This is a genomic window from Kitasatospora sp. NPDC056651, from assembly GCF_042792155.1.
Lineage (GTDB): Bacteria > Actinomycetota > Actinomycetes > Streptomycetales > Streptomycetaceae > Kitasatospora.
This window is the reverse complement of record NZ_JBHTWX010000059.1, coordinates 10,534-52,576: the sequence shown is the minus strand read 5'-3', so window position 1 is coordinate 52,576 and position 42,043 is coordinate 10,534. Positions and strand designations below refer to the sequence as shown.

The window sequence follows — 42,043 nt, the reverse complement described above, 5'->3', positions numbered from 1 at the left end:
CGGACGTGCCGTACGAGCCCCGCCTCAGGGGGTTCCGCCCGCCGCCGCTCGGCTACTTGGCGAGCTGCGCCGCGAAGATCGCGTGGTTGAAGTAGGCCTTGGCCTCCTGGATCAGACCCTCGCTGTTCAGCTGGTAGACGTTGATCCCGGACCAGTTGACCGGCTTGCCGTCGGTGGAGACGGCCGCGCCGTGCCAGGACACGGCGGTGAACTCACCGACGTTGTGGGCCTCCAGCGGGGTCAGGCCGAGGAACGGGTCGAAGTTGGGGATGACGGACTTGATGAACGCCCGGATCGCCTCGCGGCCCTTGATCGGCTCGGTGCCCACCGGGTCGTGGAAGAGCGCGTCCTCGGCGAAGGAGTCCGCCCAGCGGTCGGCGTCGCCCTTCTGGGAGGCCTCGAAGAACTGCAGGACGGCCTTGGGCATGGCGGGAAGGGTCATCAACTTGCCTTTCTGTGGTGGCACTTCTTGATGGCTGCCGATCGGGCGGCGGGCCCGTCGGACAGGTCTGGTGGGGTGTCGGCGCCGACCCTCGCGGAGTGGGGGTGCAGCAGCTCGACCTTCTGCAGCTCGTCGGCCCGGAGGCGGTAGTAGAGCCGGGTGCCCTCCCGCCTCCTGGTCAGCAGGCCGGAGTAGAGCAGGATCTTCAGGTGGTGGCTGATGGTCGGCCCCGACTGGTGGAAGAAGTCCAGCAGTTCCCCGACGCAGGCCTCGTGGGCCTGCCGGCCGAGCAGGATGGCCACGATCCGCAGCCGGATCGGGTCGCCCAGCGCCTTGAAGAGCGAGGCCAACTCGTCGTGCGGGGAGGCCGGTTCATCGGGCGCGACGGACTCGGCCACGGCTGCCGCCCGGGCGCCGAGGGCGGGGCGGGCCATCCGCGGGAGGGGCGGGAGGGGACGGACGGGGCGGGTCATCTTCGCTCTCCTGGCGGCCGGGGAGCCGGTTTCAGTCAGCCAGCGGGTTGAGGCGGTCGTGTCGGCGCATCAGGGGGACGGTCGCCAGGCCGATGGCGGTCAGGACCGCCTGGACCACGCACACCCCGCCCCAGCCGTAGGAGCCGAAGCAGGCGCTGGCCACCGCCGCCGAGATCGCCCCGCTGAGGAAGACCGCGACCATGTAGACGGTGTTGGCCCGGCTGCGGGCGTCGGGGACGTAGGCGAAGATCCTGGCCTGGTTGGCGATCTGGCTCCACTGCACCCCGACGTTGGCCAGCACGATGCCCACCACGAGGGCGATGAGCACCGTGCCGCCCAGCGCGTAGGCACCGGCCGAGGCCAGGGTGAGCAGCAGGGAGGCGATGATGATCGGCTGGGCGCCCTTGCGGTCGATGAAGCGCCCGGCCCAGGGCGCGGTCACCGCGCCGGCCAGGCCCAGCACACCGAAGAGGCCGGCCACCGCGCTGCTGTACCCGTAGTGGTCGTTCGTCAGCACCAGGACCAGGGTCGTCCAGGTGGCGCTGTAGGCGCCGAACAGCGCGCCGTGCAGCACACAGGCGTGCCGGACGGACGGTTCGTCGCGCACCAGCCGGGGCAGCGAGGCCAGCAGGCTGGTGTAGCTCATCGCCGGGCGCGCGCCCTCCTTGGGCAGCAGGTAGACGGCGAGGGCACCGGTCGCCGCGGTCAGCACGGCGGCCAGCACGTAGACCGCCCGCCAGCCCGCGGCCTGCCCGACGGCGCCGCCGATCACCCGGGAGCCGACGATGCCGGTCATCAGGCCGATCTGGACGTTGGCCACCACCGAGCCGCGCTTCTCCGGGGGTGCGAGTTCGGCGGCCAGCGGCACCAGCACCTGCGGGATCACGGTGGCGGCGCCGATCGCGGCGGTGGCGGCGGCCAGCACCCAGAGTCCGGGGGAAGCCGCGGCCAGCAGCAGGAAGACGACGGTGACGCTCAGCATCACGCCGAGCAGCGGCCGCCGGCGCCGGACGTCGCCCATCGGGACCAGCAGCAGGATGCCGGCCGCGTAGCCGAACTGGGCACAGGTGACGACGATGCCCGCCGAGGAGTGCGGGACCCCGAGGCTGTCGCTGAACAGCTTCAGCAGGGGCTGTGCGAGGTAGACGTTGGCGACGGTGGCCCCGCTGCACACCGCCATCACCAGGAACAGCAGCGGGCGGACGGTGGCGGCGCGGGGCGGCCCCGCGACGTCGCGGTGGAGAACCGGAGTGTCTGTCATGACAGGTCCTTGGTCACGCGGAGATGCGGAAAGCGGATGGGGTGAGCAGGCCGAACGGGGTGAACGGGCCGAGCGGGATGAGCACGATGAGCGGGGTGAGCAGGATGAGCGGCACCCGGAAACGCCGGGGAGGGACGGCCCCCGAGGCGTGGCCGGGGCGTGGCAGGGCGCACGGCCGATCAGGGTGCTGCCGGATCCGGCAGCCGGTCGGCCGGCGGCGTCACGGTCAATTTTCTACACCAACCAGATAGTTTATTCAACTGGTTGGTTTTTCCGGCCGGTCGGTATAAACTGATCAATCCCCCCTGCCCGACCGCTGCCACCGCCGCCCGAGATCCGAGGATGGGCCCATGACCTCACGCTCCGAGCAGACCCGAACCCGGATCTACCAAGCCGCCCTGGCCGAGTTCGCCCAGTACGGCGTCGCGGGCGCTCGCGTCGACCGGATCGCCCGGGAGGCCCAGGCCAACAAGCAGGCCATCTACCTCTACTTCGGCGACAAGGAGACGCTCTTCGCCACGGTCCTGAAGCGGGCTCTGGGCGAGCTGGCGGCCGCCGTTCCGCCGCCGACCGCCGCGGGCACGGTGAACGTCACCGACTACATCGACCGGCTGTTCACCTACCACCAGGAACACCCCGAGGTGACCCGCCTGCTGCTGTGGGAGGCGCTGGAGTACGGCGACCGGCCGGTTCCCGACGAGGAGTCCCGGCGGGAGCACTACCAGCAGAAGGCCGCCGACCTGAACAGCGTGCGCACCGCCGCCTCCGAGCAGATCACCGCGATCGACGCGCCGGCCCTGCTGCTGATCTTCACCGGACTGGTGGGCTGGCCGCTGGGAGTCCCGCAGGTCCGGCGCATGATCGTCGGTCAGGAGAAGGACGCCATGGACCGCGTGAAGGCCGCCGTCGTCGCCGCCGCCGTGACCATCGCCGGCCAGAAGTAGGACCGACGCAGGACCGACGCAGGACCGACGCGGAACGACGCAGGACCGACGGACCTCGACCCCCGGGCGCCGTCGGCGGTACCCCACCGCCGGCGGCGCCTCGCCGTGTCGGCGCCGGGCGACCGCCGACGGCGTCGGAACTTTCGTCTTCATCGAAAAGCTTGTCCCGAAGCGGAACCGCTCGTACTTTTGAGCGGGCCCGAGGCGCCGGCGGTTCCGCCGACCGGAGGCCCCCTCGCCGCTCCCCGGAACCACAGGGTCGAGCCCCCACCTGCCCGGATGCCCCCGCGGGGTCCCCCCGGCCCCGATTCCAGCAGCAGGCGGACGCCCGGCCGGGGAGCGGCGACCCCCGTGGTTCCCGGTCCATCGAGCGAGAGACAGGTGAGTCCCCTCATGAGTGCGACAGAACAGGCCCTGGTCGGGCGGCGCAAGGCCCTCGGTTTCGGCGCGCTGCTGGGCGCCGGAGCGCTGACCGGCACGCTGACCGCCGCCCACCCGGCCGCCGCCGCGGCCCCCTCCGCGCCGAGCACACCGGCTGCGCCGGGCGCCGCCCAGGACCGCACTCACCACCAACTGCCCGGCCACTACGCCGGGTTCCCCGCCATGCCGGCCTCGCTGCTCCAGTTCTTCGCCGCCTCCCAGCGGGCCGACGCGGCCGCCTGGGCGGACGCCTTCGCCGTGAACGCGGTCTTCCGCGACCCGGTCGGACAGCCGCCGATCACCGGCCGCGCCGCCATCCGGGCCCGGATCGCCTCGATCCTGCCGAACTTCCGCCCCTTCCTCGGCATCACCCCGCTCGACGCCCACGCCACCGCCGACTTCGTCGCGGTCTCCTGGCGCGGCGCGGCGGTGACGCTCTCCAACCGCCCGGTCAACTGGTCCGGGATCAACGTCTTCCAGCTGGATTCCGCCGGGTTGATCAAGGAGTGCTCGGCCTACTTCGAATACTCCGTCTTTCAGGCCCAGCTCGACCCGAAATGACGGACGGCAATTGATCGTTCACCACGAGGAACGACCCGAAGCTCCCGCGGCCCCCGCGGGAGCTTCGTACTTTCCGGCCGCTTTTTCGCATTCCCCGGTATCTGGACGGTAGGTCGACGGTAGGGCGAAAGAACGTTCTTCTGTTTTTATAGGACTCGCCCCTGAGGAACTGCCGCGGGCCTCGACCGGCGCGCCATCGCCGCCGCGCCCCGCCCCGGACGGCACCAGGGACCTTCGCCCTCTCGACAGCTACCGGAGGAGCTTTCCCATGCATATCCTGGTGACCGGTGGTGCCGGATTCATCGGCAGCAACTACGTCCGCCGCCTGCTCGCCGGCGACCTCGGTTCCGATGTGACCGGGGTCACCGTTCTCGACAAACTCACCTACGCCGGAAACCTGCGGAATCTGGATCCGGTCTCCACCGACAGCCGACTGCGTTTCGTCCAGGGCGACATCGCCGACGAGACACTGGTGCCCAAGCTGGTCTCCGAGGTCGACGCGGTGGTGAATTTCGCCGCGGAATCCCACGTGGACCGCTCGATCGGGAACTCGACCGAGTTCGTGCACACCAACATCGTGGGCGCGCACAACCTGCTGCACGCCGCCCTCCAGGAGGGCCTGCCCCGCTTCGTGCACGTGTCCACCGACGAGGTGTACGGCTCGATCGACGAGGGCTCCTGGACCGAGGAGTGGCCGCTGGAGCCCAACTCCCCCTACGCCGCGGCCAAGGCGAGCGCCGACCTGCTGGTGCGCTCGTACGCCCGCACCCACGGCCTGAACGTCAGCATCACCCGGTGCAGCAACAACTACGGCCCGTACCAGTTCCCCGAGAAGGTCATCCCGCTGTTCGTCACCACGCTGATGGGCGACGGCACCGTCCCGCTGTACGGCGACGGCCTGAACGTGCGCGACTGGCTGCACGTGGACGACCACTGCCGGGGCATCCAGCTGGTGCTGGAGCAGGGCGCCCCCGGCGAGGTCTACAACATCGGCGGCGGACGGGAGTTGACCAACCGCGAGCTCACCGACGTGCTGCTGCGCGCGATGGACCGGGACTGGACCTCGGTGCGCGGCGTCGCCGACCGCAAGGGCCACGACCGCCGCTACTCGCTCGACGACGGCAAGCTGCGCCGCCTCGGCTACCGCCCGCAGGTCACCTTCGAGGAGGGCATCGCGAGCACCGTCGCCTGGTACCGCGACAACGCCGCCTGGTGGCAGCCGCTGCTGGCGAACGGCTCCTGATCCCCGGCGAGTTCACGAACGGCCGCGAAGAACCACCAAGAACACCGCACAGCACAACACCACAGCGCCACCGCACCGCCGTACGACGTGAAAGACGAGCACCCCAACGCACGCCTCCGCAGCAGAAGGGAAGAGTTCATGCGCGGCATCATCCTCGCCGGCGGGTCAGGCACCCGGCTGCGTCCGCTGACCAGCGTCCATTCCAAGCAGCTTCTGCCCGTCTACGACAAGCCGATGGTCTACTACCCGCTCTCCGTGCTGATGCACGCCGGGATCCGGGAGATCCTGCTCATCTCCACCCCGCAACACCTCGACGTCTACCGCGACCTGCTCGGCGACGGCGCGGACCTCGGCATCGAGCTGAGCTACGCCGTGCAGGAGCACCCCGGCGGCCTGGCCCAGGCCCTGTTGATCGGCCGCGAGTTCGTCGGCGACGAGGACCTCTGCCTGGTGCTGGGCGACAACATCTTCTACGGCCACGAGCTGCCGACCATGCTGCGCCGGGAGGTCGAACGGCTGGACGGCTGCACGCTGTTCGGCTATCCGGTCAGCGACCCCGAGCGCTACGGCGTGGCCGAGACCGACGAGCAGGGCGCGATCGTCAGCCTGGAGGAGAAGCCCGCCCGGCCCAAGTCCAACCTGGCCGTCACCGGCCTGTACATGTACCGCAACGAGGCCGTGGACCGGGCCGCCCGGCTCACCCCCTCGGCCCGCGGCGAACTGGAGATCACCGACCTCAACCTGACCTACGTCCGGGAGAACCGGGCCCGGCTGGTCAACCTCGGGCGCGGCTCGGCCTGGTTCGACACCGGCACCCACGACAGCCTGCTGGAGGCCTCGACCTTCGTGCAGATCCTGGAGAAGCGCCAGGGCATCCGGATCTCCTGCATCGAGGAGGTCGCCTACCGGATGGGCTTCATCGACCGGGAGCAGCTCGCCCTGGCCGGCAAGCGGCTCTCCGCCTCCTCCGGCTACGGCCAGTACCTGCTAGAGCTGGCCGGCGCATGAGCCCGCTGAGCGGCACAGCGCGCCAGGACACCGCGCCGCACCCCACCGCGCTGGTCGAGGCCCGCACCCGGGTCCTCGGCTCGGCCGTGGACGCGGGGTGCTGGGTCCGTCAGGAGGCACGGCTGGAGGACAGCACCCTGGCCCCCGGCGTCTTCGTCGGGTTCCGCAGCGAGATCGTCGCCGCCGACCTGGGTGCCGGGGCCATGGTCGCCTCCCTGGCCCGGATCGGGGCGGCGGGCGGAGCCCGGGTCACCGTCGGGGCCGGCGCCTGGATCGCCGCCCGGGCCGTGGTGGCCCCCGGCGTCAAGGTGGGCGCGGGCGCGGTGGTGGCGGCCGGCGCCCAGGTCTTCGAGGACGTCCCCGCGGACACCATCGTGGTCGGCCGCCCGGCCCGGTTCCTGCGCCGCCGCACGGCGGCCGACGACGGGCTGCCGGACATCGCGCCGGTCCTCGCCCTGGTCCGCCGCCGCGGCCTGCGCCAGGTCGCCCTGCCGGAGAGCTGGCAGGTGGGCCTGGGCGGGCTGCTGGACGCCGAGTTCGACGGCGGCCGCGACGTGCGGATCGGCGCCGGACTGATCGCGCTCGGCCGTCCCGACGGGCCGTCGCCGCTGGGCGGCATCAGGCTCGGCAGCGGCGTGCGGATCGGCGCCCGCGCCGTCCTGGAGGGCGGCGGCGGGATCTCGGTCGGCGCCCGCACCGTCCTGGGCTCCGACCTCCAGGTCCTCTCCAGCGGCCACGACCTCGACCGCCGCTCGCTGCCCTGGCAGCCCGGCCCGGTCTCGATCGGCACCGACGCGCGGATCGGCGCCGGCGTGACCGTCATCGGCCCCTGCGCGATCGGCGACCGCGCCCGGGTGGCCGACGGCGCGATCGTCGTGGCCGACGTCCCGGCCGGCGCCACCACCTCAGGAGTACTCACCCTTTCCGACCCGAGGAGCTCACGATGAGGATCCTGTTCGCTCCGGCCGCCACCGGCTCGGGGCACAACATGCGCGTGCTGTCGCTCGCCCGGGAGATCCGCGAGCTGCGCCCCGACGCCGAGCTGACCGTGCTGCTCGGCTCCCTCCAGGCGACCTTCACCCCGATGTTCACCGAGGCCGGGGTGACGGTCGTGGACCTCGCGGCGGGCCAGGCGGTGGACTACGCCACCAAGAGCAATCTCGGGCGCCGGATGGACTGGGCCGGCTACATCGGCGGCTACCTCGCCCCGGCCTTCGTCAACGGCGAGCGCATCCTGCGGTACCTGTCCCTGATCCAGGACCAGCGGCCGGACCTGGTGGTCAGCGACTACAACATGTCCGCCAGCATGGCCGCCGCCATCCTCGGCACCCCCCACGCCCTGGTCACCGAGCGGTACGACTTCACGCTGTACCAGCTGGACGACCGGACCCTGGTGGACGGCGGCTTCGACATCGAGCCCGAGGACCTGCGGCACGGCCGCAACGCGCTGCACGCCTGCTTCGAGTGGATCGTCGGGGACGCCGAGGTGGTCCTCACCGACAAGCCGCTGGTCCCCGAGCTGGACGAGGGCACCGCGGTGGCCAAGGCGCTCGCCCCCGGCGGCAACGCGGTGTTCACCGGCCCGATGGTGCGCCGGGTCCCGCCGCCCGCGGACGGCGCCAAGGTCCGGGCCGACCTCGGGATCCCCGAGGGACCGCTGATGGTCGGTTCGGTGGGCGGCACCACGATGTTCCTGGAGAACAAGCAGAAGGTCATCGACTGCTACCTGGCGGCCTACGAGCTGCTCCGCGAGACCCACCCCGACCTCCAGTTCGTGCTGCTGGGCCGGGAGCCCGTGCCGGCCCCCGAGTCGGTGATCCAGCTGCCCTACCTGCCGGAGTGGATGCCGCTGCTGCGGGAGGCCAACGTGCTGCTGTCCGCCCCCGGGTGGATCACCGTCACGGAGGTCGCCGCGATGCGGATCCCGACCGTCTTCGTGCTCGGCAGCCTCGGCGAGTACCACGAGGTGGAGGCGGCCCGCCGGCTGGAGCACCTGGGCTTCCCCACCCACGTCGAGCCCACCCCCGCCCGACTCGCCGACTCGGTGGCCCCGTTCCTCGCGGGCCGCCCCGATCCCAGTGCCCCGTCCGTCGGACAGCTCGCGATCGCCCCCAACGGTCCGGGCACCCAGCTGGCGGCGCGGCACCTGGTGGCGGCCGCCTCCCGCGCCCGCTGATGGCCGTGCCCGCGGCCCTCGGCCTGCACGTCGCCGCCCGCATGCTGCTCGCGGGCGACGGCTCGACCACGGTGATGCTGGAGGCGATGCTGAACCGCCCGCTGTCGGTGTCGGTCTCGCTCCAGCACCACGTCGACGCCCGCCAGGCCCCACCCCAGGCGGTCGCGGCGCTCGGTCTGGGCCGCGGGCACAGCGTGATCGAGCGCCACTCGGCGCTGGTCACCGACCAGGACGACGTGGTCAGCCGCAACCTGGTGGTCTTCCCCGCTCCCCCACGCGGGTGGACCGCCGCCGCCGACGACCCCACACCGCTCGGCCACCGGCTGCGCGCCGCCCGGACCCTCCAGCACCGCCGCCTGCTCGGAAGCGGAAGCGACCGGTGGGCCCCCCACGACGAGCGGTGCCTCTACAAGGAGTACCTGATCCACAGCGAGGACGGTGCCCGCCTCTACGTGCACGAGCGCTTCAACCCGCGGTACGTCCCCCTTCCCGACAGCCTCTGACACTCACCGAGGAGTCCCGATGACCCGACCGCCCACCCTGCGCGCCTTCTTCACCCGGAACTTCCTGGACCAGCGGGGCCACGTCCCGGCCGTCCTGGGCCGGGACGCCGGTGAGCAGGTCACACCCGACCGCACCCTGCGGGACGCGGCGCTGGCCCTGCTGGTCCTGGGCCGCGCCGAGGAGCCGGAGCGCACCCGCACCCTGCTGACCGCCCTGCGCGACTTCGAGGACGCCGGCGCGGCCGGCTTCCACGAGCTGCTGGACGTGACCGGCACCCCGCACCCGATCGGCGACGTCCGCACCCCGGGCGTCCAGGCGCTGGCCTGGTGGGCGCTGCACCGGGCGGGCACCGTGCTGGCCGACCCGGCCCCGGCCGAGGAGGCCCGCGCGGGCCTGCGTTCGCTCGCCGAGGCGGTCACCGCCGCCGACTGGCCGGCCCGCCTGCACCGCGACGGCACCCGGGTGCTGGACGGCGCGGTGCTGCTGGAGCAGGTCTCCGTGCTGGTGCTGGCGGCCCACGCGCTGGACGACGGCGACGCCTTCTGGGCCTCGTTCCTGACGGCGGCCACCGAGCGGCTGGCCTCCTTCGACTCCGCCGACGGCGCCTGGGCGGCGCTGACTCCGCGCGGCGAGCCCGACACCTTCCACGGCTACCGGCTGCGCGCCAGCGCGCTGGCCGTGCTCGCCTGGTGCGCCCTGTACGAGCGTGCCACCGCCGCCGGTTCGCCGGACCGCAGCGCCCTCGAACGCGCCTGCGCGGTGCTGCGCCAGCTGGACGCCCACGAGCACACCCGCGGCCGCGGCCTGTGGGACCGGCTGGACGCGGACTCGCAGACCCGGGTGGACCCGCTGCGCGCCGAGTACGGCCGCTCCGAGTCCCCCTTCCCGGCCAAGCTGATGTCCGACCACGCGCTGGCGGTGCTGGCCGCCGACAAGGTCGCCGAGCTGTCCGACGACGTGTGGGCCAAGGAGCTGTCCGCGCTGGCCGCCGCCGAGCTGTGGCGCTACACCGACACCGAGCTCGGCGGCGTCTTCCAGGGCCAGGGCAGCTGGTTCTCCACCCCGGTGGAGGCCACCGTCCCGCTCGCCCGGCACGTCATGGTCCCGCCGCGTTCGGCCGGCGCCTTCTCGGTCGGCAACACCGCCTACGTGCCGTTCCACGAGAAGCACGCCGCCACCCAGCTGCTGGCGCTGGCCGCGCTGGGCGACCGGGAGCAGCCCGCGGTCACCGTGCCGGTGCCGGCCGCCCTGCGGCCCTGGCCGCTGGAGCGCGACCTGTCCTACGTCGCCCGCGAGCCGCTCTCCGAGGGGCTGATCGACATCCCGGCCTACCTGGAGTGGCTGAACGCCACCGCCTCGGGCCTGGGTTACGGGCTGACCCCGTACCGGGCGCCGCTGGGCCTGCGCTCGGACCGCACCGCCCAGACCTTCTCGGTGCTGCACGTGGTCTCCGACCTGATGGCGCTGAACGAGCCGATCGACAACCGCGACGAGCTGCTGGCGGGCATCTACGCGACCCAGAACCCGGACGGCGGCTTCGGCGAGCAGCCGGGCCTGCTCTCCGAGTCGTTCACCACCTACTGCGCGGTGCTGACCGCGACGGTGCTCGGCGGCAGCGACTACGACACCGAGCAGTGCGCCGAGTTCCTGCTGGCCTGCCAGCACGCCGAAGGGGCCTTCGGCAACGCCCCCGGCTACCCGGGCGACGCCTGGCACTCCAACCTCGCCGTCCTGGCCCTGCTGGCGCTGGGCCGGCGCCCGGAGCGGGAGGCCGACCTGGTCGCCTACTTCGCCGCCTGCCAGAACCAGGACGGCGGCTACGGCAACCAGCCCGGCCACCCCTCGGACACCTTCGCCACCTTCCGGGTGGTGGACACCCTGATCGCGCTCGGCCTGGAGCCGCCGCGCCACGAGCTGACCATCGCCTGGCTGCGCGGCCTCCAGACCGAGGCCGGCGGCTTCCGCTACCGCCAGTCGGGGCCGGAGAGCTTCGTCGGCTCGTACCACGCGATCGCCTCGCTGTACGTGCTGGGCTCGGGCCCGTCCGACCCGGCGGCCTGCCGGGGCTGGATCGCCGCCCGCCAGTCCGCGGACGGCGGCTTCGGACGGCTGCCCGGCGGCCCGTCGGAGACCACCGACGAGGGCTTCATCGCGGTCCAGGCGCTGCACATGCTGGAGGGCAAGCTGAACCCGTACTGGGCCGTCATCATGACCTGATGTTCCGTCACCATCCCATCAGCAACGACCCGAAGGGCATTTCCGATGATCTTTGACTGCCACCAGCACGTCGTCCTGCCGACCTCGGCGCAGATCGCCTCGATGAACGAGGCGGGCATCGACCGCGCGGTGCTGCTGTCGACCCTGCCGCACATCGAGCACTCCACCGACATCGCCTCGTTCAAGCAGGAGATGTCCGTCCTGCACCGGGTCCTCCAGGGCGAGGCGGACGGCCGCGAGCGGCCCACCCGGGAGCTGCGGGAGGCGCTGGCCGAGGGCGGCGACCGCTTCGTGGCCTTCGGCAAGGTGCCGGTGGGCCTGCCGTACGAGGAGACCGCCAAGGCGCTCCAGGAGGAGGTCCTGGAGCCCGGGTACGCGGGCGTCGGCGAGCTGACCTTCGGCTCCGACGGGGCCGCCGGGCTGGAGCCGGTGTTCCAGGCGGTGCACGAGGCGGCGGTGGACGGCCGGGCGCTGCCGCTGCTGGTGCACGGGTTCGCGCCGCAGACCGCCGGCGACATCCGGACCACCGCTGCGCTCGCCCGCTCCTTCCCGTCGGTGCCGGTGGTCATCGGGGTGCTGGGCGGCCTGAACTGGCTGGAGACCATCGAGCTGGTCAAGGAGATCCCCAACCTCTACCTGGACCTGGGCTCCTCCTTCGTCTCGCTGGCGCCCCGGCTGGCGGCCGCCGAGGTGCCCGAGCGCTGCCTGTTCGGCTCCAACACCCCGTTCGCCGACATGTACACCAACCGCATCCTGGTGGAGCGGGTGATCCCGGACGCCGCGGCCCGGGCCCGGGTGATGGGCGAGAACCTCGCGGAGCTGCTCGGCCTTTCGAACTGAGCACCGGACGGACTTGACGGTCCGTCGAATTCCCCTCGATCGGGGGCGGATGGGGACACCCTCAGGTCCGCCCCCGATTGTCATGTAGGTCACGTTTGCCCGGCCTGGCGCGGGCGGTCACGGGAATCGTCGCATGTCATCGGGCCCGTGACTCTCCGCTATTTAAACCAACTAGTTGCATGAAAACTTCCGATTGGGATAAGTCTTGAGACATGGCCTCCTCTGACGAAACCCACACAGCCCCACGCCCGTTGCCGGGTCGTGAACTCGGACGCACCGGCCTCACCCTGCCCCGCGTCGGACTCGGCACCTGGCGCCGCTTCGACCTCCCCGCCGGGCGCGAGCACCTGGCCCGCGAGATCGTCCGGCTGGCGCTGGACCACGGGGTGCGGGTCTTCGACACCGCGCCGGTCTACGGGCGCTCCGAAGGAGTGCTGGCCCGCGCCCTGGGCGCCGACCGGCAGCGGGCCTTCGTGGCGACCAAGATCTGGGCCGACACCCCGGCCGCCGGCCGCCGCCAGTTCGAGCACCAGCTGGACCTCTTCGACGGCCGGGTCGACCTGCTCCAGCTGCACCACCTGATCGGCTGGCAGGTCCACGCGCCGTGGCTCGAACGGGAGCGCGAGCGCGGCCGGATCGGCGCGCTGGGCCTGACCTACTGGCGCGACCACGCCTTCGGCGGCGGCACCGCGGCCGAGCTCGAACAGGCCATGCGCACCGGCGTGTTCGACGCCGTCCAGATCCCGCTGAACCCGCGCGAACGCGACGTCGAGGAGCGCCTCCTGCCGCTGGCCCGCGAACTGGACCTGGGCGTGCTGGTGATGCGCCCCTTCGCCGAGGGGGGCCTGCTCGGCCGGAAGCCCGACCCCCGCCGGCTGGCCGAGGCCGGCTGCGCCGAGCCCTCCGAGGCCCTGCTGCGCTGGGGGCTGTCCGACCCGCGCGTGCACGTCACCCTGCCCGCCACGATCAGCCCCGCCCACCTGCTGGCCAACATCGCGGCCGGCTCCGCACTGGAACTGACGGACCGTCAACGCACCGCGATCACCGAGCTGTTCGGCTGACCAAGCCCACCGCCGTCCCACTGACGATAGGCCCGATACCCGTGAACGGTTCCATCGCCACGTTCGCCACCATCGACCCGCAAACGCCCGAGCACCACTCCCGCCCCGCCCCGGCTCCGGCGGTCGCCGACATCCCGAAGGTCGCCGGTGTCGCCGCCCGGGAGGCCTTCCACGTCAGCCTGCTGGGGACCCCGGCCATCTGGCTCAACGGAGAGCCGATGCACATCCGGGGCGACGCCACCAGACGCGTGCTGGTCCACCTCGTCCTCACCTCGCCGCACGTGATCCCCAACCACCGTCTGATCGAGTCGACCTGGGGAGGCAGCGAGCCCGACAGCGCGATCGACCAGATCCGCAAGATCATCTCCAAGCTGCGGCAGAGCCTGCCCGGCGGCAAGGACCTGATCCGCACCGAGCCGGGCGGCTACCGCATCACGCTCAACGCCCGGCAGAGCGACGTCGTGCTGTGGCGGGACGCGATCCGCCAGGCCCGCGCCCTGCTGCACGACGGCGACGACCACGCGGCCATGGAACAGCTCTCCGACGCCCTGGACCTCTGGCGCGGGCCGGCCCTGGACGGCCTGGAGGGGCACCCCTTCGCCACCGAGTCGGTCTCCCTGCACGAGGAGCGGGACGCCGCGCTGGAAGCCTGGTGCCGGCTGGCCGTCAAGGACCTCGGCGCCCCCGCGGTGATCACCCGGCTGCGCCGCGAGGTCGCCCAGCGGCCGTTGCAGGAGCGGCTGTGGGAGATCCTGATGACCACCCTGGCGGGCTCCGGCCGGGTGCTGGAGGCGATGGACGAGTTCAACAACCTGCGCAAGATCCTCTCCAACTCGCTGGGCGTGCGCCCCTCACCGCAGCTGGAGGCCCTCTACCGCACCCTGCAGGCCACCGCGAACACCCTCGCCCCCGCCCCGGCCGCCCAGCCGCCCGCGCCGCCCGCCGCCCGGTTCCCGGTCCCGGCGCAGCGCCGCCCGGCCGAGCGACTCCAGCCGGCCGAGCGGCTCCGGCCGCGGCCGCCCGGCTGGATCAAGGACCTGCTGCGCGGCCAGGAGCCCAACCCGGGCTTCGTGATGGACTCCCGCTGGAACGTGCTGCACCGCAACCACGCCATGGCGCGCTGGTTCCCCTCGCTCGCCGAGGAGCGGGCCAACATCGTCTCCTGGGCGCTGACCGACCCCTCGGCCCGGGCGACCCTGCACGGCTGGGACGTCCACGCCCGGCGCTACGTCGGCATGTTGAAGCTCGCGCTGTCCCACCGGCCCGACGATCCGTTCCTGCGCGCCGTCCTGAACGGCTTCAAGGAGCAGCACGGCCGGGACTCCGCGCTCCTGGCGGAGGCCGTCGAGGCGGAGACCTGGGAGAACCACCGGTTCACCCTCAACCTCGGCCACATCAGCCCGGCCCCCGTCCAGGTGGTCTCCCACCTGCTGACCGCCGACGGGAACCCGGACCTGCGCGTCATCCTCCTCGTCCCCTCCCGGGGTCACGTCGTCTTCTGACCCACCCGCAGCAGGGCCGGCGCCGGACGAGACCCGGCCGACGTCCTCCTCGTCTCCCACCGGACGAGGAGAACACCTGCCCTGCCGGACCCGCCCCGCCCCGGACCCGCCCCGCCGCAGCGGCCGTCAGGCGAGGGTGACCTCGACCGGCAGCTTCTTGATGCCGTTCACGAAGTTGGAGCGCACCCGCGGGACCTCGCCGGCCAGCCTGATGCCCGCCAGGCGCGGGATCAGCTCCTCGAACATGATCCGGATCTCGGTGCGCGCCAGCAGGTTGCCCAGGCACAGGTGCGGGCTGCCCTTGCCGAACGTGACGTGGTCGTTGTCCGTGCGGGTGACGTCGAAGTCGTAGGGGTTGCCGAAGACCTCCTCGTCCCGGTTGCCGGAGGCGAACCACATGACGACCTTCTCGCCCTCCCTGATCCGCTTGCCGCCGAGCTCGACGTCCCGGGTGGCCGTGCGGCGGAAGTGGTAGACGGGCGAGGCCCAGCGCAGGAACTCCTCCACCGCGCCGGGGATCAGCGACGGGTCCGCCTGGAGGCGGGCCAGCTGCTCGGGGTGCTGGAGCAGCGCCAGCATCGAGTGGCTGATGGTGTGCCGGGTGGTCTCGTTGCCGGCCACGACCAGGAGCAGGAAGTAGTTGTCGAAGTCCTGCGCCGACAGCGGCACCCCGTCCCGCGGGGTCTCGTTGACCAGCCGGGAGATCAGGTCGGTGCCGTCGCCGCCGCGCCGCTGCCGGGCGAGTTCGCGGCCGTACTCGAAGACCTCCAGCGAGGCGGGCGAACGGAACGGCAGGTCGCGGTACTTCTCGCTCTCCTCGCTGTGCAGCAGGACGTCGGCGTAGTCCGGGTCGGTGTTGCCGATGATCCGGTTGCCCCAGTCGATGAGCTGCTGGTTGTCCTCCGGCGGCACGTCCAGGAGGCGGGCGAGGACGTTGATCGGGAAGTCGGCGGAGACCTCCTTGACGAAGTCGAAGGTGCCCTTGGCCAGCGCGGCGTCCAGCGTGCTGGCGGTCAGGCCGCGCAGGAAGTCGGCGTAGCTGTTGATCACGCTCGCGCCGAACTGGCGCTGGAGCAGGCTGCGCATGGCCCGGTGGCGGACGCCGTCCAGCTCCAGGATCGAGGCGCGCTTCTTGATCTGGTCGTCGTCGACCTCCTCCAGGTTCACGAACCTCGTGGAGGTGAAGGTCTCGGCGTCCCGATCGACCCGGGCGATGTCGGCGTGCCGGGTGACCGACCAGAAGCCGGAGTTGGGCGCGTCCTCCTCCTGCCAGTGGACCGGGGCCTCGTGGCGCAGGGTGTGGAACATCCGCCACGGGGTGACGCCGTCGGTGAAGTTGTCGAGATCGGCCAGGTTCACCTGGTCCAGGGGCATCGGCTCGTGGACGGCGCCGGAGGCGGGCGTGGTGGGCACGGTGGTCATGGGTCGCTCCTCGGCGTTCACAGGTGGTAGGCGTACTCGGTGAACTCCCAGTCGGTGATGTGCCGATGGAAGCGCGCGACCTCGTCGCGCTTGTACGAGAGGTAGGCGGTGGTGAAGTCCCCGCCGAGCACCTCGGTCAGGGCGGTGTCCGCCTCCAGCGCGTCGAGGGCGGCGGGCAGCGAGGCCGGCAGCACGGCGGACCTGGCGGGGTCGTAGCCGTAGCCCTCCAGCGGGGCGGCCGGCTCGTCCCCGGCGACGACGCCCAGCAGCGCCGCCGCGAGGGTGCCGGCGATCAGCAGGTAGGGGTTGGCGCTGGCGTCCCCCAGCCGCAGTTCGAAGCGGCTGCCGGAGCCGCGCTCCGGCGGGATGCGGACCATGGCGCTGCGGTTGTCCAGCCCCCAGTCGATCAGCCAGGGCGCGAGGGTGTCGGGGCCGAACCGCTTGTAGGAGTTGACGGTCGGGTTGGCCAGCGCGGCGAGCGCCGGGGCGTGGGCGAGGACGCCGGCCACGGCGTGGCGGGCGGTGGCGCTCAGCCCGTACGGCGCGGCCGGGTCCGCGAAGACGTTGTCGCCCGCCTCGTCCACGCAGGACAGGTGGAGGTGGAAGCCCGAGCCGCCCGAGCCCTGGAAGGGCTTGGCCATGAAGGTGGCCAACCGGCCTTCCTTGCGGGCGAGTTCCTTGACGGCGGACTTGAAGCGGAAGGCCCGGTCCGCGGCCGACATGGCGTCCGAGTGGGTCAGGTTGATCTCGAACTGGGAGCCGTCGAACTCGTGGTTGCCGCTGGTGACGCCGATCTCCAGGTCGCGCAGGAGGCGCAGGGTGCGCAGCAGGTGGTTGTCGCCGTCGGCGCGCAGCCCCGCGGTGTAGACGACGCCGGCGGCTTCGCTGTAGCGGCGCCAGCCGCGCTCCGTGCCGGGCGCCTCCTCGCACAGGAAGTACTCCAACTCCGGTCCGACGACCGGGTGCAGGCCGTACTGCCGGCAGCGCTCGACGACGCCGCGCAGCAGGTCGCGGGGGGATTCGGGGGCGGGCCGTCCGGTGGCCGGGTCGGTGACGTCGCCGAGGCAGGTGGCGACTCCGGGCTCCCAGGGCAGGGCGGTCAGGGTGTCCAGGTCGGGGCGCACGCAGATGTCGGGCAGGCCGGCGTCCAGGCCGCCGGGGACGGGGACGACGTCGCCCTGGGGGCTGGTGTGGTAGACGGCCCGGCAGAAGGCGAGGCCGTGGTCGCAGGCCGAGGGCAGGTGGTCCAGCAGCACGTCCCGGGCCCGCTCGGTGCCGATGAGGTCGGGATAGGTCACCCGGACCACGTCGATGCCCTCGGCGGCCAGCCGCTCCTGGTGGTGGCGGACGGGTGGGGTGGTGGATGCGCTCACCGGTGTCTCCTGGGGGAAGTGGGGGCGCCTCCCCGCACTCGCGGCACGGGGGGAAGGAAACGCGGCGGCTTCGGACTGCGTGGGGATGCAGGATGCCGCTCGCTCACTGGTGGCAAACGGTAAGGACGCGGGTCACCCTCCCGCAAGGGGTGCGACACACAAATTTATCCATCTGGATAGCTATTGACCCGGGGGCTGCTCACTCCTACGTTATTTGACATCAAACGTTTTGGCGGCCGCGACCGCCGCTCGGCGTACGCCGCCCCCGGCCGGGACCCGGCCCCAGCGGGCCCGCGCCCCCTCTCCTCCCTCTTCCGACGTTCCCCCACCGCACCAGGAGGACCGGCCATGCAGGTCGTCGTCGACATGAACAAGTGCCAGGACCACGGCCAGTGCGTCTTCGCCGCCCCCGACGTCTTCCGCTTCGACGACGACGGGCGCCTCGCCTACGTCGCCGACCCCGACGAGGCGCTGCGCGCCGACGTCGAGGAGGCCGCCGACGTCTGCCCGCTCCAGGCCATCCGGATCGAGGACTGAGCCGTGACCGCACCCATCGTCGTGGCCGGCGCCTCCATGGCCGGCCTGCGCGCCGCCGAACAGCTGCGCGCCGCCGGCTGGGACGGGCCGATCACCCTCGTCGGGGACGAGCCCCACATGCCCTACAACCGGCCGCCGCTCTCCAAGGAGGTCCTGGCCGGCAAGGCGACCTTCGAGTCGCTCGCCTTCCGGCCCCGGGCCGCCGTCGCCGACGTCGAGTGGCGCCTGGGCACCGCCGTCGCCCGGGCCGACCTCGACGGCCGGACGGTCGAACTGTCGGACGGCGGGACCCTGCCCTACCGCGGCCTCGTGGTGGCCACCGGCATGCGGCCCCGGCGGCTGCGCTGCCCCGGGCCGGTGGCCGGCCGGCACACCGTCCGCACCCTGGCCGACGCCCGGGGCCTGCGCGAGGCGCTGACCCGCCCGGGCGTGCGCGTGGTCGTGGTCGGCGCCGGCTTCATCGGCTGCGAGGTGGCCGCCACCGCGGTGGCCCTCGGTGCCGCCGAGGTCACCGTGGTCGACCCGATGCCGCTGCCCATGGCCGGCCCGCTCGGCGAGTTGCTGGCCGGCGCGCTGCTCACCCGCCACGAGCGCCGGGGCGTGCGCTTCGCGCTCGGCACCGGGGTGACCGGCTTCGAGGGCGAGGACGCGGTCACCGGGGTCGCCCTGGCCGACGGCCGGGTCCTGCCCGCGGACGTGGTGGTGGAGTCGGTCGGCTCCGTCGCCAACACCGAGTGGCTGGAGGGCAACGGCCTGGACCTGACCGACGGCGTGCTCACGGACGAGCACCTGCGGGCCGGCGGACGCCCCGAGGTGATCGCCGTCGGTGACGTCGCCCGCTTCCCCAACGCCCGCTACGACGGCGTCCCGCGCCGCGTCGAGCACTGGTCCATCCCCACCGACACGGCCAAACACGCCGCCCGGGTGCTCACCGCCCACCTCACCGGCACCGACCACGGCCTGGAGCCGTTCGCCCCGCTGCCGACCTTCTGGAGCGACCAGCACGACTTCCGGCTCCAGTCCTTCGGCTCCCCCGCCCTCGGCCGGGAGGACGTGCGCGTCCTGGAGGGCGACCTCGACGGCGACGTCCTGGTCGGCTACCACCGGGACGGCCTGCTCGTCGGCGTCGTCTCCCTGGGCGGCCAGAGCGCCGCGGCCGCCGCCGCCCGCCACCGCGCCGAACTGCTCCGGCAGCCCGCTCCCCCGCAACCCGCCCCCACCGCGTAAGGAACCCCCAAGTGGCCAGTGTCCGTGGATACTTCCACCCCAAGACGGCGACCGGCGCCTCCTCGCTGATCCCCTCGCCGCCGTGGCGCTACTCCGGCGACCTGCTGACCATCGAGTACCGCACCGACCCGGCCCGGGTGCGCGAGCTGCTGCCCGAACCGCTGGAGCTCGCCGACGAGGACCCGGGCGCCGTCGCGCTGATCTGGGCCGACTGGCAGTCCTGCTCCGCCTCCGGGCAGGAGCTGATCGACCCGGTGCTCGCCCAGTACAAGGAGGCGTTCGCCGTCGTCCGCTGCAAGTTCCGGGGGCAGACGTACAGCCGCTGCGTGTACATCTGGGTCGACAAGGACTTCGCCATCGCCCGCGGACTGCACCAGGGCTACCCGAAGAAGCTCGGCTCCATCCACCAGACCCGCCCCCACCCGTACGGTCCCGCCCCGCGCATCGAGGCCGGCGCCCGCTTCGGCGCCACCCTCGCCGCCGCGGACCGCCGCCTGGCCCAGGCCGTCGTCACCCTGCGCGAGCCGTCCGGGACCAACGGCTTCGTCAACGGCCACCCGATGGCCCACCACCGCTGGCTGCCCTCGATCGAGAAGGGCGGGGGCCTCGCCCTGGACGAGCTGGTCGCCTCCGGCGCCTCCTCCTTCGAGGCCGGCACTCCGTGGGTCGGGGACGCCGACCTGGAGCTGTTCGAGTCGCCCACCGAGGAGCTGGCCCGCCTGGAGGTCCGCGAGCCGATCGCCGCCTACTACCGGCAGGTCGGGGTGGTGTGGGACGGCGGCAGGCTGCTCGCCTCCCGCACGACCGGCGCCGAGTGAACCCCCGCCGAACCCGCCCCCGCCCCTTCCGAGGACGCACGAGGAGCCCCAGGTCATGAGCGACCACACCACCACCGTCGCCGGCGTCGCCGTCGACACCCGGCACTGGATCGGCGGCGAGCGCGTCGCCTCCGCCGGGACCTTCACCGACGTCTCGCCCATCGACGGCGCCGTCCTCGGCGAGATCGCCCGGGGCACCGCGGCCGAGGCCGGGGCGGCGGTCGCCGCCGCCAAGGCGGCCTTCCCCGGCTGGGCCGCCACCCCGCGCGAGGAGCGGGCCCGCCTGCTGCACGCGATCGCCGACGGCGTGGAGCGCCGGCTGGAGGACCTGGCCGTCGTGGAGACGGCCGACAACGGCGCCCTGCTGCGCTCGCACCGCCGCGGCGTGATGCCCCGGGTCGCGCACAACTTCCGGTTCTTCGCCGACTGGCTGCTGGAGCTCGCCCACGAGGACTTCGACACCCGCGGCCACGCCAACCGCGTCAGCTGGGACCCGGCCGGCCCCTGCGTGCTGATCACCCCGTGGAACGCGCCGCTGATGCTGGCCACCTGGAAGGTCGCCCCGGCGCTGGCGGCCGGGAACACGGTCGTCCTCAAGCCCGCCGAGTGGTCGCCGCTGACCGCCTCGCTGCTCGCCGACGTCGCCGCCGAGGCGGGGCTGCCGGCCGGCGTCCTCAACGTGGTGCAGGGCCTGGGCTCCGAGGTCGGCGACGCCCTCACCGCGCACCCCGACGTGCGGCGGATCAGCTTCACCGGCTCGGTGCCGACCGCCAGGCACATCGCCGCCTCGGCCGCCGCCAACCTGACCCCGCTCAGCCTCGAACTGGGCGGCAAGTCCCCGCTGCTGGTCTTCGCCGACGCCGACCTCGACCTCGCCGTCGACCTCGCGGTGGAGCAGTACGACAACGCCGGCCAGGTCTGCCTGGCCGCCACCCGCCTCCTGGTCGAGGAGACGGTCGCCGAGGAGTTCACCCGCCGCTTCGTCGAGAAGGCCTCCCGCATCGTGCAGGGCGACCCGCGCGACGAGGCCACCGGGATCGGCCCGAACATCCACCCCCGCCAGCTGGAGAAGATCGACGGCTTCGTACAGCGGGCCCTCGCGGCCGGTGCCACCGCCGAGATCGGCGGCAAGCGCCTGGAGGGCCGGTACTACGCGCCGACCCTGCTCACCGGCGTCGCCCAGGACTCGGAGATCGTCCAGGAGGAGGTCTTCGGCCCCGTCCTGACCCTCCAGACCTTCCGCGACGAGGAGGAGGCCGTCCGGCTGGCCAACGACACCCGCTTCGGTCTGGCCGCCACCGTCGCCACCGGCGACCGGGACCGCGCCCGGCGCGTCACCGAGCGGCTGGTGGCGGGCACCGTCTGGGTCAACTGCTTCTTCGTCCGGGACCTCCGGGCCCCGTTCGGCGGTTCCCGCCACTCGGGCGTCGGCCGCGAGGGCGGCACCTGGAGCTTCGACTTCTACTGCGACGTCAAGAACACCGTCACCGCGCCGAAGGGATGGGCGGACCATGGGTGAGATCGTCGGCGCGGGCCTGCTCGCCCACGTCCCCACCATCGTGCTGCCCGAGGAGACCAGGCTCCAGCTGAACGAGGGCAGGGAGATCACCCTGGTCACCGGTCTGCGGCAGCTGCGCGAGGACGTCTTCGCGCGCGACGACTACGACACCGTCGTGGTCCTGGACTCCCACTGGGCGACCACCGTCGAGTTCGTGGTCACCGCCCAGCACCGCCGGGCCGGCCTGTTCACCTCCGAGGAACTGCCGCGCGGCATGTGCCGGATGCCGTACGACTACCCCGGCGATCCCGAACTCGCCCGCAACATCGCCGGGTTCGCCGACCGGCACGGCACCTGGATCACCCCGATCGACGACGCCTACCTGCCGGTCTACTACGCCACGATCAACCTGTGGAAGTTCCTCGGCGAGGGGCTGGCGGACAAGCGCTGGGTGACCATCGGCGTCTGCCAGACCGGCGACATGGAGGACCACCTGCGCCTCGGCCGGGCCCTGGCCGACGGCATCGCCGCCACCCCCGGCCGCCGGGTGCTGCTGATCGCCTCCGGCGCGCTGTCCCACACCTTCTGGCCGCTGCGCGAGCTGCGCGACCACGAGTCCGGCGACCCGTCGCACATCTTCACCCCGCAGGCGCGCGCCGCCGACGAGGAGCGGATCGCCTGGTTCAGGGAGGGCCGCCACGACAAGGTCCTCGACACCATGGACGAGTTCTGGACGTACAAGCCCGAGGCCCGGTTCTTCCACTACCTGATGATGGCCGGCGCCCTCGGCGAGCAGGCCTGCGTCGCGAAGGCCCGCCAGTACGGCGAGTACGAGAACTCCATCGGCACCGGCCAGGTCCACCTCTGGTTCGACCGCCCCGAGAACGGCTGGACGGGCGCCGGACTGCCCGCCGCCTCCGGCCCCCGCAACCCCCACAGCCTCAGCTAGAAAGGCCCCCGCCATGCCCGAGTACCGCCGCATCCTGCTCGACGGCGCCGCCGTGGAGACCGTGCGCGAGGGCGACGACCTGGTCGCCGGCGACGGCCGCCGCGTCGCGATCGAGGACGCCCACCACCTGCCGCCCGTCGTGCCGTCGAAGGTGATCGCCGTCCACCTCAACCACCGCAGCCGGGTGGACGAGTTCCGGATCGGGCTGCCCGACACCCCCACGTACTTCCACAAGCCGACCTCCTCGCTCAACTCCCACCGGGGCGCGATCGTCCGCCCCGAGGGGTGCAAGTGGCTCAACTACGAGGGCGAGGTCGCCATCGTCATCGGCCGCACCACCCGCAACATCTCCCCGGCCGAGGCGGGCGACCACATCGCCGGCTACACCGTGGCCAACGACTACGGCCTGCACGACTTCCGGGACACCGACGCCGGCTCGATGCTCCGGGTCAAGGGCTCCGACACGCTGTGCCCGCTCGGCCCCGGGCTGGTCACCGACTGGGACTTCCGCGGCAAGCGGCTGCGCACCTACGTCAACGGCGAGGTCGTCCAGGACGGCTCCACCGACGAGATGACCTGGGACATGCACTACCTGGTCGCCGACATCGCCCGCACCATCACCCTGTACCCCGGCGACGTGCTGCTGTCCGGCACCCCGGCCAACTCCCGTCCGGTGCAGCCCGGGGACGTCGTCGAGGTGGAGGTCGAGGGGCTCGGCCGGCTCACCAACCGCGTCGTGACCGGTCCGACCCCGGTGCGCACCGACGTGGGGGCGCAGCCCACGGAGTCGGAGGAGGTCCTGTCCACCGCCCTCGGCGGCGACTGGGAGTTCCGGGGCATCCGGCCGCCGAAGCGCTGACCGATGGGCCCCGGTAGGGTCGCCACCATGACCGACCCCGTCGAACGCGTGAACGACCAGGAGCCCTTGGCGGCCGACAGCGCCTCCGACGCGGTCGAAGCCGTCCGGCCCGTCCGCGAGCGCGGCGCCCGCAAGCGCGTCACGAACTACGGGACGGGCCGGACGGCCCTGCTGGACGCCGCCGTGCGCGTGGTGGCCCGGGGCGGTCTGCGGCAGCTCACCTACCGGGCCGTCGCCCAGGAGGCCGGGGTCACCCACGGGCTCGTGGTGCACCACTTCGGTTCGCGCGACGCGCTGATCGAGGAGGCCGTCGCCCACGCCGTCCACTCCTCGCTGAGCGCCAGCGCGCTCGGCGCCGGCACCGGCAGCCCGGCCGACTTCTCCGCCGGCCTGGCCGACATGGTCGACAGCGGACCGGAACTCCAGGTCTTCCAGTACGAGTTGCTGCTGGAGGCGCGGCGCCGGCCGGAGCTGCTGCCGCACCTGCGCGGCCTGTACGAGGAGTACTTCGAGGCCAGCCGGCGCGAGCTGGGCCGGATCCTGCCCGGCCCGGTCAGCAACGGCACCTCGCGACTGGTGTTCGCCGCGCTGGAGGGCCTGGTGCTGCACCAGCTGGTGTTCGGCGAGCGCGAGGCCACCGAGGAGGCGCTGGCCGAGCTCCGGGGCCTGCTGGCCCGGCTGGCGGCGGAGCCGAACGGCCGCTGACCGGGACTCCCGGCTCCCGACCCCTTGCCAAACGGATAGTTGCGCCCCACGATGAGGCAACTCGTTTGACCTGAAACGACTTCCCCCCACTCCTCTCTGGCAGGTGATCCCTGTGGACAGTCGGACGACTTCCGCAGACCGGACCGAGCGGGACGCCCCCACCACGTCCACGCTCAAGCCAAACGCCCTGGGCGTCCTCGGCATCCTCTTCTTCGTCCTGTCCGGCCAGGCCCCGCTGACCGGCATCGCAGGCGCCGCCCCGCTGTCGGTCGCCTTCGGCAACGGCTCCGGAACCCCGGCCGCCTACGTACTGGCCGGGGCGGTGATCCTGCTCTTCTCGGTCGGGTTCATCGCGATGGGCCGTCACGTCGTGGACGCCGGCGCCTTCTACACGTACATCGGCGCCGGCCTCGGCCGGACCGCCGGCGCGGGCAGCGCCGCCGTCGCCCTGTTCTCCTACTGCGTCATCCAGGCGGGGATGTACGGCCTGTACGGCTCGATCGTCAGCGGGCTCGTCGCCGACCACACCCCGCTGCACCTCCCCTGGTGGGTCTACACGCTGGTGACGATGGCCGTGGTGCAGGCCCTCGGCGCCCTGGGCATCGAGATGGGCGCCAAGGTGCTGGCCGCCTTCGTGCTCGCCGAGTTCAGCATCCTGGCGCTCTTCGGCCTGGTCACCCTGGCCAAGGGCGGCGGGCCCGAGGGCCTCGGCCTGGCCGACAGCTTCTCCCCCTCCGCCGCCCTCCAGGGGGCGCCCGGCGTCGCCGTCATGTTCGCCCTGGCGTCGATGTTCGGCTTCGAGGCCACCGCCATCTACGGCGAGGAGGCGAAGGACCCCAAGAAGACGGTGCCGCGCGCCACCTACCTCTCGGTGATCGTGGTCACCGGCTTCTTCGCCCTCACCTCGTGGACGCTGATCTCCTCGTACGGCGCCTCGAAGGCCCCCGCGGCGGCGGGAAAGGCCCTGGAGGCCGGGGACTCCGCCGGGTTCGTCTTCGCCCCCGTCACCGACCTGTTCGGCGGCTGGCTCGGCGGCGTCCTGCCGGTGCTGCTCGCCACCTCGCTGTTCGCCGGCGTGCTGACCTTCCACAACTCCGCCGCCCGCTACCTGTTCTGCCTCGCCCGGGACGGCCAACTGCCCGCGCCGCTCCGCCGGTTGAACCGCAAGCACGCCCCGGCGACGGCCGGCCGGGTACAGACCGTCATCGCCGTCCTGCTGGTCGTGCCCTTCGCGGTGGCCGGCAAGGACCCGGTGCTCAGCCTCTTCTCCTGGTTCAGCGGGCTCGCCGTGCTGGCGATGATGCTGCTCTACCTGCTGACCTCGGTGTCGGTCGTGGTGTTCTTCCGCCGCCGGCGGGTGGACACCCGGGCGTGGAACACCGTGATCGCCCCCGTCCTGGGCGCGATCGGCATCGCGGGCGCCATCTGGCTCATCCTCGCCAACTTCACCACCCTGATCGGCGGCTCGGCCGGCACCGCCCTCTGGCTCGTCGGCTCGGTGCCCGTGGTCCTGGCGCTCGGGGTGGCCAACCACCTGATCCGGCGCCGCCGCAGCTGACCTTCCCCGACGGCGCGCGCCCGAGGCCCGGGCGCGCGCCGCCCCAGCCCTCCTGGAGGACCGCATGACCCTCGCCACCCACGACGACTGGCTCCGCCGGGCCGAGGCCTTCCGGCCCGTCCGCGAGCACCTGATCGACGGCGCCGACGAAGCCGGTGGCGGCGGCACGTTCTCCGTGGTGTCCCCCCGCGACGGCCGGGTGCTGGCCGAGGTCGCCGACGCCGGTGCGGCCGAGGTCGACGCGGCCGTCGCCGCCGCCCGCCGGGCCTTCGACCACGGCCCCTGGCCGCGGCTCGCCCCCGCCGAACGCGGCCGCGTCCTGCTGCGCTTCGCCGAGCTGGTGGAGGAGCGGCGGGCCGAGCTGGCGCTCGCCGTCAGCCTGGAGATGGGCAAGCCGGTCACCGACGCCCACGACATCGAGCTGCGGGCGCTGATCAACACCTTCCGCTGGTACGGCGGGCTCGCCGACAAGCTCACCGACGAGTCCCCGCGGACCGCGCCCGACGCCCTCGCCCTCGTCACCCGGGAGCCCGCCGGGGTCGTCGGCGCGGTCGTCCCCTGGAACTTCCCGCTCACCCTGGCCGGCTGGAAGATCGCCCCGGCGCTGGCCGCGGGCTGCACGGTCGTGCTCAAGCCCTCGGAGAACTCCCCGCTGTCCGCCCTGCTGCTCGGCCGGATCGGCCTCGCGGCCGGGCTGCCGCCGGGCGTCCTCAACGTCGTGGCCGGCGACGGACCGGTGGCCGGCCGGGCCCTCGGCCTGCACCCCGACGTCGACGTCCTCGCCTTCACCGGCTCCACCGCCGTCGGCCGCCACTTCCTGCGCTACTCCGCCGACTCCAACCTCAAGCGGGTCTGGCTGGAACTGGGCGGCAAGTCGCCCAACATCGTCCTGCCCGACGCCCCCGACCTGGAGCGGGCCGCGGCCACCGCCGCCTGGGGCATCTTCTTCAACCAGGGCGAGATGTGCACCGCGCCCTCCCGGCTGCTGGTCCACTCCTCCGTCGCCGAACAGGTCACCGAGGCCGTCGTGGCGCGCGCCCGCGCCCTGCGGGTCGGCGACCCGCTCGACCCCGCCACCGAGATGGGCGCCCTGGTCGGCGAACAGCACCTCGGCCGGGTCCTCGGCCACGTCCGCACCGCCCTGGACGACGGCGCCCGGCTGCGCACCGGCGGCGGGCGCGCCCTGGCCGAAACCGGCGGCTGCTACCTCGAACCCACCGTCTTCGACCGGGTCGCCCCGGACAGCCGGCTGGCCCGCGAGGAGGTCTTCGGCCCGGTGCTGTCCGTCCTCGCCTTCGACGACCTGGACGAGGCCGTCGCCCTCGCCAACGCCACCGAGTACGGCCTCGCCGCCGGGCTGTGGACCTCCGACCTCTCCACCGCCCACCGGGTCTCGCGCGCCCTCAGGGCCGGTACGGTCTGGGTCAACTGCTACGAGGAGGGCGACCTCACCGTGCCCTTCGGCGGGATGAAGCAGTCCGGCAACGGTCGCGACAAGTCCGCCCACGCCCTGGAGAAGTACACCGAACTCAAGACAACCTGGATCCAGCTGTGAACCACCGCCCGCTGATCGCCGTTCCCGCCCGCTTCGCCGCCTCCACCTCCGCCCTGCGCCACGCCGCCGAGGTCAACGCCCGGGCCCTGATCGAGGCCGTCTGGCGGGCCGGCGGCGAGCCCGTCACCCTGCACCCCCACGCCCCCGGCGGCGCCGCCGACCCAGCGGAGGTCACCGCCCGGCTGGCCCGCTTCGACGCCCTGCTGCTCCCCGGCGGCGGGGACCTCGCGCCGCACCGCTACGGCGCGGCCGACGCCCACGCGGCGGTCTACGACGTGGACGAGGAGCAGGACGCGTTCGACCTGGAACTCGCCCGGCGGGCCCTGGCGGACGGGGTGCCGCTGCTGGCGGTCTGCCGGGGGCTCCAGGTGGTCAACACGGTGCTGGGCGGCACCCTGCACCAGGACATGGGCGGCCCCGGCCGCGAGCACCGGCACGTCCGCCGGCCCGTCGCGCTCACCCCCGGTTCGGCGCTGGCCGCGATCACCGGCGGCGAGCGGGTCGAAGCCTCCTGCTACCACCACCAGCACGTGGACCGGCTCGGGGAGGGCCTGGCGGTCACCGGCCGGGCGGCCGACGGGACCGTCGAGGCCGTCGAACTGCCCGGGGCGAAGGGCTGGTTCACGGCCGTGCAGTGGCACCCGGAGGACACCGCCCACGAGGACCCGGCCCAGCAGCGGATCTTCGACGCCCTGGTCCGGGCGGCGCGGGGAGGCGCCTGAGTCGGCCGCGGGCGGCGCGCGGAAGCGCCCGAGTCAGCCACGGGCGGGGCGCCGGCCGCTGCGGCGCGGGGCGGGCTCCTCGCCCTTCAGCAGCGAGCGGCGCCGCTCCTCGCCGTGCTCCTCGACCTGGAGCACCACCCGCCGCAGCCCGTCGGCGAGGCTGACGCACTCCTCGTCGGTGAGCCGGGAGGTGACGAAGGACTCCTCGTCGTTGAAGGCCGGGAACACCTCGCGCATGAACTCCTCGCCCTGCTCGGTGAGCGCGAGGAGGACCAGCCGCCCGTCGGTGGGGTGGTCGATGCGGCGCAGCAGGCCGCGCGACTCCAGGGTGCGGGAGACGCCGGTCAGCGTGCCCTTGGAGATGCCGGCCTCCTCGGCGACGTGCCGGGTCTCGGACTCGCCCCAGACCCAGACGACCCAGAGGACGACGAAGGCGGTCCAGGTGAGGTCCGAGCCGCGCAGCACGGAGTTCTCCAGGTGCTGGCGCACGGTGGAGGCGGCCCGGTAGATGTTGGCCACCGCGGCCATCCGCTCCCGGCGGATCGGGCTGCCGCCGAGCTTCGCCTGGACGAGCCTCTCGGCCTCGTTGATGGACCGCTGGCTGGGCACGGGTGCTCCCTCGTCTCTCCGTCACCTGGCTCACCGGTGGCGGACTCGAACCCGTTCCGGTGACCCGGGCATCCTAGTTGGCGGTACCGGCCCGGCACCGCCCCCGCCCCCGGCGTCACCTCCCCGGCCCGCCCGTCGGCGGAACCCGATCCGCCGGTTGCTCCCGCGAGTCCTTCACATCCCCGCCCCGGGGCGACCTTGTTCGACCGTCAACCTGTCGCCTATGGTGAGCGAAGCACTTCGCTCCGTGTTCCACATTCCCGCGCATACCCACGGGCTGAATAACGCCCGGGGCCTGCGCTTTTTACGTGCTTGACACGTTCACGACATGAAGCCTTCCCGGATACCGCCCGACAGCTTTCTCCGGACGTGAAGAATGACCGAACGACTGGACTTCAGCCTCACCCAGCTACGCTATTTCGTCGAATCGGCCGAACTCGGCAACATCTCGGAAGCGGCCGAAAAGCTCAGAGCCTCGCAATCGACCGTTTCCTCGGCCATCATCCGGCTGGAGCGCCAACTCGGCGTCCAGCTGCTGCTGCGCCACCACGCCCGCGGCGTGTCCCTCACGCCCAACGGGCGCCACCTGCTGCTCGGCGCCCGGGCGCTGCTGGGACAGGCCAGGGACCTCCAGGAACAGGGGGACGCCCTGGCGGGCGGCCTCGAAGGGCGGATCGGCGTCGGGTTCCTCACCGCGCTGGCCCCGTTCCTGCTCCCGCCGGTCCACCGGATCACCGCACAGCGGCACGCCGGGCTGCGGCTGGGCACCCGGGAGGAACGGGCCGACCCGCTGCTCGCGCTGCTCCGCGAGGGGCAGTGCGAACTCGCCGTCACCTACGACTTCCTGAGCGGCGGCTGCCGGTTCGTCCCGCTCGCCGAGCTGCGCCTCCAGGCCCTCCTCCCGGACGGCGACCCGGAGGACGACCCGGTCGGCCGGGCCGGCCCCGTCCCGCTGGCCAGGCTCGCCGACCGGCCGTTCGTCGCCCCCGACGACCCGCCGCTGCTGCTGCACTTCGAGAAGTCCTTCGCCGAGGCCGGCGTGCCGCCGCCACCGGTGATCACCGCGGCCGGGCCGGAGACCGTCCGCGGCCTGGTGGCCGCCGGGTGCGGGTTCACCCTGGCCTACCAGCGCACCCACCGGGCCGCCACCCTGGAGGGCGGCCGGATCCGCGCGGTCGAGCTCGCCGAGCCGGCGCCGACCGCCCGCCTCGGGGTGGCCACCGCGCCCTCCCTCGCGCTCGGCCGGCGCGGCCGGGCCGTCCTGAACGTCCTCAGGTCGGTGGTCTCGGCCGGCCGGCCGTGAGCCCGCCGGCCGAGCCGCCCGAGGCACAGCCCCCGTTCTCCCCACCCCGCGACGAAGTCGGAGGAACGCCGTGTTCGCCATGCTCTTCGCCGGCCAGGGCAGCCAGCACAAGGGAATGGGCGCCGAGGTCTTCGCCCGCTACCCCGGACTGGTGGCCTTCGCCTCCGACCTGCTGGGATACGACCTGGCCGCCCTGTGCACCGAGAACCCCGACGGCCTGCTCTCCCGCACGGAGTACACCCAGCCGGCGATCTTCGTCGTCAACGCCCTGCACGGCTTCGAGCACACCCACCGCGAGGACCGCCGGGCCGACTGCTACCTGGGCCACAGCCTCGGCGAGTACAACGCCCTGCTGGCCGCCGGGGTCTTCGACTTCGAGACCGGGCTCCGGCTGGTCGCCAAGCGCGGCGAGCTCATGGCCGCCGCCTCCGACGGCGGCATGGCCGCCGTGCTGGGCAGCTCCGAGGAGCATGTGCTGAAGGTCCTCGCCGACCACGGCGTCGACGGCGTCGACATCGCCGGCCTGAACACCCCCTCCCAGCTGGTCATCGCGGCCACCCCGCCGGTGCTGGCCGCCGCGCTCGACTGCCTGGAGGAGGCCGGGATCCGGGCCACCCGGCTCCGGGTGAGCGCCCCGTTCCACTCCCGGTACATGGAGCCGGCCCGGGTGCGCTTCGCCGAGTTCCTCACCGGCTTCACCTTCGCCGAACCCGCGACACCGGTCGTCTCCAACGTCACCGCCCGGCCCCACCGGGCGCCGGAGACCGCCCGGCTGCTCGCCGAACAGCTCGTCGCCCCGGTGCGCTGGACCGACTGTGTCCGAAGTCTGCTCGACCCGGACGACCCGCTGGAGTTCACCGAGATCGGGGGCACCGCCCTCACCCGAATGGTCCACACCATTACCTCTGGAGGCTGAACGATGGAATCGACGACGGAAATCATCCGGAGCTACCTGGAAGACCGTTTCCTCTTCGAGTTCGACGAGGAGATCACCCCTGACACCGACCTGTTCAAGGCCGGGGTCATCGACTCCTTCGGCTACGTCAGAATGATGCGCTTCCTGGAAACCGAGTTCTCCATCACCCTCGACGCCGACGAGATCCTGATGGACGTCCTCGTCTCGCTCACCGCGATCGACGAATTCATCCAGAAGAAGCTCGCCGGAATCTAGGGGGGACCACTCATGTGCGGACTCGCTGGGTTCCTCTCGGCGCCACCGCTGTCCGGAGCGGCCGCCGAGGTGATCACCTCGATGCTGTCGGCCATCCGCCACCGCGGACCGGACCAGGCCGGCTACTACCTGGACGACGGGCTCGCCATGGGTACCGTCCGGCTCGCGATCGTCGACCCCGCCGACGGCGCCCAGCCGATGGCGGACCCGACCGAGCGCCACTGGATCTGCTTCAACGGCGAGATCTACAACCACATCGAGCTGCGCGCGGAGCTGGAGGCCCTCGGCCGCCCGTTCCGCACCGACCACTCCGACACCGAAGTGGCGCTCCAGGCCTGGATCCAGTGGGGCCCGGACTGCTTCGCCCGCTTCAACGGCCCGTTCGCGCTCGCGATCAGGGACTCCCTGACCGGCCGGCTCGTCCTGGCCCGCGACCGCTACGGCAAGCGCCCGCTGTACTACGCCGAGCACGACGGCGCCCTCCTGTTCGCCTCCGAGACGAAGGCCTTCGGCGCCTTCCCCGGCTTCCGGTTCAAGCTCTCCCCGCAGGACCTCGCCGCCATCTACGCGGTGTGGACGCCGCTGCCCGACCGCACGCCCTTCGCCGGTGTCCACCAGCTGCCGATGGGCTCCTACCTGGAGGTCGACGGAGACCGCCGCTCGCTGCACCCGTACGAGGAACTCGGCTTCGACGTGCCGGGCTTCGACGGCACCGAGGCGGAGGCCGTCGAGTTCGTCCGGGAGAGCCTGCGCGCCGCGGTGGAGCTGCGGCTGCGCTCCGACGTCGAGGTCGGCGTCTACCTGAGCGGCGGCCTGGACTCCTCCGTGGTGACGAGCCTCGCCACCCAGCTGTCCCGGCACCGGGTCCGCACCTTCTCGGTGGCCTTCAGGGACAAGAACTTCGACGAGTCCGACAGCCAGCTCCTGGTCGCCGACCACCTGGGCACCGAGCACTGCGCCGTCCCGGTCACCGCCGCGGACATCGCCGACAACCTGCCGGCCGCGGTGTACCACGCCGAGACGCCCGCCTTCCGGACCTCCTTCGTCCCGATGTTCCTGCTCTCCCGCCACGTCCGGGACGCCGGCATCAAGACCGTGCTCAGCGGCGAGGGCTCCGACGAGGCCTTCCTCGGCTACTCGCTGTTCCGCGAGACCATGCTGCGGGAGCGCTGGCACGGACTCGACGACGAGGGGCGGCGCACCGCGCTCGCCACCCTGCACCCCGAGCTGGCGCACTTCGGCCCCGCCCACCAGGGCCATCTGCTCGGCCTGTACCAGCAGTTCGCCACCGAGCGGATGCCCGGCCTGTTCTCCCACGAACTGCGCTACCAGAACGGCCGGTTCGCGGCCCGGCTGCTCGCCTCCCGGGAGGACCCGTTCGCCGGCCTGCTCGACCTGGTCGCCCGGACGCCCGGATACCAGGCCATGTCCGCGGTGCAGAAGGCCCAGTGGCTGGAGTACAAGACCCTGCTGCCCGGCTTCCTCCTCTCCACCCAGGGCGAGCGCGTCGCGCTGGCGCACAGCGTGGAGAACCGCTGCCCGTTCCTCGACCCGGCGGTCGTCCGGGCCGCCGCCTCGGTCAACCTGCGCTTCGACGACGGGTGGAACGAGAAGGCCCTGCTGAAGCGGGCGTTCCGCGCCGAGCTGCCGCCCTGGACCACCGACCGCCCCAAGCAGCCCTACCGCGCCCCGGGCAGCGAGGCGTTCAAGGAGAGCCGCCCGGACTACCTCGAACTGCTGCTGTCCGACGCCGAGCTGGGCAAGCTCGACTTCCTGGACCAGCGGTTCGCCCGCCGGCTGACGGACCGGATCATGACCTCGCCCGTCGAGGAGGTGAGCACCAAGGAGGACCAGGCCTTCGTCTACCTGCTCACCACCGCCGTGCTGCACCGCCTGTTCGTGCTCGACGGCGCGGGCCGCGCCGGCGGCGCCCCGGCCGGGGCGCTCGACCTGAAGGTGACCGTGGACCGGCGCCGCGCCGTCCCGACCGTGAAGGAGACCCGGTGACCACCGACGGCACCGCCATCATCGGGCTCGCCCTGCGCTTCCCCGGGGCCGACACCCTGCCCGCCCTCTTCGACCACCTCGCCGCCGGGCGCTCGCTGATCACCGAGGTCCCCGCCGAACGCTGGTCCAAGGAACGCTACTTCGGCGATCCGCGCACCGGCGGCGAACGGACCAACAGCATCTGGGCCGGGTTCATCGAGGACGCCGACCGCTTCGACGCCGCCTTCTTCAACATCTCCCCGCGCGAGGCCGAGACGATGGACCCGCAACAGCGGATCGCCCTCGAACTCGCCTGGAAGGCCATCGAGGACGCCGGCTACCGCGCCGCCGACCTCGCGGGCAGCCGCACCGGCGTCTTCATGGGCCTGTGCCACGCCGACTACGCCGAACTCATCGAACGCGACGGCGTGGCGACCGACGCCTACCTGCCCACCGGCACCGCCTACTCGATCGTCGCCAACCGGCTGTCCTACTACTTCGACCTCCACGGCCCGAGCATCGCCAACGACACCGCCTGCTCCAGCTCCCTGGTGTCGCTCTACGAGGCCGTGACCGCGCTGAACAACGGCGACTGCGAGCTGGCACTGGCCGGCGGCGTGAACCTGTGCTGGTCCCCGAAGCTCTTCGTGGCCTTCAGCAAGGCCGGCATGCTCTCGCCCACCGGCCGGGCGCACGCCTTCGACCAGGACGCCGACGGCTTCGTGCGCGGCGAGGGCGGGGCGGTCCTGCTGCTCAAGCCGCTCGCCCGGGCGCTCGCGGACGGCGACCCGGTCCACGGCGTGATCAAGGGCGTCGGCACCAACCACGGCGGCCGCACCAACTCGCTGACCGTGACCAGCCCGACCGCCCAGGCCGCGCTCATCGAGGACGTCTACACCCGGGCGGGCGTCGCCCCGCAGACGGTCGGCTACATCGAGGCGCACGGGCCGGGCACCCCGGTCGGGGACCCGATCGAGGTCGTCGGCCTCAAGCGCGCCTTCCGCAGCCTGCACGAGGCCGCGGGGACGGAGCCGAGCCCGCGCACCACCGGCATCGGCTCGATCAAGACCAACATCGGGCACCTGGAGTCCGCCGCCGGGGTGGCCGGCGTGGTGAAGGTGGTCGCCGCCATGGCGGCCGGCGTGCTGCCCACCACCGTCAACTTCCAGGCCCTGAACCCGCTGATCACCCTGGACGGCAGCCCCTTCTACGTCGTGGACGGCACCAGGCCCTGGCCCGCCCCCGAGGACGCGCCGCGCCGGGCCGGCGTCAGCTCCTTCGGGTTCGGCGGCACCAACGCCCACGTGCTGCTGGAGGAACCGGCGCACCGCCCCGCGTCCTTTGACGGCCCGGGCCCGTACGTCGTCCCGCTGTCCGCGCGCACCCCCGAGCGGCTGCGCGCGCTCGCCGGGCGGCTGCGCGCGCACCTGCTCGCACCGGAGTCGGCGCTGCTGCCGCGCCAGGGCCTGGCGGACGTCGCCCACACCCTGCGGGTGGGCCGCGAACCGCTGGCCGTCCGGGCGGCACTGGTCGTCGCGGACCGGGAGCAGCTCCTCGCCGCCCTGGAGTCGCTCGCCACCGGGGCGCTCCCGGCCGGCGGCCACGCCGACCCGGCCGGCGCCGCGCCGGAGGTCATCGCGGCGGTCGAGGACTGGCTGGGCGGCGGCGAGGCCCGGTGGCCGCACCACCCCGGCGCCCACCGGGTGCGGCTGCCCACCTACCCGTTCGCCCGGGACCGGCACTGGTACCGGGTCCCGGAGCCGGTCGGCGCGCCCGGGCAGCTGCACCCCCTCGTCCACCGCAACACCTCCGACCTGGCGCAGCAGCGCTACACCTCGACGTTCACCGGCGCCGAGCCGTTCCTCGACGACCACCGGGTCCGCGGCCGCCGGGTGCTGCCCGCCGCCGCGTACGTCGAGATGGCCCGGGCCGCCGTCGAGTTCTCGGCCGCCGCTCCGGCCGCCGCGCCTGGCACCGCTCCGGGCACCGTACGGCTGCGCGACCTGGCCTGGCTGCGGCCGGTGACCGTCGACGCCGAACCCGTCGACGTCCTGGTCGAACTGACGCCCGGGGAGCGGGCGATCGCCATCGGGTTCCGGCTGGACGGCACGCTCCACGCCACCGGCCACGCCGAACTCGTCCCGCCCGCGCCGCCGGCCCCGCTCGACCTGGACGCGCTGCGCGCCTCCTGCCCGGACGCGGCCGACCCGGCGGACGTACAGCGGCGGCTGCGCGCCCAGGGCCTGGAGTACGGCCCGGCGATGCGCGCCCTGCGGGAGCTGCGCACCGGCGCGGGCCGGGCGCTCGCCCGGATCCGGGCGACCGAGCCCGAGGGCGGCGGGCACCTGCTGCCGCCGAGCCTGCTGGACGCGGCCTTCCAGGTCTCCGTCTCGCTGATGGACGACTCGGCCGGTCCGACGCTCCCGCTGGCCCTGGACGAGGTCCTGGTCCACCGGCCGTGCCCGGCCGAGAGCTGGGCGTGGGTGCGGCGCAGCGGAGGCTCGGGCACCGTGGCCACCTTCGACATCGACCTGTGCGACCGGGAGGGCGTGGTGCACGCCACGCTCCGGGGGCTCGCCCAGCGCGCCACCGCCGGTCCCGGCACCAGCGGTCCCGGCACCAGCGGTCCCGGCACCGGCGGTACGGCCGGCGGCGTCGTCACCGCCACCATCCGGTGGACCGACCGCCCGGCCACCCCCGGCACCGCCGCCCGTACCGCCCACACCCCGGAGCTGCCGCGGATCGCCCCCGCCGCCCCGGCCGACGGCGTCGACGCCGTGACGGACACGGTGTTCGCGGCCGTCCGGGCGGTGCTGGACTCCCGGCCCACCAGCGAGCAGCGGTTCGTGGTGCTGGTGGACGGAAGGGTCCCGGCGCACTTCCACCGGCCGCTGGCCGCCCTGTTCCGCACCGTCGCGGCGGAGAACCCGCTGGTCTCCGGCCGGGTGGTGCGGGTCGACGGCCTGGCGGCCGCGTCCCCGGCCGAGGTCGAGCGGATCGTCGCCGAGGAGTGCGCCGACGACGGCGCCGACAGCGAGGTCCGCCGCCGCGCCGACGGCCTCCGGCAGGTGCTGGAGCCCGTGGCGGCGCCGCTCGGCGCCGGCCCGGCCGTCCCGGAGCTGCGGACCGGCGGGGTGTACTGGGTGACCGGCGGCCTCGGCGGCATCGGTCCGCACCTGGCCCGCTACTTCGGCCGGGCGCGGGCCACCGTCGTGCTCAGCGGCCGGTCCGCGACCGGCTCGCTCGACGCCCTGCGCGCCGACGGCGTCGACGCCCACTACCTGCCCGTGGACGTCACCGACGCCGAGGAGGTGCGCGCCGCCGTCGAGACGATCCTGCGCGACCACGGCGCGCTCCACGGCGTCGTCCACGCGGCCGGCCTGCTGCGCGACCAGTTCCTGGTCCGCAAGGACCTGGCCGACGTCCGCAGGGTGACGGCGCCGAAGATCCGCGGCACGCTCAACCTGGACGCCGCCACCCGCGACCTCGACCTGGACCACTTCGTCCTGTTCTCCTCGGTCGCCTCGGTGTACGGCAACCCCGGCCAGTCCGACTACGCGGCGGCCAACGCGTTCCTGGACGCCTTCGCCGGGCACCGGCGGTCCCTGGTCGAGGCCGGGGAGCGCAGCGGCCGTACCGTCGCGGTGAGTTGGCCGCTGTGGGCCGAGGGCGGCATGGCGATGGACGCGGCCGGGCGGGAGGCGATGCGCCGCGAGCGGGGCTGGGAGCCGCTGCCCACCGAGGCGGGGCTGCGCGCCCTCGGCCTGGCCCTGGGCGCCGACGCCCCGGCCCACCTCGTGGTCGGCTACGGCGCGGGCGCCACGCTCGCGGCCCGTCCCCCCGCGGCGCCCGCGCGGCCCGTCGCGGCGCCGGCCACCACGATCCCCGCGGCCACCGGCACCGGCACCGCAACCGGAACCGGAACCGGGGACCTGACCGCACGGACCGAGGAGCTGCTGCGGCGGATCGTCGCCGAGGTCCTGCGGCACCCCCCGGAGCACCTCGACCCGGCCACCGACCTGATCGAGTACGGCATCGACTCGCTGAGCATCATGGGGGTGACCACCGAACTGGAGAAGCTGTTCGGGCCGCTCTCCAAGACGATCTTCTTCGAGTACCTGAACATCGCCGACGTCGCCGCCCACTTCGTGGAGACCCGCCGGGAGCAGCTGGCGGCCGTCCTCGGCGAGGCGACGCCGGAGCCGGACCCCGAGCCGGAGCCGGAGCCGGAGCAGCAGGAGAGCGCGCCCCGGTCCGGGTCCGGACCGTCGAACGCCCGGGACGACCGGCACGACATCGCGATCATCGGGGTGTCCGGCCGCTACCCCGGCGCCGACACCCTCGACGAGCTGTGGGAGCTGCTGGAGAGCGGCCGGCACAGCTTCGAGGAGGTCCCCGCCGAGCGCTGGGACCACCGGATCGTCCTCGACAGCGACCGCTCCGTGCGCGGCAAGAGCGTGATCCGCACCGGCACCTTCCTGCGCGACATCGACGCCTTCGACCCCCGGTACTTCCGGATCTCCAAGCGCGAGGCCGAGCAGATGTCCCCGGAGGTCCGGCTGTTCCTCCAGGCCGGCGTGCAGGCGCTGGAGGACGCGGGCTACTCCCGGGAGACGATCCGCCGCCGCTACCAGGGCGACGTCGGCGTGCTGGTCGGCACGATGAGCAACCACTACAACCTGTACGGCTTCCAGAACAGCCTCACCCGGGGCGCCCCGCAGAGCGGCAGCTACACCGGGACGATCCCGAACATGCTGTCCTACTTCTACGGCCTGACCGGGCCGTCGATCTTCCTGGACACCATGTGCTCGGCCTCCTCCACCTGCGTCCACCAGGCCGTGCAGATGCTGCGGGCGGGCGAGTGCCGGATGGTCGTCGCGGGCGGCATCAATCTGCTGCTGCACCCGTACAACCTGATCACCTCCTCGGAGGAGCACTTCACCACCGGCACCTCCGACGTGATCCGCAGCTTCGGCGTCGGCGTGGACGGCACCATCCTCGGCGAGGGCGTGGGCGCGGTGGTGCTCAAGCCGCTGGCCGACGCGGAGCGGGACGGCGACCACGTCTACGCCGTGATCAAGGGCACCGCCCTGTCCAACGCCGGTGTGCGCAACGGCTTCACCGTGCCGAGCCCGGCCATGCAGGCCCGGGCGGTCGAGAAGGCCGTCGAGGACGCCGGGATCGACCCGAGGACGATCGGCTACGTCGAGGGACACGGCTCGGGCACCGCCCTGGGCGACCCGATCGAGGTGCGTGCCCTCACCTCGGCCTACCGGAAGTCCACCGGGGACCGGCAGTTCTGCGCGCTCGGGTCGGTCAAGGCCAACCTGGGCCACCTGCTCGCCGCCGCCGGGATGGCGGGCCTGGCCAAGGTGCTGCTCCAGCTGCGCCACGGCAAGCTGCTGCCCTCCCTGCACAGCGAGGAGCTCAACCCGGACATCGACTTCGCGGACACGCCGTTCCGGGTCCAGCAGGCCCTGGCCGACTGGCAGCCGGTCGTCACCACGGTCGACGGCCGGCAGGTCACCCATCCGCGCCGGGCCGGCCTCACCTCGATCGGGGCCGGCGGCATGAACTCGCACATCATCCTGGAGGAGTACCCGCCCCGGGCGCCCCGCCGGGAGCCGTTCGGCGAGCAGCTGTTCGTGTTCTCCGCGATGAACGAGGCCGCCCTCGGGCGCTACCTGGCCGTCTTCCGCGACCACCTGACCGGGGCCGCCGAGGCGGACCTGCCCGACATCGCCTTCACCCTGCGGGTCGGAAAGAACGAACTGCCGTACCGCTGGGCCTTCGTGGCGGCCGACCGGGCCGGCGCCCTGGCCGCCCTGGACGGCCGGCTCTCGGGCCGCCGGGACGTCCCGGACCACGAGCCGGTCCGGACCTGGCTCGCGGGCCGCGCCGTCGACTGGGAGCAGCTGCCGTCCGCCCGCCGGGTCCCGCTGCCCCCGTACCCCTTCGAGAAGGTGCGCTGCTGGGTCGAGCAGGAGCCGGACGCGCCGTCCGTGCTCGCCCCGCTGGCCTTCCGCGAGCGGCTGCACCCGTTCCTGGGCCGCAACGAGTCCGACGTCCACGGCCTGCGCTACGCCGCCGACGTCCGGCTCGACGACCTCCAGGACTACACCTACCGTCAGGACCGGGTGCCCGTCGTGGTGCCCACCTTCGCCGTGGACCTCGCGCTCGCCACCGCGAAGGTCACCGGGTTCGCCGACCAGCCGGCCGTCCACGACCTGCGGGTGCTGCGGCCGGTCGACTGGGCGGCCACCGACCGCCTGGTCACCGAGTTCGCCGACGGCCACGGCCTGGTGCGGGCCGGGGACGGGCCCCCGGCCGTGGAGTTCACCGTCCGGGCGGGCGCCGCGCCCACCGGGCGGATCGACCTCGCCGGGCTGCGGCCGCTGCTGGACCGGGCGGGCTTCCTGGCCGAACTGGCCGAGGGCGGTGTGGTGCCCCGGCCCGCCTCCTGCGCCGTCGACGGGGTGTCCACCGCCGCCGACGGGTCGAGCGTCCTGCACCTGTCCGGCCCGGAGTTCCAGCAGGACCACGTCCGGCGGAACGTGAGCATCGAGCCGTCCGTGCTCGCCGCGATCGCCCTGGGCGTGCAGTGGCGGGCGCGCCGGGCCGGCGAGGCCGACTGGCCGCGCTTCGCGCCGCACCGGATCGAGGCGGTCACCGTCCGGGCCGGCGGGCCGGCCGCCCCCGTGGTCCACGTCGTCCTCGGTGACGACCGGATCGTGCTGGCCGACGGCTCCGGCGAGGTCCTCGGGGTGCTGGACGACGTCCGCTGCGGCACCGGGGGAACCGCCCCGGCCGCCCACCGCCCCGACGTCCGACCCGTCCGACCCGTCCGACCCGTCCAGCCAGTGCAGCCCGACCGGCCCGACCGGCCGAGGTCCTCCGGGGTCGTGGACGCGCTGCGCGAGATCGCCGCCGGGCTGCTGAAGTTCGAGCCCGGGGAGCTCGACCCCCGCACCGGCCTGGACGAGTTCGGCTTCGACTCCATCTCGCTGGTCTCCTTCGCCCGGCAGATCGAGGAGCGGTTCGGCGCGAAGGTCAGCCCCGCCGTCTTCTTCGACCTCCACACCCTGGAGGCACTGGGCGCCCACCTGGTCGAGGAGTACGGGGTGTCGGCCGCGCCGCGTTCCCCCGTCCCCGTCCCCGTTTCCACCTCCGTCCCGGCCCCCGTGGCGGCCGCCGTACCGGCACCACCTCCGCCACCGCCCGCCGCGCCACGGCCACAACCACGGCCGGCCCGGCCACGGACGGACCCGAGGGAGCCGATCGCCGTGATCGGCGCCGCCGGCCGCTTCCCCGGCGCCCGCGACCTCGCCGGGTTCTGGGCGAACCTGCTGGCCGGGACGGACTCCGTCACCGACTTCCCGCTGGACCGCTACGACGACGAGCAGCGCCGGGCCATCGCCGCCCTGGACTTCCCCCGGCGGATGGGCGTCCTCGACGACGTCGACGCCTTCGACGCGGCGTTCTTCCGCATCCTGCCGCGCGAGGCCGAACTGATGGACCCCCAGCACCGCCTGGTGCTGGAGACGGTCTGGCAGGCGCTGGAGGACAGCGCCCACCGGCCGGGCGAACTGCCCGCCGACACCGGGGTGTTCATCGGCGTCACCGGCAACGACTACGCCACGCTGCTCACCACCGGCGGGGTGCGGCCGGACGCCTTCACCGCGACCGGCAACACCCACGCGATCCTGGCCAACCGGATCTCCTACCTGCTCGACGTGCGCGGCCCCAGCGAGCCGATCGACACCGCCTGCTCAAGCTCGCTGGTGGCGGTGCACCGCGCCATGGAGGCGATCAGGTCCGGCGCGTGCGAACTGGCGATCGCGGGCGGGGTGAACGTCCTGCTCGACGCCGGCACCTTCGTCAGCGCCCACCGCGCGGGAATGCTCAGCCCGGACGGCCTGTGCCGCACCTTCGACGCCGACGCCGACGGCTACGTGCGCGGCGAGGGCGTCGGGGCGGTCGTCCTCAAGTCGCTGGCGGCGGCCGAGCGGGACGGCGATCCGATCCTCGGCGTGCTCCGGGGCAGTGCCTACAACCACGGCGGCCGGGCCAACTCGCTCACCGCGCCGAACGCCGACGCCCAGGCCGAGCTGGTGACGGCGGCGGTCGGCGACCTCGACCCGGACACCATCGGCTACGTCGAGGCCCACGGCACCGGCACGGCCCTCGGCGACCCGGTCGAGGTCCGCGCGCTGCGCACCGCGTTCCGCCGGCTCGGCCGCAGCGACGACGGCGCCTGCGGCCTGGGCTCGGTCAAGACCAACATCGGGCACCTGGAGGCGGCGGCCGGCATCGCCGGGCTGCTGAAGGTGCTGCTGGCGCTCCGGCACGGGGTGCTGCCCGCGACCCGGCACCTGCGGGAGGTCAACCCGTTCGTCGAGCTCGCCGACGGGCCCTTCCACCTGGTCCGGGAGAACGAGTCCTGGCCGCGGCCCCGCGACCGGGACGGCCGGGAGACGCCGAGGCGGGCCGGGGTGAGCAGCTTCGGCTTCGGCGGCGTCAACGCCCATGTGGTGGTGGAGGAGTACGTCCCGGCCCGGCCGGACGGGGCGGAGCCCGCCGGTGCCGTGACGGTGCCGCTGTCGGCGCGCACCGAGCGGCAGCTGACCGACCGGGCCCGGGACCTGCTGGCCTTCCTGGAGGACTCGGACGGGGTGTCGCTGCGCTCGGTCGCCTGGACGCTGCGGGCCGGGCGGGAGGAGATGGCCGAACGGGTCGGCTGGACGGTCTCGTCCGTGGCCGAACTCACGGACCGCCTGCGGACGTTCGTCACCACCGGCGAGCGCGGCGAGGCAGCCGGCCCGCTGGCCCGCTGGATCGCGGGTGAGGACGTCGGGCTGTCGGAGTGGACCGACGGCCCGCGGCCCGACCGGGTCAGGCTGCCCGGCTACCCCTTCGCCCGGGACCGGTTCTGGTACCCCCGGCCCGAACCGGCCCCCGCGCCGGTTCCTGCTGCGGCCCCTGCTGCGGCTGAGGCCGAGGCTGCGGCTGCGGCTGCGGCTGCGGCTGCGGCTGCGGCTGCGGCTGCGGCTGCGGCTGCGGCTGCGGCTGCGGCTGCGGCTGCGGCTGCGGCTGCGGCTG

At 73.4% G+C, this 42,043-nt stretch carries 32 protein-coding genes; 26 read left to right on the top strand and 6 right to left on the bottom strand.

Annotation, left to right across the window (positions count from 1 at the left end; all coding sequences use genetic code 11):
- Positions 1 to 52 precede the first annotated feature (52 nt).
- Genes ACFRAR_RS22715 through ACFRAR_RS22705 form a run of 3 tightly spaced genes read right to left on the bottom strand, consistent with a single transcriptional unit; the run spans position 53 to position 2,176 of the window.
- On the bottom strand, positions 53 to 442 hold the full coding sequence (locus ACFRAR_RS22715) for a nuclear transport factor 2 family protein (RefSeq protein WP_380699956.1): 390 nt from the start codon (positions 440 to 442) through the stop codon (positions 53 to 55).
- Positions 442 to 915: an ArsR/SmtB family transcription factor gene (locus ACFRAR_RS22710; protein ID WP_380699955.1), complete on the bottom strand. Its 474-nt coding sequence runs from the start codon at positions 913 to 915 to the stop codon at positions 442 to 444. The genes ACFRAR_RS22715 and ACFRAR_RS22710 overlap by 1 nt, the downstream gene beginning before the upstream one ends.
- 31 nt (positions 916 to 946) lie before the next feature.
- Positions 947 to 2,176 (bottom strand): MFS transporter, encoded by a 1,230-nt coding sequence (locus ACFRAR_RS22705; protein WP_380699954.1) that lies wholly within the window; start codon positions 2,174 to 2,176, stop codon positions 947 to 949.
- A 350-nt stretch (positions 2,177 to 2,526) separates the two neighbouring features.
- Here ACFRAR_RS22705 and ACFRAR_RS22700 point away from each other — a divergent pair, with 350 nt between their 5' ends.
- The 11 genes from ACFRAR_RS22700 to ACFRAR_RS22650 all read left to right on the top strand — a co-directional run bounded on the left by ACFRAR_RS22700 (position 2,527) and on the right by ACFRAR_RS22650 (position 14,652).
- Positions 2,527 to 3,120, top strand: a complete 594-nt coding sequence (locus ACFRAR_RS22700) for a TetR/AcrR family transcriptional regulator (protein WP_380699953.1) — start codon at positions 2,527 to 2,529, stop codon at positions 3,118 to 3,120.
- Between the two features lie 393 nt (positions 3,121 to 3,513).
- Positions 3,514 to 4,101, top strand: a complete 588-nt coding sequence (locus ACFRAR_RS22695) for a nuclear transport factor 2 family protein (RefSeq protein WP_380699952.1) — start codon at positions 3,514 to 3,516, stop codon at positions 4,099 to 4,101.
- Positions 4,102 to 4,369: 268 nt separating this feature from the next.
- Entirely contained in the window at positions 4,370 to 5,344 is a 975-nt protein-coding gene (gene rfbB, locus ACFRAR_RS22690; RefSeq protein WP_380699951.1) for a dTDP-glucose 4,6-dehydratase, read from the top strand.
- A gap of 138 nt (positions 5,345 to 5,482) precedes the next feature.
- Positions 5,483 to 6,352, top strand: a complete 870-nt coding sequence (rfbA, locus tag ACFRAR_RS22685; RefSeq protein ID WP_380699950.1) for a glucose-1-phosphate thymidylyltransferase RfbA — start codon at positions 5,483 to 5,485, stop codon at positions 6,350 to 6,352.
- Positions 6,349 to 7,299, top strand: coding sequence for a DapH/DapD/GlmU-related protein (locus ACFRAR_RS22680; protein ID WP_380699949.1), 951 nt, complete (start codon positions 6,349 to 6,351; stop codon positions 7,297 to 7,299). The genes rfbA and ACFRAR_RS22680 overlap by 4 nt, the downstream gene beginning before the upstream one ends.
- Entirely contained in the window at positions 7,296 to 8,528 is a 1,233-nt protein-coding gene (locus ACFRAR_RS22675; protein WP_380699948.1) for a hypothetical protein, read from the top strand. Before ACFRAR_RS22680 ends, ACFRAR_RS22675 begins: the two co-directional genes overlap by 4 nt.
- On the top strand, positions 8,528 to 9,031 hold the full coding sequence (locus ACFRAR_RS22670; protein ID WP_380699947.1) for a hypothetical protein: 504 nt from the start codon (positions 8,528 to 8,530) through the stop codon (positions 9,029 to 9,031). The genes ACFRAR_RS22675 and ACFRAR_RS22670 overlap by 1 nt, the downstream gene beginning before the upstream one ends.
- A 19-nt stretch (positions 9,032 to 9,050) precedes the next feature.
- Entirely contained in the window at positions 9,051 to 11,249 is a 2,199-nt protein-coding gene (locus ACFRAR_RS22665; RefSeq protein ID WP_380699946.1) for a prenyltransferase/squalene oxidase repeat-containing protein, read from the top strand.
- A gap of 45 nt (positions 11,250 to 11,294) precedes the next feature.
- Positions 11,295 to 12,089, top strand: a complete 795-nt coding sequence (locus ACFRAR_RS22660; protein WP_380699945.1) for an amidohydrolase family protein — start codon at positions 11,295 to 11,297, stop codon at positions 12,087 to 12,089.
- Positions 12,090 to 12,340: 251 nt separating this feature from the next.
- Positions 12,341 to 13,150, top strand: a complete 810-nt coding sequence (locus ACFRAR_RS22655; RefSeq protein WP_380699944.1) for an aldo/keto reductase — start codon at positions 12,341 to 12,343, stop codon at positions 13,148 to 13,150.
- A gap of 41 nt (positions 13,151 to 13,191) precedes the next feature.
- Complete coding sequence (locus tag ACFRAR_RS22650; protein WP_380699943.1) at positions 13,192 to 14,652, top strand: BTAD domain-containing putative transcriptional regulator; 1,461 nt, start codon at positions 13,192 to 13,194, stop codon at positions 14,650 to 14,652.
- A 126-nt stretch (positions 14,653 to 14,778) separates the two neighbouring features.
- Here ACFRAR_RS22650 and ACFRAR_RS22645 read toward each other — a convergent pair whose 3' ends face one another.
- Both ACFRAR_RS22645 and ACFRAR_RS22640 read right to left on the bottom strand, forming a co-directional pair.
- Positions 14,779 to 16,074 (bottom strand): cytochrome P450, encoded by a 1,296-nt coding sequence (locus ACFRAR_RS22645; protein WP_380699942.1) that lies wholly within the window; start codon positions 16,072 to 16,074, stop codon positions 14,779 to 14,781.
- A 17-nt stretch (positions 16,075 to 16,091) separates the two neighbouring features.
- Complete coding sequence (locus tag ACFRAR_RS22640; protein ID WP_380699941.1) at positions 16,092 to 17,447, bottom strand: glutamine synthetase family protein; 1,356 nt, start codon at positions 17,445 to 17,447, stop codon at positions 16,092 to 16,094.
- A 348-nt stretch (positions 17,448 to 17,795) separates the two neighbouring features.
- Here ACFRAR_RS22640 and ACFRAR_RS22635 point away from each other — a divergent pair, with 348 nt between their 5' ends.
- From ACFRAR_RS22635 to ACFRAR_RS22590, 10 genes are all read left to right on the top strand, one after another.
- Entirely contained in the window at positions 17,796 to 17,984 is a 189-nt protein-coding gene (locus ACFRAR_RS22635) for a ferredoxin (RefSeq protein ID WP_316528019.1), read from the top strand.
- A 3-nt stretch (positions 17,985 to 17,987) separates the two neighbouring features.
- Positions 17,988 to 19,211, top strand: a complete 1,224-nt coding sequence (locus ACFRAR_RS22630) for an NAD(P)/FAD-dependent oxidoreductase (RefSeq protein ID WP_380699940.1) — start codon at positions 17,988 to 17,990, stop codon at positions 19,209 to 19,211.
- 11 nt (positions 19,212 to 19,222) lie between these two features.
- Positions 19,223 to 20,029 (top strand): acetoacetate decarboxylase family protein, encoded by an 807-nt coding sequence (locus tag ACFRAR_RS22625; RefSeq protein WP_380699939.1) that lies wholly within the window; start codon positions 19,223 to 19,225, stop codon positions 20,027 to 20,029.
- 55 nt (positions 20,030 to 20,084) lie between these two features.
- The gene (locus ACFRAR_RS22620; RefSeq protein ID WP_380699938.1) at positions 20,085 to 21,548 is read left to right on the top strand and encodes an aldehyde dehydrogenase; all 1,464 of its coding nucleotides are present in this window, start codon (positions 20,085 to 20,087) and stop codon (positions 21,546 to 21,548) included.
- The gene (locus ACFRAR_RS22615) at positions 21,541 to 22,476 is read left to right on the top strand and encodes a 3,4-dihydroxyphenylacetate 2,3-dioxygenase (protein ID WP_380699937.1); all 936 of its coding nucleotides are present in this window, start codon (positions 21,541 to 21,543) and stop codon (positions 22,474 to 22,476) included. The genes ACFRAR_RS22620 and ACFRAR_RS22615 overlap by 8 nt, the downstream gene beginning before the upstream one ends.
- Before the next feature lie 13 nt (positions 22,477 to 22,489).
- Entirely contained in the window at positions 22,490 to 23,335 is an 846-nt protein-coding gene (locus ACFRAR_RS22610) for a fumarylacetoacetate hydrolase family protein (RefSeq protein WP_380699936.1), read from the top strand.
- Between the two features lie 27 nt (positions 23,336 to 23,362).
- The gene (locus ACFRAR_RS22605; protein WP_380699935.1) at positions 23,363 to 24,040 is read left to right on the top strand and encodes a TetR/AcrR family transcriptional regulator; all 678 of its coding nucleotides are present in this window, start codon (positions 23,363 to 23,365) and stop codon (positions 24,038 to 24,040) included.
- A gap of 112 nt (positions 24,041 to 24,152) precedes the next feature.
- Positions 24,153 to 25,598 (top strand): APC family permease, encoded by a 1,446-nt coding sequence (locus tag ACFRAR_RS22600; protein WP_380699933.1) that lies wholly within the window; start codon positions 24,153 to 24,155, stop codon positions 25,596 to 25,598.
- A 64-nt stretch (positions 25,599 to 25,662) separates the two neighbouring features.
- On the top strand, positions 25,663 to 27,153 hold the full coding sequence (locus ACFRAR_RS22595) for an aldehyde dehydrogenase (protein WP_380699932.1): 1,491 nt from the start codon (positions 25,663 to 25,665) through the stop codon (positions 27,151 to 27,153).
- A complete protein-coding gene (locus ACFRAR_RS22590; protein ID WP_380699931.1) occupies positions 27,150 to 27,875 on the top strand; it encodes a gamma-glutamyl-gamma-aminobutyrate hydrolase family protein in 726 nt (241 codons plus the stop codon). The genes ACFRAR_RS22595 and ACFRAR_RS22590 overlap by 4 nt, the downstream gene beginning before the upstream one ends.
- Positions 27,876 to 27,908: 33 nt before the next feature.
- On the opposite strand, the gene ACFRAR_RS22585 is transcribed toward ACFRAR_RS22590, so the two are convergent.
- Positions 27,909 to 28,484 (bottom strand): MarR family winged helix-turn-helix transcriptional regulator, encoded by a 576-nt coding sequence (locus ACFRAR_RS22585; RefSeq protein ID WP_380699930.1) that lies wholly within the window; start codon positions 28,482 to 28,484, stop codon positions 27,909 to 27,911.
- A gap of 376 nt (positions 28,485 to 28,860) precedes the next feature.
- Here ACFRAR_RS22585 and ACFRAR_RS22580 point away from each other — a divergent pair, with 376 nt between their 5' ends.
- From ACFRAR_RS22580 to ACFRAR_RS22560, 5 genes are all read left to right on the top strand, one after another.
- Positions 28,861 to 29,787, top strand: coding sequence for a LysR family transcriptional regulator (locus ACFRAR_RS22580; RefSeq protein WP_380699929.1), 927 nt, complete (start codon positions 28,861 to 28,863; stop codon positions 29,785 to 29,787).
- Positions 29,788 to 29,866: 79 nt separating this feature from the next.
- The gene (locus ACFRAR_RS22575) at positions 29,867 to 30,703 is read left to right on the top strand and encodes an ACP S-malonyltransferase (RefSeq protein ID WP_380699957.1); all 837 of its coding nucleotides are present in this window, start codon (positions 29,867 to 29,869) and stop codon (positions 30,701 to 30,703) included.
- Positions 30,704 to 30,706: 3 nt separating this feature from the next.
- Positions 30,707 to 30,958 (top strand): phosphopantetheine-binding protein, encoded by a 252-nt coding sequence (locus ACFRAR_RS22570; RefSeq protein ID WP_380699928.1) that lies wholly within the window; start codon positions 30,707 to 30,709, stop codon positions 30,956 to 30,958.
- A 12-nt stretch (positions 30,959 to 30,970) separates the two neighbouring features.
- Positions 30,971 to 32,965, top strand: a complete 1,995-nt coding sequence (gene asnB, locus ACFRAR_RS22565; RefSeq protein WP_380699927.1) for an asparagine synthase (glutamine-hydrolyzing) — start codon at positions 30,971 to 30,973, stop codon at positions 32,963 to 32,965.
- A partial coding sequence (locus ACFRAR_RS22560) for an SDR family NAD(P)-dependent oxidoreductase (RefSeq protein ID WP_380699926.1) occupies positions 32,962 to 42,043 on the top strand: 9,082 nt, incomplete at its 3' end. The genes asnB and ACFRAR_RS22560, both read left to right, overlap by 4 nt.

Excerpts from the sequence above, each read along its gene's own strand:
- ACFRAR_RS22715 (WP_380699956.1), bottom strand. The coding sequence starts at position 442 with ATGACCCTTCCCGCCATGCCCAAGGCCGTCCTGCAGTTCTTCGAGGCC.
- ACFRAR_RS22710 (WP_380699955.1), bottom strand. The coding sequence starts at position 915 with ATGACCCGCCCCGTCCGTCCCCTCCCGCCCCTCCCGCGGATGGCCCGC.
- ACFRAR_RS22705 (WP_380699954.1), bottom strand. The coding sequence starts at position 2,176 with ATGACAGACACTCCGGTTCTCCACCGCGACGTCGCGGGGCCGCCCCGC.
- ACFRAR_RS22700 (WP_380699953.1), top strand. The coding sequence starts at position 2,527 with ATGACCTCACGCTCCGAGCAGACCCGAACCCGGATCTACCAAGCCGCC.
- ACFRAR_RS22695 (WP_380699952.1), top strand. The coding sequence starts at position 3,514 with ATGAGTGCGACAGAACAGGCCCTGGTCGGGCGGCGCAAGGCCCTCGGT.
- rfbB (WP_380699951.1), top strand. The coding sequence starts at position 4,370 with ATGCATATCCTGGTGACCGGTGGTGCCGGATTCATCGGCAGCAACTAC.
- rfbA (WP_380699950.1), top strand. The coding sequence starts at position 5,483 with ATGCGCGGCATCATCCTCGCCGGCGGGTCAGGCACCCGGCTGCGTCCG.
- ACFRAR_RS22680 (WP_380699949.1), top strand. The coding sequence starts at position 6,349 with ATGAGCCCGCTGAGCGGCACAGCGCGCCAGGACACCGCGCCGCACCCC.
- ACFRAR_RS22675 (WP_380699948.1), top strand. The coding sequence starts at position 7,296 with ATGAGGATCCTGTTCGCTCCGGCCGCCACCGGCTCGGGGCACAACATG.
- ACFRAR_RS22670 (WP_380699947.1), top strand. The coding sequence starts at position 8,528 with ATGGCCGTGCCCGCGGCCCTCGGCCTGCACGTCGCCGCCCGCATGCTG.
- ACFRAR_RS22665 (WP_380699946.1), top strand. The coding sequence starts at position 9,051 with ATGACCCGACCGCCCACCCTGCGCGCCTTCTTCACCCGGAACTTCCTG.
- ACFRAR_RS22660 (WP_380699945.1), top strand. The coding sequence starts at position 11,295 with ATGATCTTTGACTGCCACCAGCACGTCGTCCTGCCGACCTCGGCGCAG.
- ACFRAR_RS22645 (WP_380699942.1), bottom strand. The coding sequence starts at position 16,074 with ATGACCACCGTGCCCACCACGCCCGCCTCCGGCGCCGTCCACGAGCCG.
- ACFRAR_RS22635 (WP_316528019.1), top strand. The coding sequence starts at position 17,796 with ATGCAGGTCGTCGTCGACATGAACAAGTGCCAGGACCACGGCCAGTGC.
- ACFRAR_RS22620 (WP_380699938.1), top strand. The coding sequence starts at position 20,085 with ATGAGCGACCACACCACCACCGTCGCCGGCGTCGCCGTCGACACCCGG.
- ACFRAR_RS22615 (WP_380699937.1), top strand. The coding sequence starts at position 21,541 with ATGGGTGAGATCGTCGGCGCGGGCCTGCTCGCCCACGTCCCCACCATC.
- ACFRAR_RS22610 (WP_380699936.1), top strand. The coding sequence starts at position 22,490 with ATGCCCGAGTACCGCCGCATCCTGCTCGACGGCGCCGCCGTGGAGACC.
- ACFRAR_RS22605 (WP_380699935.1), top strand. The coding sequence starts at position 23,363 with ATGACCGACCCCGTCGAACGCGTGAACGACCAGGAGCCCTTGGCGGCC.
- ACFRAR_RS22595 (WP_380699932.1), top strand. The coding sequence starts at position 25,663 with ATGACCCTCGCCACCCACGACGACTGGCTCCGCCGGGCCGAGGCCTTC.
- ACFRAR_RS22580 (WP_380699929.1), top strand. The coding sequence starts at position 28,861 with ATGACCGAACGACTGGACTTCAGCCTCACCCAGCTACGCTATTTCGTC.
- ACFRAR_RS22575 (WP_380699957.1), top strand. The coding sequence starts at position 29,867 with ATGCTCTTCGCCGGCCAGGGCAGCCAGCACAAGGGAATGGGCGCCGAG.
- ACFRAR_RS22570 (WP_380699928.1), top strand. The coding sequence starts at position 30,707 with ATGGAATCGACGACGGAAATCATCCGGAGCTACCTGGAAGACCGTTTC.
- asnB (WP_380699927.1), top strand. The coding sequence starts at position 30,971 with ATGTGCGGACTCGCTGGGTTCCTCTCGGCGCCACCGCTGTCCGGAGCG.